Genomic DNA, 56,915 nt, shown 5'->3' on the forward strand with positions numbered 1-56,915 from the left:
AAGATCGCCGCCCGCGAGCCGCAATTCGTCGGCCAGCTCCTCGGCACGCGCGTCGAGATCGGGGAAATGGTTGCGCCATTTCTCGATCGCGCGGCGCACCGCGGCAACTTCGGGCGCATCCCCTTCGCCATCCGCGCGCCCCTCGGGCGCCGCATCGAACAATCGGGCAAAGGCGGCGGCGGTGGCCGGCGCCGTCTGGAGCCACTCCTCGACCTCGTGCGTCCCGATGCCGAGGTCGGCGAAGCGCGGGTCGGCGAGCCGCCGCCGGAGTCCGGCGAGCCCACCGGGCAAGTCTTCCGCGCCGAGCTTCGCCGCATCGAACCCGAAGCGTTCAGCCAGTTTAACGATGACTGTCGCGCTGAGCGGCCGCTGGCCATGCTCGATCAGATTGAGATAGCTCGGCGAAATGTCGAGCGCATCGGCCATCGCCGCCTGCGTCATCGCCGCCTCGCGCCGCACCTTGCGCACCGCCGGCCCGGCAAACACCCGTCGCTCCGCCATCACGTGTAACTTTCTTTACTAATTTACACGCCAATTTACACCTATCTGCCATATTTCACAAATATTATTGACAAAGCTTTTCACTTTCGGCGGCAGTTTCGCCAACTTCCACCCATCACCTCCGCACAAGGATATGACGATGGGTTATCAGGAAGACATGGCGCAGGCAGGCCGCCTCATCCGCGATTACGACGGCACGTGGGACGGCATCAGCGGCGAAAGCATCGCCCGCATGCGCGCCCAGAACAAGTTCAAGACCGGCCTCGACGTCGCCCGCTACACCGCGCGCATCATGCGTGCCGACATGGCCGCCTATGACGCCGATCCCGCGAACTACACCCAGTCCTTGGGCTGCTGGCACGGCTTCATCGCGCAGCAGAAGATGATCTCGATCAAGAAGCATTTCGGCACCGTCAAGGGACGTTACATCTACCTCTCGGGCTGGATGATCGCGGCGCTGCGTAGCGAATTCGGTCCGCTGCCCGACCAGTCGATGCACGAAAAGACCAGCGTTCCGGCGCTGATCGAGGAAATCTACACCTTCCTGCGTCAGGCCGACGCGCGCGAACTCGGCGGCCTGTTCCGCGAACTCGACGCCGCGCGCGCCGAGGGCGACGAACTCAAGGCCAAGCAGATCCAGGCCGCGATCGACAATCACGAAACCCACGTCGTGCCGATCATCGCCGACATCGACGCGGGCTTCGGCAACGCCGAGGCGACCTACCTCCTCGCCAAGAAGATGATCGAGGCCGGCGCCTGCGCACTCCAGATCGAAAATCAGGTCTCGGACGAAAAGCAGTGCGGGCATCAGGACGGCAAGGTCACCGTGCCGCACGAGGACTTCATCGCGAAGATCCGCGCCTGCCGCTACGCCTTCATGGAACTCGGCGTCGAGGACGGCATCATCGTGACGCGCACCGACAGCCTCGGCGCGGGCCTGACCAAGCAGATCGCCTTCACGAAGGAACCCGGCGACCTTGGCGACCAGTATAACAGCTTCCTCGATTGCGAAGAGGTCGAAGGCGCGGGCAACCCCGGCGACGTCCTGATCAACCGCGACGGCAAGCTGGTGCGCCCGAAGCGCCTGCCCTCGAACCTCTATCAGTTCCGTTCGGGAACCGGCGAAGATCGTTGCGTTATGGACTGCATCGCTTCGCTGCAGAACGGCGCCGACCTGCTGTGGATCGAGACCGAAAAGCCGCACATCGAACAGATCGCCGGCATGGTCGACCGCATCCGCGAAGTCGTCCCCAACGCGAAGCTCGCGTACAATAATTCGCCGAGCTTCAACTGGACGCTGAACTTCCGCCAGCAGGTGTTCGACGCGTGGGAGAAGGACGGCAAGGACGTCAGCGCCTATGACCGCGCCAAGCTGATGAGCGTCGATTATGATGGCACGCCGCTCGGCGACGAAGCCGACAACCGCATCCGTACCTTCCAGCGCGATTCGGCGAAGCGGGCGGGGATATTCCACCACCTGATCACGCTGCCGACCTATCACACCGCGGCGCTGTCGACCGACAATCTCGCCAAGGAATATTTCGGCGACGAAGCGATGCTGGGTTACGTCAAGGGTGTCCAGCGCGCCGAGATCCGCCAGGGCATCGCCTGCGTGAAGCACCAGAATATGTCGGGCAGCGACATCGGCGACGATCATAAGGAATATTTCGCCGGCGAAGCGGCCCTCAAGGCCGCAGGCAAGGACAACACGATGAACCAGTTCGCCGCGTAAACAAGTTAGACGCGGGGGCCCGTTGCAACCCCCGCGTCGCCCATCTTGGCGCGGGGGCCAGCGACCCGACCCCCGTGCCTCCCGAGCTTTCCTGGGGAGGAAAGCCTGTCCGTCGGAAGCCCTTGCGCTTCCGGCGGACATTTTTATTGCGGCAATGCCGCTTCTTCCTCGCGCGTCTTGACCAGCGACCAGATGATGCCGCCTGCGATCAAGGCTACCGTCACGCCCAGGCTGACCAGCGGCGGGAATTTCGCTCCGCCCAGCACGAAGTCGGCAACGAAGATTTTCGATCCGATAAAGATCAGCACCAGCGCGAGCGCATATTTGAGATAGTGGAAACGGTGGACCATCGCCGACAGCGCAAAATAGAGCGCGCGCAGGCCAAGGATCGCCATGATATTCGACGTGTAGACGATGAAGGTGTCGGTCGTGATCGCGAAGATCGCCGGCACGCTGTCGACCGCGAACACAAGGTCGGCGAGGTTGATCACGACGAGCGCGAGGAAGAGCGGCGTCGCGGCGAGGACGATCTTGCCGGTCTTCGTATCGGGCACGCGCACGAAGAATTTTTCGCCGTGCAGTTCCTCAGTGATCGGCATCCGGCGCGACAGCCACTTGACCACCGGATTGCCCTTCACGTCCATCGGCTTTTCGCTCGCGAACAGCATCTTCACGCCGGTGAACACGAGGAACGCGGCGAAGATATAGAGCAGCCAGCCATATTCGGTGACGAGCGCCGCGCCGCCCGCGATCATGATGCCGCGCAGCACGATCACCGCGACGATGCCCCAGAGGAGCGCGCGATACTGGTAGCGCGGCGGGATCGCGAAGGTCGTGAAGATCAGCGAGATGACGAAGATATTGTCGATCGACAGCGCCTTCTCGATGAAGAAGCCGGTATAATATTGCAGGCCGGCCTCGCCGCCCTTCGCGGCCCAGACCCACGCGCCGAACGCGGTCGCGATACCGATGTAGAGCGCCGAGAGCTTCAAGCTCTCGCCGATCCCCATCTCCTTGTTTTCCTTGTTGAGAATGCCAAGGTCGAAGGCAGTGAGCGCGATAACGAGCGCGATGAACGACAGCCAGAACCAGGCCGGGGTGCCCAGCCAGTCGGCAAACAGAAATTCCATGGTGATTTCCCTGGATATGCCGAGCGCGCCGCCTTTCGGCAGCGTGCTCGGTCCTTAGTTATGATGGATTAGCGCGCGAGCGCCGGGCGCAGCGCGGGCCGCCCCAAAGAAGCCAGGGTCAGCGCGGCAAGCCGTTCCTTCACCGCGAGCTTCAGCGTTTTGAGGCGCAGCAATCGGAACGGATCGGCGCCGCGCCGGCGCACCTCGCGGCGCTCGGCATCGTCGAGTTGGCGATGCAGCACGGTCAGGCGATAAAGATTGGGATTCAAAGTCATACAGGGCCTCCTGATTGAGAAATCAAGCAGGTGACGCCGATGCCGGGACCCCGGAAACAGGGGGGAGATAGGGCCAGAGCATCGGAGTCACCCGATGCGGTCCGACATCACGTGGCGGGATATGTCCCGCCGACGCCAGAGGGGCCCGGCCCGCATTTCTTTTATTTAGGGTGTCGCCCCACCGCTTGCAAGTCCCCCGGCGCCCCGGCACGCTGCGATGGAAAAAGGAGGAGGGTTCGAATGAGCATGCTTGTCCGGAGCGATGGCCCCGTTACGATCGTCACCATCGACCGCCCCGCGCGCCGTAATGCGGTCGATCCCGATACCGCCGTCGCATTGCGGAATGTCTTCGCGGCCTTCGCCGCCGACGAAAATGCGCGCGTCGCGATCCTGACCGGCAGCGACGGGCATTTCTGCGCGGGCTTCGACCTCAATGCGGTCGGCACGTCGCGCTACGACCCAGATGGCCCCGGGCCGATGGGACCGACGCGCATGCTGCTCGACAAGCCGGTGATCGCCGCGGTCGAAGGACACGCCGTCGCCGGCGGGCTCGAACTCGCGCTCTGGTGCGACCTGCGCGTCGCGGCGGCGAGCGCGGTGTTCGGCGTCTATTGCCGCCGCTGGGGCGTGCCGCTGATCGACGGCGGCACCGTGCGCCTGCCGCGCATCGTCGGCCAGGGCCGCGCCCTCGACATGATCCTGACCGGCCGCCCGGTCCCCGCCGACGAGGCGCAGCGCATCGGCCTTGCCGACCGCGTCGTTGCCGACGGCCAGGCGCTTGCCGCCGCGATCGAGCTGGCGAAACAGATCGCCGCCTTCCCGCAAATCTGCATGAACAGCGACCGGCTCAGCGCGTATCGTCAGTGGGATTTCGACATCAAAGGCGCGCTCGCGCATGAAGCGCATGCCGGGGTTGCCGCGCTCCGCGAAGGCGCGGCGGCGGGGGCCAAACGCTTTACCGAAGGCGCCGGCCGCGGCGGCAGCTTTGCCGCCTTCAAGGAGGAATGACGACGAAGATATGGATTACGGCCGCCCAGCTCGTTTCCGCATCGCGAAAAGGACAAGGCGACCGCCCGGGGGCAAGCCCGGCCGGTCGAAGTGGGAGGGGCATCGTCTGCGCGCGTGCGAAGTCCGCAACTTTGCGGAACGCACGGGGCGTCAGGGTTGATTGGTATGTTAGCGCCACGCGATGCCGGCGGTGCAAACCGACCCGCGATCAATCGATGCGATTAAAACGCGTCGTTTCCAATTTTTGACGATTGTCGCTGGACCAGACAATCGTTTCGGTCATGGATTTCAGATCCTTGGCGACGGTGTAGACTCGCGTCGACACCCGCGCCCCGGCCTTTCCCAGTGTCATGACCAATGTGTCCGGCGCCGGCTGACGCAAGGCAACACTGTCGATGAAATCCATATTTCCGGTGATCGGTACGGGGACGCCGTCCAGAGCGGCGGTCGATTCCGAATGCCTGCTGGAGCCGTCTGGCGCGACGATTTCGACACGCGTTGTCCATTTGCCATCTTGCGATGGACGGAACGTCATCGTGACCCGTTGAGGGCGTTCCTTTTCCGGCATGAGCGATGCGTCCAGCGACCAGCTTCCGACCAGCGGCACCGGCCTGGATGCAGCGCTGTAAACGGCGTTCGGTGTTTCGACCTGATCGGCGGAAGGGGAGACTGCGACCATTAATCCGGCAGCGGCCATGGGTATTGCGATGAGCATGACGATCATTCCTTTCGAACCGCGAACCCCGACGGTCGCGGCATGCGCCAAGTCCTTCACGGCGGGGCGCTCTTTCGAAAGATCGATATTTTCGTCACAAGTTTTTTGGAGGTCCAGAAGGCGCGCCAATTCGCGGCTGCTGCCGACGCCCGTCTTGCGGCGGGCGGAGCGTAAACGCTCGTTAATCGACGTTTCCGAACGGCCGAGGCGCGCCGCGATGGTCTTTACGGTATGCCCGGCGACCAACAGGCGCAGAATTTCCATTTCCCGGTCAGTGAGGCATGCGGACAAGCCGGGAGCAGGTTCATTGAACGACATGTCCTTTGCTCACCACAGCCTCACGAACAGGTCCATCCCAATTTATTTGGGAAACGGCAGCGCCGCCAAGTGAAATGCGGGCTTGGAGCCCCCCGCCGGATTCTGCGTCTCTTAACCCTTCGCCATCAGCTTCATCGTCATCGCGGTCAGTGCCTCGGTCGCGGTCGAAATCACCGCGGGCGCATCGGGCGCCCAGAAGGGCGAATGGAGGCTCGGCAAGGTGCGCCCTTCCTTCTTCGCCGCGTCATATTCGGCCTGCGGCACCCCGCCGACCCAGACGATCAGACTTTTGATGCTCTTGTCCTCGCGCCCGAAGCGGCTGAAATCCTCGCCGCCCATCACCGGCGGCATCTGGACGACGCGATCGTTTCCAAAGCTTGTTTTCAGATACGCCGCCATCTCCTCGGTGAATTCGGGGGTGTTGAAGGTCGAGGGCGTATATTCATTCTTGTCGACGCTCACGACGGGCATCTTGTCGTCGGGCATCCCCGCGGCGATCGCCTCGCCCTTTGCGATGCGCGCAATCCCGTCGAGCAGGTGGTCGCGCACTTCGTCGCTATAGCTGCGAACGGTAAGCTGGAGCTTCGCTTCGTCCGAAATGATATTGTGCTTCGCCCCGGCATGGAAGCTGCCGACGGTCACCACCGCGCTGTCGAGCGGGCTGATCTCGCGCGAGACGAGCGTCTGGAGCGCGCCAACGATGCGGCTCGCGAGCACGATCGGATCCTTGGTCGTCTGCGGATAGGCGCCGTGGCCGCCGACCCCCTTCACCGTGATGTCGACGCTGTCGACATTGGCGAGGGCATAGCCCGGCGTGTAGCCGATCTTGCCTGCCGGAAACTGCGCGGCGTCGTGGAACGCCAGCACATACTCCGGCTTGGGAAAGCGCTTATAGAGCCCGTCGGCGAGCATCATGCGGGCGCCCGCGCCGCGTTCTTCGGCGGGCTGGCCGATCATCACGAGCGTGCCCGACCATTTGGCCTTGTTCGCCGCCATCAATCGCGCGACGCCGACCCATGCGGTCATATGCGTGTCGTGGCCGCACGCGTGCATCACGCCGGTTTCGACGCCCTCTTTCGTCGTCACGCGGATCTTCGACGCGCCAGGCAGGCCCGTCTGCTCGGTCACCGGCAGCCCGTCCATGTCAGCGCGCACCAGGACTACCGGCCCGGGGCCATTTTCCATCACCGCGACGATACCGGTGCCGCCGACCTTTTCGGTAACCTTGAAGCCCAGCTTGCGCGCCTCGGCGGCGAGAATGCCCGCCGAGCGGACCTCCATGAAGCTGAGCTCGGGGTTGGCGTGCAAATCCTTGTAGATCGCCATCAGCGACGGCATCTGCTTTTCGACCTCGCCGCCAAGCGTTTGCGCTCCGGCAGGAGCGGCCAAAGCCAGCGCCGCGGCGCTCATCAACAAAATTCGCATACTAATTCCCCTGTTGTTCTTTTTAGGTCGCCGGGACCAGTTCGATCACGTCGAGCAAGGATTCATACGCCGGCGCGGGCAGCACGAGCCGCCAGCGATTGTCGCCGATCCGCTCGATCAGCCCCGCCATGTCGCGCATCCGGTCGCTGCCGTAATTGACCGCCATCTTCTCATCGCCGAGTTCGAGCGTGCCGAGAAAAATCTGGCGCTTCAGATTGTCGGGAAAGATCAGTCCGACGGGCCGCTGCGACCCCGAGATCTTGGTCAGGCTCGACAGTCCCTGTTCGGGCGCGACGCGGCACCGGAACCAGCCATAGCCGATATAGGCGAGATCGCGGCGCGCCTGCGCCCCGACCTTGACCGTCCGGCACCGGTAATCGCCCGCGGGCAGATGCGGATTGGGCAAGGCCGCCATCGGTTGCAGCAGCACGCCTTCGCGGTCGATGTCGGCGCCAAAGCCTTTCGCGCGGGCATCGGCCAGTGCCGCCTGCCAGCTGCTGTACCAGCCGCGAATGCGCTCCTTGTCCTGCGTTGTCGCGGTGCCGCGCCACGTGCCCGTCTCCGCCGGAGCATCGGCGGCGGATGGCGGCATTGGCGGCACCGTTCGACAGGCGCTGACAGTCAAGCCCAGCATCAGGGCTAAAATCAAATTGGTACGACCCCTCATTCTCCGTCACTCCCCGGTCCGGTTGCGTTAACCTTAGGAGGGCGAAGGAAATAGCTCAAGGGCGCAGCCGATCAGGCGGCCGTCCAGCCGCCGTCGACGCTGAGGTTCGCGCCGGTGATGTTGGCGGCCTCGTCGCGGGTCAGGAAGGATGCGATCGCCGCGACCTGCTCGACGGTCACGAACTGCTTCGTCGGCTGGCCCGCCAGCAGCACATCGTTGATGACCTGTTCGCGCGTCATGCCGCGCGCCTTCATCGTGTCGGGAATCTGGTTTTCGACGAGCGGAGTCCAGACATAGCCGGGGCTGATGCAATTCACGGTGATGCCCGCATCGGCGACTTCGAGTGCGACCGTCTTCGTCAGCCCCGCAAGCCCATGCTTCGCGGTGACATAGGCCGATTTGAACGGCGAGGCGACGAGCGAGTGCGCCGACGCCGTCGCGATGATCCGTCCCCACTTCTTCTTGCGCATGACGGGTACGGCGTGGCGGATCGTGTGGAACGCCGCGGTCAGATTGAGCGCGATGATCATGTCCCATTTCTCCGGCGGGAAATCCTCGACCGGCGACACGAACTGCATGCCCGCATTGTTGACGAGAATGTCGACCCCGCCGAAATCCTTGTCGGCGCGTTTGAACATGTCTTCGATCTGTTCGGGCTTCGTCAGGTCGGCGCCGTCATAGGCGGCCGCCCCGCCGCTGATCGCTTCAAGCCCCTTGCGTTCGGTTTCGATCGCGTCGGCTTCGCCGAACCCGTTGATGATGATGTTCGCGCCTTCGGCCGCGAATGCCTTCGCAATCCCGAGTCCGATCCCGGACGTCGATCCGGTGACGAGGGCGGTCTTTCCTGTGAGGCGCATAAGATAGTCCTTTCGGTGGAGAGAGTAAGGGTCCGAACCCTAGGAAACGTCGGGCTCGGCCTTTGGTCGCAATGCGTTCGATTGCACCGCGAAACTGTCCGACCGCCCTTCGGCGATGCTTTCGGCGAGCAGGTGACCGTCTTTCATCGCGGCCTCGACCGCGTCGCGGCCGAGCGCCCAATTGACCTCCATCGTCGAGCGCGAAAATTCGAAATCGCGCGCGCCGGTCTGCCATGACGGCGGTTCGTGGATCAACTGGACGACGTTGAGCGCCTTGCAGTCGACCATCTTGCGCACCGCCTTGACCTCGGACAGGTCGGCGAACTCGGCCGGCAGTTTCTGCAGCATCCGGTCGATCAGCCGGTGTTCCTTGCGCCGCCGCACCAGTCCGTCCGAAATGCGGCGCGTCCGGCTGGAAAAGCGGATGTCCTTTTCGCGCGACCAGGCTTCTTCCATGTCGTGCGGGCGATCCCCGCGCGCGGGGAACAGGTCGACCTGAAACACCAGCATATCCTCGTTCGCCGACTCGACGACATGTTCGAGCGGCGTGTTCGACACGAGCCCGCCGTCCCAATACCATGTCCCGTCGATCTCGACCGGCGGCAGACCGGGCGGCAGCGCGCCCGAGGCGAGGATATGCCGCGCGTCGAGCGTTTCGAGCTTCGTGTCGAAATAGCGGAAATTGCCCGTCTCTACCGCAACGGCGCCGACCGACAGCCGCACCTTGCCGTTGTTCACCCGGTCCCAGTCGACCAGCCGGTCGAGTGTCTGGGCCAGCGGCGCGGTGTCGTAGAAACTGACCGCTTCGGGCGTCTGCCGCTCGGCAAAGGCGGGCGGCGGGAAGCGCGGGGTAAAGAAGCCGGGGACGCCGAACGCCGCGACCTGCCCCGCCGCCGCCATATGCGTCCACTCGCGCGCCCAGTCGCTGTCGACCGTCGGCAGCGAGGGCAGCGCCGACGACACGCCTTCCCAGAATTCGCGCATCTTGCCCACGGCCTGATCGCGTTCGTTCCCCGCGATGATCGCGGCATTGACCGCGCCGATCGAAATCCCCGCCACCCAGTCGAGCTCGATGCCGAGATCGATCAGCGCCTCATACACCCCCGCCTGAAACGCGCCGAGCGCGCCGCCGCCCTGCAGGACAAGCACGACGAGGTCGGGAAGCGGAAGCGCGGCGCGGGCGGCACGGCGTGGCATGGACTCGGGGGATCCTTGATTTGCGGGTGCAAGATTTGTGCACCGCAACACAGCCTATTGCAATGGCTCGATTATATGCGAAGCCCCTTCCAATTGCCCGGCGCTGCTGTAACTATCGCGGTCGAACGAGCATTTTACCGGTGGAGAAGCCCCATGCGCCTCGACGATTATGATCCCGGTGACGACATCCGCGACCTGGGCCGCGGTAGCGGCGGCGGTTTCGGCGGCGGTGGGGGCGGCGGTCTCGGCGGGCTTCTCATCGGATTTCTGCCGATGCTGCTCGGGCGCAAGATGGGTTGCGGCACGATCCTGCTGATCGGTGCGGCCGCTTTCTTCCTTCTCGGTCCCGGCGCCAATATGCTCAGCAGCGGCGGCGGCACCGCCGATCCGGCCGTGGACAGCCGTAGCGGCGCCAATGTTGCCTGTGATACCGCGAGCGAACGCTTTGCGTGCAACGTATTCGGATCGACGCATACGGTTTGGGAGGGTCTGATCACCGGCTATCGCAAGCCGACGCTCAATTTCTATGAACAATCGACGCGCAATTCGGGCTGCGGCGCCGCAAGCTCGGCGATGGGCCCCTTCTATTGTCCCGCCGACCAGGGCGTTTATCTCGACACCAGCTTCTTCCGCGAACTCGAACAGAAATTCGGCGCCGCGGGCGACGCGGCACAAGCCTATGTGATCGCGCACGAAGTCGGCCATCATATCCAGACGATCAGCGGCATTTCGGATCAGGTCCGCCGCGCGCAACAGCGCGCCTCGCAGGCCGAAGGCAATGCGCTGCAGGTCCGCATGGAGCTTCAGGCCGATTGCTACGCCGGCGTCTGGGCGGCGCGCGCCAGAAACAGCGCGGGCCAGCCCGTCATGGAAGAGGGCGACATGGAAGAAGCGATGCGCGCCGCGAACGCCATCGGCGACGACACGCTGATGCGCTCGGCGGGGCAGCGGCCGGTGCCCGAAAGCTTCACCCACGGCACGAGCGAACAGCGCATGAGCTGGCTGCGCCGCGGCCTGCAATCGGGGGATCCGCGCCAGTGCGACGCGTTCGGCGCGGCCGGCTGATCGCAGCGCTCGCGGCGGCACTCGCCGCAGCGCCCGCATCGGCCGAAACCCTCTATCTCCAGACGGGGCGGCTGATCGACGGCGTCTCGAACGAGGTCCGCACCGGCCAGTGCATCACCGTCGAAGCCGAGCGCATCAAGGCGGTCGGCGCCTGCGGCAAAGCGCCCGCTGGCGCGAAGGTCGTCGACTGGTCGGGCTTCACCGTGCTTCCCGGCCTGATCGATCTCCACACCCATCTCGCCGATCTCGGCCAGAGCGCCGACCTTGCCGCACCAATGAAGGCATCGCCCGCCGAAACCGCGCTCGTCGGCGCGCGCAACGCGCGCGTGACGCTGGGCGCGGGTTTTACGAGCGTGCGCGACGTTGGCACCTATCGCGGCCTGACCGACGTGACGCTGCGCAATGCGATCGAGCGCGGCGACGTGCCCGGGCCGCGCATGTGGGTCGCGGGCGCTTATCTCACCATCCCGAAGGGCGGCGGCGAACTCAACGGCGTGGTTCCGAACGAACAGCTGCCCCCCGACATGCGCCTCGGCGTCGCGGCGACGCCGGAGGAAGCCGCGGCGAAGACGACGTACCTGCTCGACCATGGCGCCGACTTCATCAAGACGATCGCGACGGGCGCGGTGCTGGCGATCGGCACCGAACCCGGCGCGCCCGAAATGACCGTCGAGCAGCTGCGCGCGGTCGTGAAGGTCGCGCATGCCCGCGGCAAGAGGGTCACCGCGCACGCGCACGGTGCGATCGGCATCCAGAATGCGATCAACGCCGGGGTCGACAGCATCGAACATGCGAGCCTGGCCGATGAGGCGACGCTGCAGCTTGCAAAAAAGCGCGGCACCTGGCTCGCGATGGACATCTACAACGGCACCTATATCGACGAGGTCGGCACGAAAGAGGGCTGGCCCGAGGAATATCTGCGCAAGAACCGCGAGACGACCGATGCGCAGCGCGCCGCTTTCCGCCGCGCGGTCGAGCTGGGCGTCAACATCGGTTATGCCACCGACGCGGGCGTCTATCCGCACGGGCTCAACGCGCGGCAATTTCGCAATATGGTCAAATATGGGATGACGCCGATGCAGGCGATCCAGTCCGCGACCGGGCGCGCGGCAGAGGAAATGGGGCGCGGCGACGTCGGCGCGATCCTGCCCGGCCGCTATGCCGATTTCATCGCGGTGAAGGCCGATCCGCTCGCCGACATCACCGTGCTCGAAAAGATCGACCATGTGATGAAGGGCGGCGCGATCGTCCGTTAGGAACCGACCTTTTCGGGCTTCCGCTTTTTCGCTTTTTCCGCCGCAAGCTTGCTGCCCGCCAGGGCAAGCTGCGCCTTGGCGACGCGCTCCGCGGCGTGCGCCTCGGCGCGCGCCAGCAGCAAGGCGAGATCCTCGCGGCTGATATCGAACGTTTCGCCCAGATCGGCAAGCGCGCCGTCGATATCGTCCATCAACAGCCCGACCGGCTCCTGCGGCACCGCCTTCCCGTCGACGGGCCGCGCGCGATGCGGATAGCTGTGCCCCGAAAAACGGTGGAACAGCATGCCGACGCCCACGAGGATCAGCGAATTGATGAGCACGGGCACAAGGAAATCGGCGACATGTCCCGAAAAGCTCTGCCAGCCGAGCACCGCGCTGAGCGCGACCGCGCCGCCCGGAGGATGCAGGCAGCGCGCGAGCGACATCATCAAGATGGCGGCCGAGACCGCCAGCGCGGCCGCGAAGGCGGGCTCGCCGATCGCCTGCGCCACGACCACGCCGAAGATGCCCGAAATGACGTTGCCGCCGACGATCGACCAGGGCTGGGCGAGCGGGCTCGCGGGCACGGCGAACAGCAGCACCGCCGACGCGCCGATCGGTGCGATGATCCACGGCATCGTGACCGGGAACATCGCCGCGCAGATCAGGCCGGCAAAGCTGATCCCGACGAGCGCGCCCACGCTGGCGACCACCCGGTCGCGCAGGCTCGCGCCCGCCAGCAGCGGTAAAAAAATCCGACTCGAATCCGGCTTCGCCACAGATATCTCCTTGAACGCGGCCCGATGGCGCATCGGACGCGGCGGCGCCAGAGAGGTTTGATTTATTATCGCCAAGCCCCGATTTTCAGCGGCAGCGGGGAATCGAGGCGAGCGCGGTCGGTTCGTCCTTGAACCCGCGCGGCGCATCGCTAAACCGCTTTCATGCGAAACCACATCCTGTCCAGCGCGATTGCGCTCGCCGCCGCTCTTTCCACCCCCGCTTTCGCCCGGCCGATGACCGAGGTCGACCTTGCGACGTTGAAGCGCGTCGCCGCGCCGACCGCATCGCCCGATGGGCGCTGGGTCGTGTTCCAGATGACCGAGACCGAGGGTGCGACGTACAAGCGTTCGACCGGGCTGTGGCTCGTCGACCGCAATGCGAAGGACGCAAAGCCTGCCCAAATCGCCGACACCGCGGGCAAGAATGAAACCGCGCCCGCCTTCGACAAGGATGGCATCCTCTATTTCCTCTCGAACGCTTCGGGCAAAAGCCAGGTATGGCGGATCGATCCCAAGGCGGGCGCCGCGGCGACGCAGGTGACCGACACCCAGGCCGACGTGTCGGGCTTCAAGATCTCGCCCGACGCGGCGAAACTGCTCGCGTGGGGCGATATCGCGAAGGAATGCACCGATTTCGGCTGCGACGCCAAGGACAAGGGCGCGCTCCCTGGCCCCGGCAGCGGCCGTCTGTACAAAGATGGCGCGGGCTTCGTCCGCCATTGGGACGAGTGGGAAACCCCCGGTACCTATAGCCGCCCGTTCGTTTTCAACCTCGCAGACGGCAAGGCCAGCGCGGCGCGCCCGGTCGACGCGGGCCTGATCGGCGACAGCCCGTCGAAGCCGTTCGGCGGCGGCGAGGAACTCGCGTGGGGCGCCGACAGCCGCACCGTCTTCTTCACGCTGCGCAAGGCCGACCGAAACGAGCCGATGTCGACCAACCTCGATATCTACAGCTGGCTGGTCGACAGCCGGATGATGCCGGCCAATTTGACGCAGGACAATCAGGCCACCGACACCCTCCCCACCCCCTCGCCCGACGGCAAATGGCTCGCCTATGTCGCGATGGCACGGCCGGGCTATGAGGCCGACCGGCAGGTGCTGATGCTGCGCAATCTCGAAAGCGGCGAGACGAAGAAGCTCACCGAAGCATGGGACCGCTCGGTCGGCTCGATCGCGTGGGCGCCCGACGGCAAGTCGCTTTACGTCACCGCGCAGGACACGCTCGACCACCCCGTTTTCCGCGTCGATGCCGCGAGCGGCAAGGTCGAGAAGCTCAAGGCGTCGAACGAGGCCTTCGATGGCAATATCGGCGATGTTGCGCCGCTTCCCGGCGGCGCCCTCCTCTATTCGCGCAACAGCGCGCTCGCACCGACCGACCTTTTCGTCCGCGACGCCAAGGGCAAGGTGAAGCAGCTCACCGCGGTCAACGCCGCGCGCCTCGCCGAGTATGACGCGGTCGAACTCGACCGCGTCCAGTTCGCGGGCGCGAACGGCGACAAGGTGTGGGGGATGATCGTCAAGCCCGTCAGCCCGGTTCAGAAGCTGCCGGTCGCGTTCATCGTCCACGGCGGCCCGCAGTCGAGCTTCGGCAACAGCTGGTCGACACGCTGGAACCCGCGCGTCTTCGCGCAGCAGGGCTATGGCGTCGTCACGGTCGATTTCCACGGCTCGACGGGTTACGGTCAGGCGTTCACCGACAGCATCAACAAGGATTGGGGCGGCAAGCCGCTCGAGGATCTGAAGCTCGGCCTCGCCGCGGCGGGCAAGCAGGACCCGCAGCTCGACATAACCAACGCCTGCGCGCTCGGCGCGTCGTACGGCGGCTATATGATGAACTGGATCGCGGGTCAGTGGACCGACGGCTTCAAATGCCTCGTCCAGCACGACGGCGTCTTTGATCTCCGCGCGATGGCGTTCGAGACCGAGGAGCTGTGGTTCGACGAATGGGATCATGGCGGTCCGTGGTGGGAACGCACCGATCCTGAAAAGTGGAACCCGGTCAATCATGTGGCCAAGTGGAAAACCCCGATGCTGGTGATCACCAGCGAGAAGGATTTCCGCATTCCCTACAGCCAGGGTCTTGCGGCTTTCACCGCGCTTCAGCGCCGGAATATTCCGTCGCAGCTGCTCGTCTTTCCCGACGAAAATCACTGGGTGCTGAAGGGCGCGAACAGCGTCCAATGGCACCAGACGGTGTTCAACTGGCTGGGCAGTCATTTGAAGAAATAGGTCAGCCTCTCCTTACCTCGTCACCCCGGACTTGATCCGGGGTCCCGCTTTTTCCTTCCAAGACTGAAAAGCGGGATGCCGGATCAAGTCCGGCATGACGAGAGATAGCGACCGTTTAAGCGATCACCCCCTTGCCGCCTCGCGCCCCGGCTGGCAAAGGCGCCCGGCTATGCCGATGGAAAAAACGTTCGATCCCGCCGCTATCGAGGCGAAATGGGCCCATGAATGGGAAAGCCGCGGGCTGTTTCGCCCCGCGCGTCCCGATGCGACACCCTTCACGATCGTCAACCCGCCGCCGAACGTCACCGGCGCTCTCCACATCGGCCATGCGCTCGACAATACGTTGCAGGACGTGCTCGTCCGTTACGAACGCTTGCGCGGCAAGGACGCGCTGTGGGTCGTCGGCATGGATCATGCCGGCATCGCGACGCAGATGGTCGTCGAGCGCCAGATGGAAGAGCGGCAGGACAAGCGCACCAATTACAGCCGCGAAGATTTCATCGACAAGGTGTGGCAGTGGAAGGCGGAAAGCGGCGGCCAGATCACCGGCCAGCTCCGCCGCCTCGGCTGCTCGATGGACTGGTCACGCGAGCAGTTCACGATGGACCCGCATTTCACCGCCGCGGTGGTCAAGGTGTTCGTCGACCTCCACAAAAAGGGGCTGATCTACCGCGACAAGCGGCTCGTGAACTGGGATCCGAAGCTCAAGACCGCGATTTCGGACCTTGAGGTCGAGACGCACGAGATTCAGGGCGGTTTCTGGCACTTCAAATACCCGCTCGCCGACGGCGTGACGCTCGACGATGGGCGCGATTTTATCGTGGTCGCAACGACGCGCCCCGAAACAATGCTCGCCGATATGGCGGTCGCGGTGCATCCCAACGATGCGCGCTACAAGAGCGTGATCGGCAAGGACATCCTCCAGCCGATCACCGGCCGCCGCTTCAAGGTCGTCGCCGACGAACATGCCGACCCCGAGCTGGGGTCGGGCGCGGTGAAGATCACCCCGGGGCATGATTTCAACGACTTCGACGTTGGCAAGCGCGCGGGTTTCAAGGCCGGCGAAATGCTCAACATGCTCGATGGCGACGCGAACGTCATCCAGACCGCCGACGGGCTGATCCCCGCCGAATATCTTGGCCTCCATCGCTTCAAGCGCGATGGCAAGGACGGCGCGCGCGAGCTGGTCGTGACGCGGATGAAGGAAGCGGGCTTCCTGATCCCGCACGTCGACAAGGACGGCGGCGAACATGACGCTGAGCCGCGCACGATCCAGACGCCGTTCGGCGACCGCGGCGGCGTGGTGATCGAGCCCTGGCTGACCGACCAATGGTATGTCGACGCCGAAACGCTCGCGCAGCCGCCGATGCAGGCAGTGCGCGACAGCCGCATCAACATCGTCCCCAAGACGTGGGAAAAGACCTTCTTCAACTGGATGGAGAATATCCAGCCGTGGTGTGTGTCGCGCCAGCTCTGGTGGGGACATCGGATCCCGGCGTGGTATGGGCCGAGCCTAGACGTGTATGGCAACCCCGGACACGGTGACGTCATTAGCGTCACCCCAGACTTCGAACCTTTCAAACGCGAACCCATTCCAGAAAAGGTATTTGTCGCGGAGAACGAAGACGAAGCTCTGCGGCTTGCTTCGGAACATTATCCGTCAGATTTCACCATCAAGGTAGCCGACGATCGTGGCGCCCGCGATCTGAACGCGCCAAAAACCATTTGGCTCACGCGCGACGAGGACGTCCTCGACACCTGGTTCTCCTCCGCCCTCTGGCCCTTTGCGACCCTCGGCTGGCCCGAGGATACCGAACTTCTTCGCCGCCACTACCCCAACGACGTCCTTGTCTCGGGCTTCGACATCCTCTTCTTCTGGGATGCGCGCATGGCGATGCAGGGCATGGAGTTCATGGGCGATGTCCCATGGAAGACGCTCTATCTCCACGGCCTCGTCCGCGCGCCCGATGGCGCGAAGATGTCGAAGTCGAAGGGCAATGTCGTCGACCCGCTCGGGCTGATCGACCAATATGGCGCCGACGCGCTGCGTTTCTTCATGTCGGCGATGGAAAGCCAGGGCCGCGACATCAAGATGGATGACGCGCGCCTCGCGGGCTATCGCAACTTCGCGACCAAGCTCTGGAACGCCGCGCGCTTCTGCGAAGCCAATGGCATTTCGGCGTCGACCAGCTTCGAGGGGCCCGCCGCGACGCTGCCGGTCAACCGCTGGATCATCGGCGAAGTCGCCGCGACCGTCGCCGCGATGGAGACGGCCTTTGCCGCCTATCGCTTCGACGAGGCCGCGAACGCGATCTACAGCTTCGCATGGGACCGCTTCTGCGACTGGTATCTCGAACTGATCAAGGGCGCGATCGACGACGAGACGAAAGCTGTCGCCGGCTGGGTACTCGACCAGATCCTCGTCATGCTGCACCCCTTCATGCCCTTCATCACCGAAGAGCTGTGGACCGGGCTTGGCGACCGTGCCGATTATCCGCTGATCACCGCGAAATGGCCTGCACCAGCAGCGGTGCGCGACGCCGATGCCAGCGCCGACATCGACTGGCTGATCAAGCTCGTCAGCGAGCTGCGCACCGCAAAGGCCGAACTCGGCCTGCCGCCGGGGGCGCGCCTGACCGCGCATTTCCCGGCGTCGCTCAAGGGCCGCACCGACAAGCTCGCGGCGCAACTCGATCGCCTCGCGCGCCTCGAAGCCATCAGTTTCGACCCCGCACCCGCGGGCGCATCGGCCCAGCTCGTCGTCGAGGGCGAGACGATCACCGTCCCGCTCGAAGGCGTCATCGACATCGCGGCCGAACGCGACCGGCTGACCAAAGCGCTCGCCGCCGCGGCGAAGGAACGCGACGGCCTTGCGGGACGCCTGAACAACCCGTCGTTCGTTGAACGCGCCAAGCCCGAAGCGGTCGAAAAGGCGCGCGCCGACCACGCCGCCAAGGAGGCCGAGGCCGACCGCCTGACCGCCGCATTGGCGCGGCTGGGTTGAGCGAAGAGGCGCCCGTCACGCCGACTCCGGTCGCCGCGGCGGCCGACCCCGCCGCAGGGCCGATCCCGCCGCGCCAGACCGCGCGCGACGGGCGCATGGACCTGACCCACGGGCCGATCACCAAGACGCTGATCCTCTTCGCGCTGCCGACGCTCGCGTCGAACATCCTCCAGACGCTCTCGGGCTCGGTGAACGCGATCTGGGTTGGGCAGTTCCTCGGCGAAAGCGCGCTCGCCGCAACCGCCAATGCGAACATCATCATGTTCCTGATGTTCGGCGCCTTCTTCGGTTTCGGCATGGCAGCCACGGTGCTGATCGGCCAGTCGATGGGGCGCGGCGATATCGACGCCGCGCGCCGCGCGACCGGCGGCGTGATCGGCCTCGCGCTCATCTTCTCGGTCGTCATCGCGATTGTCGGCTGGTTCGCGTCGGACCAGATATTGCGCTGGCTCGAAACCCCGCCCGAAGCCTTTGCGCTGGCGCATGATTATCTGCGCGTCACCTTCCTCGCGGTTCCCGCTTCGATGCTGTCGGTGACGCTGATGATGGCCTCGCGCGGCGCGGGCGACGCGGTAACGCCGCTGCGGTTCATGATCCTCGCGGTCGTGCTCGACATCGTCTTCAACCCCGTGCTGATCCTCGGCCTCGGCCCCTTCCCGCGCCTCGGCATCGCGGGCAGCGCGCTGGCCACGGCCGTCGCGGGGACGATCAGTCTCGCGGGGATGATCGGGTGGTTCTATGCGAAGAACCATGTGCTGCGCCTGCGCGGGCATGAGCTGTCCTACCTGCTTCCCAAATGGTCCGAGCTGCGCTTCATTATCGGCCGCGGCCTGCCGATGGGCGCGCAGATGCTCGTCATCTCGGGCGCCGGGCTCGTCATGGTCGGGCTCGTCAACCGCGAGGGGCTCGTCACTGCCGCCGCTTATGGCGCAACGCTCCAGCTGTGGAACTATATCCAGATGCCCGCGCTCGCCGTCGGCGCCGCGGTCAGTTCGATGGCGGCGCAGAATATCGGCGCCGGGCGCTGGGACCGCGTCGCATCGGTGACCAACAGCGGCATCGCGATCAATCTTGCGATGACCGGCGTCCTGATCGCGCTCCTCCTGGCTTTCGACCGCGCCGCGCTCGCGCTCTTCCTCGGCAGCGAAAGCCCGGCGATCGAGGTCGCGCGCAATATCCAGCTGATCGCGACCTGGACCTTCCTGCCCTTCGGCACGACGATCGTGCTGATCAGTACGCTGCGCGCCAACGGCTCGGTCGTGCCGCCGCTCGTCATCCTGTTCCTGTCGATGTTCCCGATCCGCCTTGGCATCTATTATTTCGGTTATCCGGCGGTGGGCAGCGACATCCTCTGGTGGAGCTTTCCGCTCTCGTCGCTCGCCTCGCTGGCGATGGCGTGGGCGATCTACCGGCGCGGCAACTGGCGCCGCGCACTGCCGCAACCGGCGGGCTGACCGGCCTTCTGCTTTCGACCAAGGTGCGCGCAGCTTCGACTGGCGGTCCGGTGCCCGCTAGCCATCGATCGGCATTTGGCGCTAAAGCCAGCATAATGAATATCTCAAACCGCAAGGATGCGCTGCGCGATCAGCGCGCGAAAATGTTGGCGGCGGCGCCCGACTGGCGCGCCTCCGACGCCCGCGTGAACCCTCGGGTCGCGATCGGATCGATCATCGCGATGTGGGCGATCTATTTCCTGATCACCTCGGTGCTCGCGATGCTGACCGGCGTGCCCGAGCAATGGCCGTCCGCCGGCCGCCGCGCGATCGTCGTCGTCGCCGGTATCTTGTGTACCTTTGTCCTTTATCAACTGCTCCAGCGCGCCCAGCCCCAGAGTTTCGGCGCCCGGCTGGCGGCCGCCTTCGGCGCCGCGGTCCCGCTCGTGATCATCTATGCCACGGTCAATCTGATGGTTTTCTATTATTGGTTTCCGGTTTCCGACAGCGCCAAGATCGTCGAGGAAATGCAGTCGAAATATTCGGTCGCGTGGGAAACGATGCTGATCCTCGACAGCTCGATCCGCTGGTATTTCTTCTTTGCCGTCTGGGCCGCGCTCTATGTCGCGTTCGGCTATGCCAACGAGATGCGCGCTCTCGAACGCCGCGCCAACCATTTCCGAATGGAGGCACAGACCGCGCAGCTCCGCGCGCTGCATTACCAGGTCAATCCGCACTTCCTGTTCAACACGCTCAATTCGCTGTCGACGCTTGTGCTCAAGGGATCGAAGAGCGAGGCCGAGACGATGATCATGAATCTCGCGTCCTTCCTGCGATCGAGCCTCGCGGTCGATCCCGAGCAGCTCGTCAGTCTCGACGAGGAAATCGCGCTCCAGCGCCTCTATCTCGACATCGAGCAGACCCGCTTCCCCGATCGCCTGCAGGTCGAAGTCGCCATGCCGAAAGAGCTGGAAAACGCCTGCGTTCCCGTGCTGATCCTGCAACCGATCATCGAGAATGCGATCAAATATGGCGTTGCGCCGAGTAAGGGAAAGATCGCGGTCCGCCTCACCGCCAGCGCCGAATACGGCCTGCTGGTGCTGCGCATCGAAAACGACATCGATCCGAAGGCACCCGCCCCCGCCTCGGGAACCGGCCTCGGCCTCGGCAATGTGCGCGAACGCCTGCTGACCCGTTATGGTCCCACCGCGGGATGCGAATGGGGTCCTTCGGACAACGGCGGCTTTGTCGTATCGCTGTGGCTGCCATTAGCTCGGGAGGCTTGCTAAGGGTCAGGCCCTACTAATTGCGCGATCGAGGTTTGAAGCGATTTTGTTCAGTGTGAGGAGGCAAGGCGCAGTAATATGTCGATATTTCAAGACTTGTCGACGAGGCACTGGACAAAATCGGTCAAATCCCGAAGGGACGTCGAAATGGCTTCGATCTCGAGCCCGCGCGGCCTTGCGGGTAGCGATGCTACCCGCTGCATCCACCCGGACCCGATATCTTCGCCATTTCGACGCCTCGAACGTGCAATTAGTGGGGCCTGACCCTTATGATCCAGACGCTTCGGACCCTGATCGTCGACGACGAACCGCTGGCGATCGAACGATTGCAGATATTGACCGGCCAGCAGGACGGCGTCTCGCTCGTCGGCACCGCCAGCGACGGCGCCTCGGCGCTCCGCATGGTCGATGCCCTCGCGCCCGACCTCGTGCTCTGCGACATCGCGATGCCCGATCTCAACGGGCTGGAGGTCGCCGCGGCGATCGAGGGGCTCGACAACCCACCCGCGGTCGTCTTCGTTACCGCCTTCGATCGTTATGCGGTGGCGGCGTTCGACGTTGCCGCAGTCGATTATCTGCTCAAGCCCGTGTCGCCCGACCGCCTCGCCCGCGCGCTGTCGCGCGTGCGCGAATGGCGCGCGACCGAGCGCGCGCCGGCGCAAAAAAGCAGATGGATCAATGAATTCTGGGTCCAGAACCGCGGCGAGATGCTGCGCATCGATGCCGGACAGGTCGATTTGATCGAGGCCGAGCGCGACTATATGCGCCTGCATGTCGGCGGCCGCAGCTGGCTGATCCATCAGACGATCAAATCGCTGGAAGCGCGCATGAACCCCGATCAGTTCATGCGCATCCACCGGTCGAAAATGATCCGCCGCGAAGGCATCGTCGGATTAAAGCACCATGGCGACGGCGCGTGGAGCGTCGACCTGGGCGAAGGCGGCGTCCACCGCATCGGACGCACCTATCTCCACGATGTAAAGGCGATCATGCACGCCTGAACAAAAAAGCGGCCATGCCGCAAGGGCATGACCGCCTTTCGGGACAAACATACGGCGGGGTTGGTCAGGGCGCGGCGGCGACGACAATCCGGCCGCGATCGGCCAGGCGGGCGCTTTCGCCGTTGAACAGGCCGGCCAGTTTCACATCGGCGTCGGCCATCGCGCTGTCCTCGCAGCGATTGGCAACGGCACGTTCGCGAAGGCCCTGCCGGTAGTGCAGCCGGGTGCCGCACACTTTCTGAACGGCAAATTTGACGCGGGCGTTCAGCCGCTCGCGGCCGTCGGCGCTCGACAGGTTCAGGTCATCGTAACGCACGACGACGGTATGCCGCTCGCCATCGTCTTCGGCCGCGGCCGGAACCGAAAAACCGGCCAGCGCAACCGGCGCTGCCAGCAGGAAAGAAAATTTCGCCATGGGGGAGTCCTCTCTTCAAAAAGGATGCGGGATACCGGTTGGCGGACCGGGGAGACCGTCTTCCGATATCCCGCAAAGGGGTGATACCCCCTGGACGTCATGAGAATCGCCTTTGGATCGATCGGGGCGGACAGCCGCTCGATTGACAGACGAAGCGCGTCGATCCGTCGACGAATGGCCGGCTGCGGGGCAATATCATGGCGCCGGGCTTGCATCCGGCGCATGTTCATGGCCAAATTGACCGATGGCGAGGAAATTATCTTTCGCTGCGAGTCGCCGCACGGGCGCGCGCCTGTTCCGTTGGTGGGCGCTCGCGCTCGCCGGGGTCACCGGCGGGGCTTTGCTGGGCGAAATGGCCGTCGGGACGCGATTGGGCCGCGGAACCGGCGAGCCCGTATCCTATTCGAACCTCAGCGCCAATCCGGACGCGCTGGCGCCGCAGGGCAGCGGGGCCGCGCCGTGCCTCGACTGCGCGGACAGCTACGGCGTCGCGATGCGGCTGCGGGCGCATCGCGACGACAGGATGCGTGATGACGCTTTTCGCGAACTGGGGGCGATCGACGTCGACCCGCCGATCCTGGCCGATGCCGACGACGACTATCGATATGGCGGCCGTTTTCCCGACCCGGAGCCACCCGCAGCGGCGATGGACGAAGGCCGACTCGCCGCCGCGCCAACCGGCGATCCCTCACCGCCCGACACGACAGCGGAACCGGTGCCCGCCGAATATTGACGCCTTAGCGCGGCGGCGTTGTCGTCGGCGCGGCGCAGCGGGTCGTGTCGCCGGCCTTGCACGCAGCAGCGTCGGCTTCCCATTTCATCCGCTCTTCGGCCGACATCGCGGCGACGCGCGCCTTCTCAGCCTCATAAGCGGCGGTTTCCTCGGTGAACACTTGCTGGTCGTGTGCGACCTGCTGCTGCGCCGCCGACACTTCCTGTGCATAGACCGTGTTGTCGGACCTGGCGCGCGCGGCCTGTTCGGCGTTGAGCCGGGCGGTGTTCGACCGTTCTTCGGCCGTGGTGCCGTCTTTCATCGGTTTCGCCGTCGTCGCCGTATCGGCCGGCGTCTGGAAGGCCGCCGCCTGACCCGAGGCGAGCAGCGCGAGCGCGGCGGTGGCCGCCATCAAATTTCTGGTCATCGAAGCTTCTCCTTCACATCCACATCTCTGCCGATCCAACGCTTTGCCCGATGGGCCGTTCCCGCCCCGAATTGACCTCCCCGATTTGACCTCGAGCGGGGCAAACGTCATGCTGACCCTTCTGACCATGTCCGATCGGCCGATCATTTGCCAGCATTTCCGAAGCATCCCCTCAATCGCCCGGTGTTTTTCACGCCGCTCGCGGTGCTTCTCGCCGCCGTTGTCCTCAGCCTTTGGCAAGCGGCCGCTGTCGTCGCGGCCGAGACGGCGATCAACGACTGGATATTGCGCTATTTCTCCCCGCTCTTCGCCTGGGCGGGGATCGGCTTTCTTGCGCTCCTTGCGGGCATTGCCGTTTCGCCGCTCGGCGGGCGGATCATTGGCGGCCCCGCCGCAAAGCCGATATTGACCCGATGGCGCTGGTTCGCGGTGACGCTCTGCACCACGATCGCCACCGGCATCCTCTTCTGGGGCGCCGCCGAACCCCTCTTCCATCTCAACGATCCGCCTGCGATGCTGGGGCTCGAGGCGGGCAGCGATGCGGCGGCGACCTTCGCCATGTCGACGATGTTCCTGCATTGGACGCTGACGCCCTATGCCATCTACACCGTCGCGGGCCTCGCCTTCGCGCTCGTCTATTATAACCGCCGCGAACCCTTCAGCCTGTCGTCGCTGTTCGTTCCGCTGATCGGCCGGCGCGCGCATGGCCCGGTCGGCACCGGCATCGACATCATCTGCCTTTATGCGCTGGTCGCGGGCATGGCGGCATCGCTCGGCGCCGGCCTGCTCGCGCTCGCGGGCGGGGTCGAGGGGATCGGCGGCTTCGACGGCGGCACGCCACTACGCTGGGCGATTGCAGGAGCGATCGTCGCGAGCTTCCTGATTTCCGCCGCGACGGGCCTGCAAAAGGGCATCGCAGGCCTCTCGGTGCTCAACACCTGGCTGTTCTTCGCGATCATCGCCTTTGTTCTGATTGCGGGGCCGACCGCAGAGATGATCGGCCTGTCGCTGCGCGGAGTGGTCGATTATTTCCAGACCTTCATCCCCCGCAACCTCGGCCTCGACGTCAATACCGGCTGGCATCGGCAATGGACGATCTTCAACTGGGCCAACTGGTTCGCGTGGGCGCCGGTGACCGCGCTTTTCCTTGGCCGCCTCGCGGTGGGATACAGCGTCCGCGCCTTCATTATGTACAACCTCATCCTGCCGTCGCTGTTCGGTGCGGTATGGATGACTGCCATTGCCGGCGCGACCATCGCGTTCGACCAGCAGAGCGGCGCCGGCCTTTACGCCGTCCTGACCGCGCAAGGCCCCGATCCGGTGCTGTTCCGGCTGTTCAGCGCGCTCGGCGGCGGCCCCGTCGTTGCCGGGATCGTGCTGTTCGCCATCTTCCTGTCCTATGTCGCGGGCGCCGACGCCAATGTTTCGGCGATGAGCGCGCTGTCGACGCATGGCATTACGCCCGACGCGCCCGAGGCCCCGCTGTGGGTTCAGGCGGTGTGGGGCATCACCGTCGGCTTGGTCGCAATCGTTCTGGTCGCGGGCGGCGGGATCGACGGCATCCGCATGATGTCGGTGCTCGGCGGCTTTCCCGCGCTGTTCGTCATTGTCGGCGCGGCGCTGTCGCTGGCCGTGATGGCGGTACGGGGACGGCACGAAGCCGCCCCCGCCCAATCCTGAGAAAGGGGTCTCAGGACTACCAGATCCGCGTGCGCTCCTCGGGCTTCAGATAATATTTAGCGCCCGCGGCGACGCTGAACGCCTTGTACCACGCATCGACGTTGCGCACAGGTCCAATGATGCGCCAGCGTGCGGGGCTGTGCGGATCGCTCGCGACCTGCTGTTTGATCGCGTCCTCGCGCTGCTTCGTCCGCCACGCCTGAGCGAAAGCGAGGAAGAAGCGCTGGTCGCCGGTCAGCCCGTCGATCACCGGCGCAGGCTTTCCCCCGAGCGACCGGCGATAGGCGTCATAGGCGACCTCGAGCCCCGCCAGATCGGCGATATTCTCACCCATCGTCAGCTCTGGGTTGATGAACGACCCCGGCGCCGCCTCATAAGTCGCATATTGCGCGCCGAACGCCTTGGCCTGGGCGTCGAAACGCGCCGCATCCTCGGGCGTCCACCAGTCGCGCACCGCGCCCTCGGCGTCGATCTTACGCCCCTGATCGTCGAAGCCATGCGTGATCTCATGGCCAATGACGGCGCCGATCGCGCCATAGTTGACCGCATCGTCGACGTTCTCGCTAAAGTACGGCGCCTGCAAGATACCCGCCGGGAAGACGATCTTGTTCTCCAGCCCGCCATTATAGGCGTTCACTTCCTGCGGGTTCATCGACCATTTCTTGCGATCGACCGGCTTGTTGAGGTCCGACAGCGCATAGGCATATTCGAACGCCGCGCTGCGCTTCACATTGCCGTATAGGTCGGCCGGATCGATCTTCAGCCCCGAATAGTCGCGCCATTTGTCGGGATAACCGACCATGACGTCCATCTTCGCGAGCTTCGCCAGCGCGGCGTCCTTCGTCGCGGGCGCCATCCAGCTGTTGTTCCGGATGCGGTCGCCCATTGCGAGTTTCAGGTTGGTGACGAGCACCTCCATCTTCGCCTTCGCGCTCGCGGGGAAATATTGCTTCGAATAGGTTTCGCCGACCAGTTCGCCGAGGCTGCCGTCGACCAACGTCAGCCCGCGCTTCCAGCGCGGACGCAGCTCGCCGACGCCGCTCAGCGCCTTGGTATATTCGAAGCGGCTGTCGACGAACGCCTTCGACAGATAGGGCGCGGCATTGTCGGCGACATGGAACTGCTGCCACAGCTTGATCGTGTCGAGCGGCGTCTTGGCATAGAGCGCGGCAATATCGCGCACCGCGGTCTTTTCATTGACGATGATGCGCTTTTGCGGCGCGATGCCCGATCCCGCGAACCACGCCTTCCAGTCGAGCCCCGGGGCATAGGCCGCGAGTTCTTCTGCCGACATCGGGTTGTTGATCTTACCGATGTCGCGGCGGTCGGCGATCGCCCAGCTGACCTTCGCGATCTCGGTTTCGAACGCCATGATCGCATCGGCCGCCTTTTCGGGGTCGGCATTGCCCGCCATCTTCATCGTCCGCGCGATATAGGCGCGGTAGGCGTCGCGCTGCGGCTTGAAGCTGTCGTTCAGATAATAGTCGCGCTCGGGAAGGCCGATCCCCGCCTGCCCCAGCCACAGCACGTTGACGGTTGGGTCGGCGGTGTCCGCGTAAGGCCCGCCGCTGACGATCGTCGAACCGAACGTCCCCTGCGTGCCGCCCATGAAGCGCGCCATCTCGCTCTTGTCCTTGATCGCCGCGACTGCGGCGATGTCGGCCATCAGCGGCTTGGCGGCGAGCGTTTCAACGCGCGCCTCGTCCATGAAGCTCTGATACAGGCCGCCGACCTGGCTCGCCGCGGGCGCGCCCGCAACGACCGCGCGGAGCTGACGCTGGGTCAGGTTATAGACATCATAGTCCACCCCCGCCGACGCCTGATCCGACGGGATTTCGGTGCGCGCGAACCAGCCGCCATTGGCGTAGCGATCGAAATCGTCGCCGGGCTTCACCGACGGATCGCGCGCGTCGAGGTCGACACCCCATTTGCCGAAGGTCAGCGCCTTCAGCGATCCCGCCGACGAAGCGTCACCCTCCTCAGCGGCCGCAACCAATAGCGTTGCATTGACGCCCACTTCGCTCGCCACCGCCGGTACAGCGGCCAGCGCAGCTACCATCGCCATTCCCGCGGCGCCCCAAAAAAAGCTCTTCATTTCCCCAGTCTCCCGATTGCCTGCACCGTCGGGTCGAGACGGCGCACATGGTCATTCTTGTCCGCCTGTGACGCCAAGCGGTCAAGCAAGCGACACGACGCTTGGTCGAAGCCTTTGGGATGTTGGTGGAAAGGCTGGTCAGCGCACGCGCATTGCGGTGCGGCTCTTGCCGCCCTATCTATCGTGCAACCGCGCAAAACCGCACTTGCGCCTTTAGAACAAATCTGGAACAAACCCTCCCCATGAGTCTCACCCATATTTCCGTACGCGGCGCGCGCGAGCATAATCTCAAGGGCGTCGACGTCGACCTGCCGCGCGACGCGCTGATCGTCATCACCGGTCTGTCGGGCAGCGGCAAATCGTCGCTAGCTTTCGACACCATCTATGCCGAGGGCCAGCGGCGCTATGTCGAGAGCCTGTCGGCTTACGCGCGCCAGTTCCTCGAGATGATGCAAAAGCCCGACGTCGAGCATATCGACGGGCTGTCGCCGGCGATCAGCATCGAGCAGAAGACGACGAGCCGGAACCCGCGCTCGACCGTCGCCACGGTCACCGAAATCTACGATTATATGCGCCTGCTGTGGGCGCGCGTCGGCATCCCCTATTCGCCGGCGACCGGCGAGCCGATTTCGGCGCAGACCGTCACCGACATGGTCGACCGCGTGATGGCGCTGCCCGAAGGAACGCGCGCCTATCTGCTCGCCCCCGTCGTGCGCGGGCGCAAGGGCGAGTATAAGAAGGAACTCGCGCAGTGGCAGAAGGACGGCTTCACGCGCGTCCGCATCGACGGTGAATTCTACGAAATCGGCGAGGCGCCGGCGCTAGACAAGAAATACAAGCATGACATCGAAGTTGTCGTCGACCGTATCGCGGTGCGCGAGGGGCTCGGCACGCGGCTCGCCGACAGTTTCGAGACGGCATTGAAGCTCGCCGAAGGGCTCGCCTATGTCGACCTCGCCGATGGCCCGGTTCCGGGGCGCGAGGAGGAAGATACGGGCGGCGCGATGAAGGGCGCGGGCATCCCCGCGAACCGGCTGATCTTTTCCGAAAAATTCGCCTGCCCCGTGTCGGGCTTCACGATCGCCGAGATCGAACCGCGGCTGTTCAGCTTCAACGCGCCGCAGGGCGCGTGCCCCGCGTGCGACGGGCTCGGCGAGCGGCAGGAGTTCGATCCCGATCTCGTCGTCCCGAACCATGCGCTGAGCCTGAAAAAGGGCGCGGTGGTGCCGTGGGCCAAATCGAACCCGCCCTCGCCTTATTATATGCAGGTGCTCGAAAGCCTCGGCAAAGCCTATGGCTTCGACCTGACGACGCCGTGGCAGGACCTGCCCGGCGAGGTGCAACTGATCATCCTCTATGGCAGCGGCGGCAAACCCGTCGAGCTGACTTTCAAGGACGGCAAGCGCAGCTACACGACGCATAAGGCGTTCGAGGGCGTGATCGGCAACCTCAACCGCCGCCTGCTTCAGACCGAAAGCGCGTGGATGCGCGAGGAGCTGAGCAAATATCAGGCGCCGCATCCGTGCGAGACGTGCCACGGCGCGCGCCTGCGCCCCGAACCGCTCGCGGTGAAGATCGCGGGCGAGGATATCAGCATGTCGGCACAGCGCAGCGTCGCCGACGCGCTCGGCTGGTTCAGCACGCTCGACGAAAAGCTGAACGACACGCAGAAACAGATTGCCAAGGCGATCCTGAAAGAGATCAACGAGCGGCTCGGCTTCCTCAACAATGTCGGGCTCGATTACCTCAACCTCAACCGCACCTCAGGCACGCTCAGCGGCGGCGAAAGCCAGCGCATCCGCCTCGCCTCGCAGATCGGTTCGGGGCTGTCGGGCGTGCTCTACGTCCTCGACGAGCCGAGCATCGGCCTCCACCAGCGCGACAACGACCGCCTGCTCGCGACGCTCAAGCGCCTCCGCGACCTCGGCAATACGGTGATCGTCGTCGAGCATGACGAGGACGCGATCCGCCACGCCGATTATGTCGTCGACATGGGCCCCGGCGCGGGGCTGCACGGCGGCGAGATCGTCGCCGAGGGCACGCTGGAACAGGTGCTCGCGAACACGAAGAGCCTCACCGCGGCCTACCTCACCGGTGCGAAGAAGATCGAAGTGCCCAAGCACCGCCGCAAGGGCAATGGCTTCGACCTCGTGCTCAAGGGCGCGCGCGCCAACAATCTTCAGAATGTCACCGCGAAGATCCCGCTCGGCACCTTCACCTGCGTCACCGGCCTGTCGGGCAGCGGCAAGTCGAGCCTGATCATCGACACGCTCTATGCCAGCGCCGCGCGCGTGCTCAACGGCGCGCGGATGATCGCGGGGCCGCACGACAGTCTGAAAGGGCTCGAGCATTGCGACAAGGTCATCGACATCGACCAGTCGCCGATCGGCCGCACCCCGCGTTCGAACCCCGCGACATATACCGGCGCCTTCACGATCATCCGCGACTGGTTCGCAGGGCTGCCCGAAAGCCAGGCGCGCGGCTACAAGCCCGGGCGCTTCAGCTTCAACGTCAAGGGCGGGCGCTGCGAGACCTGCACCGGCGACGGCCTGATCAAGATCGAGATGCACTTCCTGCCCGACGTCTATGTGACGTGCGAGACGTGCCACGGCAAACGCTACAACCGCGAAACGCTCGAGGTGAAGTTCAAGGGCCACAGCATCGCCGACGTGCTCGACATGACGGTCGAGGACGCGGCGGAGTTCTTCAAAGCGGTGCCCTCGATCCGCGAAAAGATGGCGATGCTCGTCCGCGTGGGCCTGGGCTATATCAAGGTCGGGCAACAGGCGACGACGCTGTCGGGGGGCGAGGCGCAGCGCGTCAAGCTCGCCAAGGAATTGTCGCGCCGCTCGACCGGACAGACGCTCTACATCCTCGACGAACCGACCACCGGCCTCCATTTCGAGGATGTCCGCAAATTGCTCGAAGTGCTCCAGGCGCTCGTCGATCAGGGCAACAGCGTGATCGTGATCGAGCATAATCTCGACGTCATCAAAACCGCCGACTATATCCTCGACCTCGGCCCCGAGGGCGGGGTCAAGGGCGGCGAAATCGTCGCCGCGGGCACGCCCGAGCAAGTGGTGAAGGAGAAGCGCAGCTTCACCGGCCAGTATCTGGCGCCGTTACTGAAGTAATTGCCGTACTCCTACTGGATTGACAGGGCACTGACAGCCCTGCAAGTAATCCTTGGCCGCACTCTGCGGCTTGGGGGAAAATGGATGAATTACCTGAGGGGCGCGGCCGCTTTTGCGGCCTCTTTTACCATGCTTTCGATTTCGGTTCAGGCGCAGGAAGCCGCGGCACCGGCCGTGACGGCCGAGCCCGCCGCCGTCGCCGAACCTGCCGCCACGCCGGCTGCGGTTCCGGCGGTTGTCGCCGCACCCGCGCTCGCCGTCGCGGCGCCGGCGCCCGGGCTGATGCTGCCGTCCTATACCGAAGTGATCCTGACGCCCGACGCCGAGGCGAACAGCAAGAAGTTGCGCGAAGGGCACACGATCCCGATGCACACCGTCTTCGACGTGATGCACAATGGCGTCGTCGTGATCCCGAAGGGCACGCGCGGCATGGGCACCGTGACCTGGCGCACCGGCAAGGGCGCGTTCGGCAAGTCGGCGAAGATGGAAGTCACCTTCAACGAACTGACGCTGCCGAACGGCCATCGCCTGCCGCTGGCGGGCATGCACCGGCAGGAGGGTGAGGGCAACACCGGTGCCGCGATCGGCGCGGCAATCGCGGTCGGCGTGTTCGGCGCCTTCGTCACCGGCAAATCGGCGATCATCCCGAACGGCCAGCATCTGATGGCACGGACGAACGAGGCGCTGGCCTATTCGATCCCGGCGGGTGCGGTGATCATCCCGACCGCGCAGCTGGCCCCCGCGGCGAGCGTTGCGGTGGTGACGCCCGCCGCGGCGGTGACGCCCGCAGCCGAAGCGCCGGCCCCGGCCGCGCCCGCGGCCGGCAGCACCCCGACCACCGACTGAATGGACCGAAGAATGGGGGTCCCGAACGAGATTTCGGGACCCCTCTCTTCGCGACTCCCGCTGGAGAAACCGCGCAGAGGCGGCTAGGCTGCGCGCATGATTTGCGGCGGGAGCTTCATGCGATGCCTATCGATCCTGTACGCCTTGCCCTTTCCTTCATCGCGGCGCTGCTGACGGCGGGACCCGCATTGGCGGCGCCAGCGCCCTCCTCACCCGAAGCCGCGCTCGAAGCCTATGTCGACGGGCTGCGCACGGGGCGGGTCGAGCGGCTGCAGGCGCTGTTCCTGCCCGACGGGCAATTCTGCACGCTGGCCGAAGGCGGCGCGGCGGCGCCAGTCGATTGCAAGCGCTTCGCCGAAGTGCTCGGCGACTGGGCGGCGCGCCCCGATCCCGCCGCGACCGGGCGCGTGCTCGACCGCCGCGACGCGACGCCGTCGATGAGCGCGGTCACCTATGAACTGCATTTCGGCGGCGACCGCTACGTCGACCAGCTCCTGCTCTATCGCACCGACGCCGGATGGCGCGTCGTCGCCAAGACCACCGCGGTCACCGCCGCCCGGTAAATCAGTGCCACACCGCCGAGAGCGGGTAGAGCGCGATCAGCCAGATCAGGCAGGCGCACACGATACGCCGGTCCTTTGCCGCGATCGCGAGCAGCGCGACGGGGAAGAAGCTCCAGGTGATCACGATGTTGCGCGGGTCGACGGGCGGCGATTTCGCAAGCACCACAACAGTGGCGAGCAGCGCGACGTTGCAGAACAGGATGCCGCCGAGGACCTTGCGATAATGTTTGTCGAAATGCGCGCCGAGGTCGCCCCACGCCTCGGCATCGTCGGGAAAGACCAGGCTCGCCGCGATGAAATAGGTGGCGGTGACAATAAAGCCGCCGAACAGCACCGGCCAGCTCAGCGGCAACAGGTCGCGCATCGCCCAGCCGTACATCCAGAAGGTGACGACGTCGCCCGACACGAACAGCCCGAGCAGCGCGGTCGGCCAGCCGATGCGGACGCGGTGGCTGGCCTTCAGCGCCTTCGCCAGCCCGCCGAGGCCCTCGGCGAGCGCGAGGCCGAGGATCAGCCCGAACAGCGAAAAGATGAATTCGAACCCGCTCATATGCCCCCGGCCATTCCCCGAAACGCCACCCTGCCTCGCTTAAAGCCACAAAAGCCCCGCATGCGCGATGCGATTTTGTGTCCTTTGTGGCTTTAAGCCGCCGCGCCGACGGCGCCCGCCGACACATATTGCCGTGGCGCGCGCATCGCCCAAAGGAAAGGTCCAAGCGATGGTGGCACGGCAACATATTGTAGGACAGCGGTTTTTTAAGCCCCTCCCGCTTGCGGGAGGGGTTTGGGGAGGGCCTGTAAACCAACCCGTCCCGCCTTCCTGGAACATACCTTCCCCCAACCCCTCCCTGAAGGGAGCGGAGTATCAGGTCAGCCCATCAGCTTCGCGGTAATATCCTCGGCGGCAAAAATCCGGATCATCGGCCGCTGCGGCGACAGCGCGCGCATTTCGGCGACGAAAGCGGCGGATGCGGGCACCGCGAAATGGGCGCGGACCGCGTCGATGCTCTCCCACTCTTCGACAAAGACGAGCCGCATCGCATCCTCGACATCGACATGGCAATGATGCGCCAGACACCCCGCCTCGCCGCGCGACCGCGCGCTATGCTCGGCGCCGAGCGCAATCATGCGTTCGCGATGCTCGGGGGTCATGATGACGTGGCCGGTAATGAGGATCATCACAAACGCCCAGCAACGACCATGGAAAATCGATCCATTAAACTCCGCTTAACGCTTTCTCTCCATTCGACGGCTTGCAGCACGCCGATTTCCATCAAGTTAGATTTGCTATATCGTGAAGCTCTGTTCTTAGAACTAAGCTGCCTAACGAGTAATGCCAACAGGGTTTTCCCCCTTAGAAGCTGATCATACTTAGAACCTATGGTATCTTCCCAAAATTTTTTTCGATTTGCCAGTCCGCACACAGCATGAGATTGCAGAATATTATTCGGATGGCGTGAAAGTTGCGTATCCAATCCGTTGAGCGAGTCTTCAAGCTCGCTTGCATACCAATTCACAACAATCTTTAGCTCAGCCAAAAAACTTGCTCTCTCATTACCCGTCATAAGGCTATATAAATCGGAGTTTAATATTACATCATTTTCTATAGAATATCCGAGCGTAAACAATACGTTGTCTCCAATAACCTCATCGGGAATCCTAGAATAAACCCACGTATCTAAATCCACTATCGCCAAACATCTCGACAGAGCCTCTGGCGACAACGAACTAATTACTTCTAAAACCAAATCTCTTCCGCAAAGCGGCATAAAAGAGATTCCCTGCTCGGAAAGCTCTGCCTCGATCCGAGCGAAGGTGAAATAATCTCCCTGCCCTTCCAATATCACCGTTAAAAGCGATGATCTTTCAATGGTAGCGATTGCCTCAATGGCGGTCACACTTCCCGTCACAGATCCACCTGCTCATCGCCACGTAAATCAGCTAGTTTGATTTCCTTATCAGGAAACTTAGAATATATAAACGGCGAGTGAGTTGCTATTATAAATTGATTGGACTGCCCCTGTGATTGCAATGTAGGAAATAGAGTCCTTTGCCAATCAACATGCAAACTAAGCTCGGGTTCATCTATAAAAACAACAGAATTCTGATTGAAAGCATTGTAACATATAAAACTCAGCATCTGTTTTTCACCAGCAGAAAGAGAATCCGAGTTTATTGCATTCGCCGCTTGTCCAAACGTAATTCTATTTGAAATCTTGATTCCTGAGTGCCTAAATATCTTGGTAGCCAAATCTTGAACGGCCTGCAGCGGAAGGAGAATCTTCTCACGCTCGGCCTCCGCGTGCTCAATTTTATTAACGGTATCCTGAAGAAGCCTACGAAGATGGACCAGCTCCTCGTCATCTGACGTAGAAGTCGATTGATTGAACTGTCTGATATTATCGACGACTGCCTGAGACATTTCCCGTTGCGTCGAATTTGCTAGCTCAGACATTGCAGTGTACTGGTTGAGGAGAAGCTCTGACACATCTACGGTCGATATAGATGTCACGAATGTATGCTTCTTACTGGAAAGTTCACGGGAAATCTTGAGAAGAGCCTCTTGAAGCTCGTTTTTTGATCGAGCAGTGTTAAAAAGAAGAGATTGCTCAAATGCCGACCCCGCTCGTTTCTTTTCCGTAGAAAACCCACCTTCAATTCGGCGAAATGTTGGGAAAAATAGAGACCCACCTTTGTCGGTTATATAGTCTCGCACCGCGTCTCTAGCATCTAGATCTATATCGCCATCGTCACCACGATGGTCCTCTAGAATATACTCTCCACTTGAATCAGATATTTCGGCTCGGCACGTATCATCCCTAATTTTTACGAGGTTAATTTTGTATACATCCGTTTCTACAGTTATTGACGAAAAATCGATCTCTTGAAGAGCTTGCGTGATATTTCCGCTCACTACATACCATAGCAATTTGAGGATCGTTGTTTTGCCTGATCCGTTCAGCCCTGTAATGATCACGAAGTCCTTATCAAACTCGTGCCGCTGACTCATTTTTTTCCCAAATAGCCCTGAGACCGTCATCGACTTGATATACACAGAACCTCCCCTAGCACCGCCGCTACGCTTGGGGTTTTGAATGCCCTCGGGCACACAATCAAGACTTCATTGAATTCACTGCCTCCTAGAGTAGCGCCACCATGACACTTATATGACACTCCCTGTCACATACACGTCACACAATTCCCCCAAATGGCCCTCAGCGAGTCGCCGCGGGGGTGGTGGCTTGGATCGGTAACGACCCCCACCACAGGATTATCTCATGCTGCAGAAATTCGCTCCCAGGTTGCTTGGCGTCGCTGGTGCCGCGACGTGCGCGCTGGCGCTTTCCGCGTGTCAGGATCAGGCGTCTTCGGGCGGCGGTGCGCGCGATTATATCAGTGCGGTCGGTTCGTCGACCGTCTATCCCTTTGCCACCGCGGTCGGCGAAAAGTTCGCCGAAGCGACGGGCAACAAGACTCCCAAGATCGACAGCACCGGCACCGGCGGCGGCTTCGAGCGTTTCTGCTCGGGTGTCGGCGGCGACACCCCCGACGTCGCGAACGCGTCGCGCCGCATCAAGAAAAAGGAATTCGACACCTGCGCCGCGAACGGCGTCAAGGACATCGTCGAAATCCAGGTCGGCATTGACGGCATCGCCCTCGGCGAAGCGTCGCGCGGCCCCGGCTTCAAGCTGTCGGAAGAAGATGTTTACAAGGCGCTCGCCGCCAACCCCTATGGCAAGCCGAACACCGCGAAGACGTGGAAGGACGTGAACCCCGCGCTCCCCGCGGTCGCGATCTCGGTCTTTGGCCCGCCGTCGACCAGCGGCACGTACGACGCGTTCAAGGAGCTGATCCTCGGCAAGGGCTGCGACGCCAATGCGGAGATGAAGGCGCTGAAGGACAGCGACAAGGAAAAGCATGAGGCGACCTGCACCACGCTGCGCGGCGCGCCTTATTATGTCGAGCAGGGCGAGAATGATAACCTCATCATCTCGAAGCTCGACAAGAACCCGACGAGCCTCGGCATCTTCGGCTTCAGCTATCTCGATGCCAACAAGGACAAGATCAAGGCGGTTCCGGTGCAGGGCGTCGCCCCGACCTATGCGGCGATCGCCGACGGCAGCTATCCCGGTTCGCGTCCGCTCTTCATCTATGTGAAGAAGGCGCATGTCGGCGTCGTCCCCGGTCTCGCCGAATATGTCGCCGAGTTCCTGAAGGGTGCTGGCGAAGGCGGGTATCTGAACGCCAAGGGCCTGATCGTGTCGCCGAAGGCGATCGCGGACACCGCCGCGGCGAACGGCAAGGGCATGACCGCGCTGAACGGCGCCGAGCTGAAGTAACGCAATTAGACGGCTCTCCCCCTCTCCGTTCGTGTCGAGCTTCACCGCCTCTCCGTTCGCATCGAGCGAAGTCGAGATGCCCCGAAGTCCGGCACTGCCGATGGGTGTCTCGACTTCGCTCGACACGAGCGGAAATGGGATGCTCGATGCGAACGGAAATTTTTGGACTGAGAAGTGACCTTCAACGCCGCCGCCCTTTTGCTTTTGATCGCGGGTCTCGCGCTGATCGGCTGGCTCGCCGGTCGCGCGCGGTCGAACCTGCTTGCCGGCCGTGCGGGGGCGAAGCTCCATTCGCGCCCGCAATATCATGGCTGGTATGTCGCGCTGTGGCTGTTCGCCCCCGCGGCGCTGTTTCTTGCCGTCTGGTCGTCGGTCTCGCCGGCGCTGATCACCAATCAGGTGCTCGCGACCGAGGCTGCGCAATCGCTGCCGTCGTTCGGGTTCGAGCGCGGGGCGATCCTTTCGGATGCGCGCGCCGTGGCGCAGGGCCAGCAGGCCGACGTGCGGCTGCCCGCCGCGGCGCCGCTGGTGAAACCCTATGCCGATGCGAGCCACAAATATGCGTGGATCGGCATCGCCGCGATGCTCGCGCTGGCGCTCGCGGGCGGGCTTTATGCCTTCACGCGGATCAAACCCGATTTCCGCGCGCGGACGCGGGTCGAAAAGATCGTGATGCTGGTGCTGCTGCTCGCGTCGCTCGTCGCGATCCTCACAACCTTTGGCATCGTGCTCTCGCTGCTCTTTGAATCGATCCGCTTCTTCCGCCTCGTCTCGCCCGCCGAATTGCTGTTCGGCACCGAATGGGCGCCGACGAGCGGGGCGCCGCAGCCCGACACCTTTGGCGGCATTCCCTTGTTCTGGGGTACGATCCTGATCGGCGCGATCATCGCGATGATCGTCGCGATCCCGATCGGGATGATGACCGCGGTCTACCTCACCCAATATGCCGCCCCGCGCGTGCGCCAGTGGGTAAAGCCGTGCCTCGAGATCCTCGCGGGCGTGCCGACCGTCGTCTACGGCTATTTCGCCGCGCTGACCGTCGCGCCGGCCTTGCGCGAATTCGCGGTGATGCTCGGCATTCCGAACGCCTCGACCGAAAGCGCGCTTGCCGCGGGTATCGTGATGGGCGTGATGATCATCCCCTTCGTCTCCTCGATGGCTGACGACAGCATCAACGCGGTGCCGCAGGCGATGCGCGATGGCTCGCTGGCGCTCGGCGCGACGCCGAACGAGACGATCCGTCAGGTGCTGATCCCCGCCGCGCTTCCGGGCGTGATGGGCGGCATATTGCTCGCGGTCAGCCGCGCGATCGGCGAGACGATGATCGTGGTGATGGCGGCGGGCCTGTCGGCCAACATGACCGCCAACCCCTTTGCCAGCGTCACCACGGTGACCGCGCAGATCGTGAAATTGCTCACCGGCGATCAGGAGTTCGACAGCGCGAAAACGCTCGCCGCCTTCGCGCTGGGGCTCGTCCTCTTCATCGTCACGCTGCTGCTCAACATCGTCGCGCTGCGCATCGTCAAAAGATATCGTGAAGCTTATGAATAGGCAAACCGCCCCCACCGACTGGAAAGGCGCCGTGATGCAGTCCCGCATCGCGAAGCGCTACGCCGCCGAACGCCGCTTCAAGCTGATGGGGCTGGGCGCGGTGCTGCTCTCGGGCGCTTTCCTCGCTTTCCTGCTCTTCGTGATGGTCGGCAACGGCGCGCGCGGCTTCATGTATACGCATGTCGCGGTGCCCGTCGATTTCAAGGCGATGCCGCTGACGATCGACACCTCGCGCCTCGGCGATGCCGACGCCGACCAAGTGATCGCGAACGCCGGGCTCGCCGACATCGTCGCCTTTGCCGCCGACGAGGCGCTCGGGCCGGATGGATCGAAGCTGATTTCCGAAAATGCATGGAAGGAAGTGCGCAGCGCGATCAAGGACGATCCCGAATTGCTGGGCGGCAAGACGGTGTTCGAACTGCCCGCCGCGTCCGAAGTCGATATCGCCGCCAAGGAAGGCGCCAAGGGCGCGCTCGGCGCAAAGGTCGATGCGCTGGAGAAGGACGGCAAGCTGTCGACCGGGATCCACTGGCCCTTCTTCAAGAATGCCGACGCCACCGACCCCGCGGTCGCGGGCATCTGGGGCGCGCTCAAGGGCTCGGTGCTGACGATCTTCATCGCCTTCCTCATCGCCTTCCCGACCGGGGTGCTCGCGGCGCTCTATCTGGAAGAATATGCGCCGAAGAACCGCTGGACCGACCTCATCGAAGTGTCGATCAACAACCTCGCCGCGGTGCCCTCGATCATCTTCGGCCTGCTCGCGCTCGCGGTGTTCATCAACTGGTTCGGCCTCTGCCAGGCGAGCCCGCTCGTCGGCGGGCTGACGCTCGCGCTGATGACGATGCCGGTGATCGTGATCGCCAGCCGCAACGCGATCAAGTCGGTGCCGCCGTCGATCCGCGATGCCGCATTGGGCGTCGGCGCGAGCCCCGTGCAGGTGGTGTTCCACCATGTCCTGCCGCTTGCGCTGCCCGGCATCCTCACCGGCACGATCATCGGCATGGCGCGCGCGCTGGGCGAGACCGCGCCTTTGCTCCTCGTCGGCATGCGCGCCTTTATCGGCGACGTTCCGGGCGGCATCTGCTCGCCGTCGACCTTGCTGCCGATGCAGATCTTCCTCTGGTCGGACGAAGTCGACCGGGGCTTTGTCGAGAAAACCTCCGCCGCGATCATCGTGCTGCTTATCGTGCTGCTGTCGATGAACGCCTTTGCGATCTATCTTCGCAACAAATTCGAAAAACGCTGGTGACCCCCATGACCCAAGACGATCTTACCATCGCCGACCCCAAGATGAAGGCGCACGGCGTCAACGTCTTCTATGGCGAGAAACAGGCGATCAACGACGTGTCGATCGACGTCGGCACCGACCTCGTCACTGCCTTCATCGGCCCGTCGGGCTGCGGCAAGTCGACCTTCCTGCGCTCGCTCAACCGCATGAACGACACCGTCGCCAGCGCTAAAGTGACCGGCCAGATCGAGCTCGACGGCGAGGATATCTATGCGCCGTCGATGGACGTTGTGCAGCTGCGCGCACGCGTCGGCATGGTGTTCCAGAAACCGAACCCCTTCCCCAAGTCGATCTATGACAATGTCGGTTATGGCCCGCGCATCCACGGCCTCGCGCCGAACAAGGCCGACCTCGACGTCATCGTCGAGCGCGCGCTGGTGCGCGCCGGCCTGTGGGACGAGGTCAAGGACCGGCTCGCCGAAAGCGGCACTGCCTTGTCGGGCGGCCAGCAGCAGCGCCTGTGCATCGCGCGCGCGATCGCGGTCGATCCCGAAGTCATTTTGATGGACGAGCCCTGCTCGGCGCTCGACCCGATCGCGACCGCGAAGATCGAGGAGCTGATCCACGAACTGCGCGGCAAATATGCGATCGTGATCGTCACGCACAATATGCAGCAGGCGGCCCGCGTGTCGCAGCGCACCGCCTTTTTCCACCTCGGGACGCTGGTCGAATATGGCAAGACGACCGACATCTTCACCAACCCGAAACAGGAACGCACCAAGGACTATATCACTGGCCGCTACGGTTAAGCCGCAGCCAAAAGGACAAGCGTGATGGCACTAACGAACGATCATACGGTCAAAGCCTTCGACGAAGACCTGAACCGCCTCCGCGGGCTGATCAGCGAAATGGGCGGCCGCGCCGAACAGGCGCTGCTCCAGGCGATGACCTCGCTCAGCAAGGGCGATCTCGACCTCGCGGCGCAGGTCGTGCGCGACGACAAGAAGATCGACGCGCTCGAGGCCGAGGTCGAACAGCTCGCGGTCCAGACGATCGCGCTCCGCGCGCCGATGGCCGACGATCTGCGCGAGATGATCGCGGCATTGAAGATCGTCTCGGTGGTCGAGCGCATCGGCGACTATGCGAAGAATATCGCCAAGCGCGTCGCGCTGATGGACCAGACGCGCTCGATCGAGGCGATCCCGCTGCTGATTTCGATGTCGAACATCGTCGCCGAACTGATCCACGACGCGCTCGACAGCTTCGCGGCCCGCGACGCCGAACTCGCGGTGCGGGTGACGGTGCGCGACAAGAATGTCGACGATTTCTACAACAGCATCTTCCGCACGCTCGTTACCTTCATGATGGAAAATCCCAAGTACATCACCGAAAGCGCGCACCTGCTGTTCGTCGCCAAGAACCTCGAGCGCATGGGCGACCATGCGACGAACATCGCCGAGATGGTCTATTATGTCGTCACCGGCGATCATATGGAGGAACGCGAGCGCGGCGAGCAGCCCGAAGATGGCGCCGCGGAGCAGGAGCAAGGCTGATGCCGCAGCCCGACCTGCTGCTCATCGAGGATGACGAGGCGATCGCCGAACTCATCGTCTGGCATTTCGCCCGCGAAGGCTTTTCGGTCCGCCAGACCCCCGACGGCGAGCAGGCGCTCGTCCTCGTCGAGGAACGCGTCCCCGACATCGTCCTGCTCGACTGGATGATCGAAAGCCTGCCCGGGATCGAAGTTTGCCGCCGCCTGCGCCGTAACCCCAAGTCGGCGAACGTGCCGATCATCATGCTCACCGCGCGCGGCGAGGAAGAGGACCGTATCCGCGGGCTGGAGACCGGCGCCGACGATTATGTCACCAAGCCGTTCAGCCCGCGCGAACTCGTTGCGCGCGTCCAGGCGGTGCTCCGCCGCCTGCGCCCCGCGCTGGCGGGCGAGATGCTGACCTATGCCGACATCGAGCTCGACTCGGTCGCGCACAAGGTCGTGCGCAACAGCCAGATCGTCGCGATGGGGCCGACCGAATTCCGCCTGCTCCGCCACTTCATGGAGCATCCGGGCCGCGTCTTTTCGCGTGGGCAATTGCTCGACAGCGTGTGGGGCCAGGACAGCGACATCGAACTGCGTACCGTCGACGTCCATATCCGGCGTTTGCGCAAGGCGATCAACCTGCCCGGCACGAGCGACATCATCCGCACCGTGCGCTCGGCGGGTTATGCCCTCGATTCGGGCAAGAGCGTCTGACGTCGGACGGCGCCGGCCCGGTTGATTCTCACCGTCAGGCCGGATAGGTCCGGCGTGCCGAGAATAGAGTAGCAGGCTGGTATCTCCTGCGCCCGTTTAGCGGGTTCTTCTCCGCCACGGCGTCGACCAGCCTTTTGCGGCGGGTGGCGCGGAATTGCAGTTGCCGCCCCGCCGCTACCGACGACGGAGCATCGCCATGCAATATATCTACCTCGCCATCGCCATCGTTGCAGAGGTCGTTGCGACCAGTTTCATGAAACAATCGGAAGGCTTCACGAAGCTCGTCCCGTCGCTGATTACCGCCGGCGGCTATATTGTGGCCTTCTATTTCCTCTCGCTGACCCTCCGGACCTTGCCCACGGGAATCGCCTATGCGATCTGGTCCGGCGTCGGGATCGTGCTGATCGCGGCGATCGCGTGGGTGTTTCAGGGCCAGAAGCTCGATACGCCCGCCATGGTCGGCATGGCGCTGATCATATGCGGCGTGGTGGTGATGAACGGCTTTTCGAACAGCACCGCACACTGATCGCCGGATTCGACGGATGCCTTCGGGTCCGATGAGATTGCTGCGCTTCGCGGCAAGCTCCTTTTCCGACCAGAAGCCCCGGAAGTCCGCTAGCGACCGGAAGCTGACCCCATCCCCATAACCCGTTCGCTCGACACGAACGGCATTTGAGAACGGCTTGAACCAACCCTCCCCTTCTTCGTCACCCCGGACTTGATCCGGGGTCCATAACGACGGCGCGACTATGGATCCCGGATCAAGTCCGGGATGACGAAAGAAGAGTGAGCAACAACGTCCGCTCACTTCCGAAAGCCGCAATCAGATCAGAAATCGATCTGCGTGCGCAGCCCGAACGTGTCGGCCGAATAGCTGCGGTCGCCCGTCGCGGTGGCGACGCGCGCGTCGTCGAGCCAGACTTTGCCGTAGTTGGCAGTGATCCGGACATAGTCGATAGGCGCCCAGGCGAGCCCGATCAGCGCCGTCTTTTGCTGCCCGCCACGCACGCCCGCGTCGTTGAGGTCGAGATAGTCGTAGCGCGCATTGACCTCGATCGCGCCGATCCCGCCGGCGGTGATCGGCTTCGACGGCTTGAGGCGGTCGAACGCGCCATCCCTGTACCCGCGCGCGTCGCCGCCCGTCAGTACCATGCCGACTTCGGCATAGCCGCCGAAGAAGGTCGGGTCGGCGGCGGCGGTGCTGCGCTTGACGCTCTGCCAATAGGCTTCGCCCGCGGCGTGGAACGGCCCGGCGATCACCGCGCCCTCGAGGCCGAGGCCGCGCTCGCTCGATATGTCGATCAGCCCCGTGTCGACCAGCCGCACGTCGGTCGTGTGGACGAAAGGACGCGCGCGGTAGCGGTTCGTCGCCGCGGGGTCATTGGGGTCGCGGTAATGGGCCGATGCGGCAAGGTGAAGCTGCGCGTTGCCAAGCTTCGGCATGAACACGACGCGGCCGTCGACGCTGAGGCTGTGGTTGCTGTCGGTGAGGTCGGCGGCATTGTCGCTGAACACCCCGCCCTGCAGCAGCAGCGCCTTGCCCTTATATTGCGCTGACAGGCCGACGCGGCGTTCGAAACCGAATGCCTGGATAAAGGCGGCGCGCTCGGTGAAGCTGGTGAACAGATCGCTCGTCATATCGTCGAGCGACCAGAAAGGCTTGACCTGACCCGCGGTGATCGACAGCGGCCCGGTGCCATAGGCCAGGTAAATATCGGTCAGTTCGACCTCACTGTTCGCGAGGTCGGCCTCGACGCGGTACGAAAAGCCGCCCGGGATTTTACCGTCGACGCCGAGGTAGATACGGCGGAACTCGGTTGCGGTGCCGCCGCGGATGCCCGTCACGCCCGCCGGCGCGTCGATGCCCGCGACGTCGAGCTGGACGCGCCCGCGCGGCTTGAAGCTCCAGCCGTCAGCGGTCTTGATCTCGGGGGCGCCCTTCCAGCTGATCTCGGTCGCGGGCTTCGCTGTGACCGAAGGCGGCGCGGGCGGCGGCACCGGAGCCGGTGCCGGCTGTGGGGTCGCGGTATCGAGCCGCGTTTCGAGCGTCTGGACTTTGGCCTTCAGCGCCGCGAGCTCGGCGCGCAGCTGCGCCGCTTCCTCGGCGGTCATCGCCTGAGCGTGGGCGGCGGTCGGCAGGCTGAACATCGACGTCGCCAGCAGAGCGGCGGTCAGGGCGTGGCGCATGAGGGATTTGCTCCGTTGCGAAAGGTTACAAGCTCGGGGCGCTGCTATGACGCTTGCGTGACATATGCACGTCATTTGCGTGACATTTTTGTTTCATCCGGCATTTTCTCTCCCTCTTGCCAGCAAGGAGCGAACGGCTAAGGACGTTCCAGTTTTTTCGGGCAACCTTTCTTCGGGGAGGCCGCCCTAACCGGGAGACCATCATGACGATCAAATTTGACGGCCGCGTTGCTATTGTCACCGGCGCCGGCGGCGGTCTTGGCCGCGCCTATGCGCTCGAACTCGCGCGGCGCGGGGCAAAGGTGGTCGTCAACGACCTCGGCGGATCGCGCGACGGCACCGGTCATTCGGATGCGGCGCTGCAGGTGGTCGAGGAAATCCGCGCCGCGGGCGGCACCGCGATCTCGAACGGCGGCAGCGTTACCGAATATGACCAGATGGTCGAAATGGTCGCACGTGCGAAGGAAGAATGGGGCGGTGTCCACGTCCTGATCAACAATGCCGGCATCCTGCGCGACAAGAGCTTTGCCAAGATGGAGCCCGCCGATTTCGACCTGGTGCTGAAGGTGCATGTCAGCGGCAGCGCCAACGTCACCAAGGCGTGTTGGGACCTGATGCGCGAACAGGCGTACGGCCGCATCCTGATGACCGCGTCGTCGACGGGCCTCTACGGCAATTTCGGCCAGGCCAATTACGGCGCGGCGAAGCTGGGCCTCGCGGGGCTGACCAAGACGCTCCACCTCGAAGGCGCGAAATATAACATCCGCTGCAACACGATCGCCCCGGTCGCCGGCACGCGCATGACCGAGGATATCTTCCCCGCCGAGCTGTTCGAGAAGTTCACCCCCGAGAATGTCGTTCCGGCGGCGCTCTATCTGGTCAGCGAAGACGCCCCGACCAACATGATCGTCGGCGCGGGCGCGGGCGCGTTCCACGCCGCTTATGTCACGATGACCCCCGGCGTCGCGCTGCCCGAGGGCGAGCGTACCCCCGAGGGCGTCGCCGCGGCGTGGGAGAAGATCATCGACCGCAATGGCGAAATCGTCCCGCAGTCGGGCAGCGAGCAGTCGATGAACGTCATGAAAGCGTTGATGGCGCTGGGCTGAAGCTGATCTTTCCTCCCTGTCGCGGAGCGATGGGGAGGTGGCAGTGGCGCAGCCGCTGACGGAGGGGCTTTGGCGCAAGGTCGCGGCCCCTCCACCACCGCCTACGGCGGCGGTCCCCCTCCCCATGCCTGCGGCACGGGGAGGATCGGCTTTCACTACCGCCACGCTGTATTGACACACTAACACGGCCATGCCATAAACATCGCGGGGCAAGGGGATCGGACAGAAGGACGACCCCGATGTATAGTGAAACCGACCTGCAAGCCGCGGTCGATGCAAAGGTACTGACGCCGGAGGCCGCGCTGGCTTTCCGGTCGCATATCGCATCGGTGCGCGCCGCCCCCGGAGCGGATGAGGAATCATTCCGCCTCATCACCGGCTTCAACGATATTTTCGTCAGCATCGCGGCGGTGATCCTGCTCGTCGCGGTCGGCTGGATCGGCGCCTCGATCCATACCGCGCTCGGCGGCGCCTTCGTCGCCGGCTCGGCATGGTTCCTCGCCGAATATTTCACCCGCAAACGCCGGATGGCGCTGCCCAGCATCGTCCTCGTCCTCGCCTTTGCAGGCGGCGTGTTCGCGACGATGGTCGGCTTCCTCGTCGAACATGGCGAATCAATCTTTGGCAGCGACCCCGGCGAAACCGTCGGCGCGATCCTCATCGGCGCGATGGCGCTCGTCACCGCCGCGGCGACGTGGGCGCACTGGAAGCGTTTCATGGTGCCGATCACCGTCGCCGCCGGGACCGCCGCGCTCGCCGCGACCGCGGTCGCGCTCGTGCTCGCGATCACCGGGATGCCCAGCCCCGACGGCACGCTGCCGATGGTGCTCGTGCTGATCGCCGGGCTTGGCGTGTTCGCGCTCGCCATGTGGTGGGACCGCAGCGACCGCGTGCGCCAGACGCGCCGCAGCGACGTCGCCTTCTGGCTCCACCTGCTCGCCGCGCCGATGATCGCGCATCCGATCTTCCACCTGCTCGGCGTCACGCGCGGCGACGACATCGGCAGCGCCGCGGCGGTGATGGTGATCGGCGTCTATATCCTGTTCGGCCTGATCGCGCTCGCGATCGACCGCCGCGCCCTGCTCGTCTCCGCCCTCGCCTATGTGCTGTTCGCGATGACGCAGCTGTTCAACACCTTCGGTGCGGTCGAACTCAATGTCGCGCTCACGGCGTTCGTGATCGGTTCGGCGCTGCTGCTGCTCTCGGCCTTCTGGCAGAATGCGCGGGCGGTGGTGGTCGGCTTCCTGCCCGACAATCTCGCAAACCAGCTGCCCGCGACGATCCGTCCGGTCAGTCTCCAACCAGCTTCATAAGCTTGCGTTCGACGGGGGCGAGCACGTTCGACAGCTCGTCCCCGCGCTTCAAAATCGCCCCGGCTTCGGAGACAAGGGCCCACATGCCCTGCCGGCTCCGCAAGGCGGGGCGTTTTTCTATGCGATATTCGGGGCGCTCGGCGGCGCGGCGAAAGGCCGAGAAGATCGCGGCGTCGCGGTGGAAATCCATCGCATAATCGCGCCAATGCCCTGCGGCGACCATGCGGCCGTAAAGGTCCAGGATGCGCATGAGCTCAGGACGCTCGAAACCGGTCTGCTGCGGTGCCGCCCGGTTATTGAACGGCAGAGGCGTGACCGTTCCCATCAGGCGCCGGTCCGGCTCCCTTTGCGCCGCGGCGCTTCATCCTCGGCCGCGAGCTCGCGTTCGTCGAGCAACGCCTTCAGCTGCTTCTGCATCAGGTCGAGCTGGCATTGCAGCAATTCGACCTTCTGCGTCGCGGGGTCGAAATTCTCGCTGCACGACGTGCCATAAGGCACGAACTCGCGGGCATATTCGGTCGCGTCGAGCAGGGTCGAGCGCGCGGGAATGCCGACCATCACCGCGCCTTCGGGCACGTCCTTGGTCACGACGGCATTCGCGCCGATGCGCGCGCGCGCGTTGACGGTGACGGGGCCAAGAATCTGCGCGCCCGATCCGACGATCACGTCATCGGCGAGCGTCGGATGGCGCTTGCCGCCGATGCCGTTCGCGGGGTCGGTGCCGCCCAGCGTCACGCCCTGATAGATGGAGACATTATCGCCGATCTCGGCGGTCTCGCCGATCACGACGCCAAAGCCATGATCGATGAACAGGTGGCGGCCGATCGTCGCCCCCGGATGGATGTCGACCGCCGTCAGGAAGCGCGACAGGTGATTGACGAAGCGTGCGAGGAAGAACAGCCGCGCCTCGAACAGCCAATGCGCGATGCGGTGCATGCCGACCGCCACAAGACCCGGATAGAGTAGAATTTCCCAACGCGACCGCGGCGCCGGATCGCGCGCCTTGATCGAATCGAGATAGGCGACCAGCCCGTTGAACATATAATGTCCCCTGCGACCCTATTTTGTACCGCACAAGATAGATGTTCGGGCGCGGCATTTCCACCCCCGGCGCATTTTTATCGTCAGCGGCCGAACAGGCCGAGGCGCAGCAGCAGCATTCCCTCGCTACGCAAATGCCGCTCGCCGTCGTGGCTCGCGATCATGCCGGCCCAGCGGTCGAGCATCAGAAGCGGCCGGTTTCGGCCGAAAACCCTGAGCGACGGCGCATCCAGCGCCTTCGCCTGATCGAGCAAATCGCGGGCTTCGGTCTCGCCTTCCTCGACGCCCGCGCCCCAGACCAAACCCCAGCGCCGTCCGCCAGCTTCGCCGCCGCCGGACAGCGCGAAAAGCTGTCCGCCAAAGCTTTCGGAGGCCGCGCGCCGATCGCCGTCGCTCTCGGCGAGCAACATCGCTTCGGCGGCGTCGACGAGCGCGTCGAGGCCGCCCTGCCCCGCCCATGTTTCCTGAAGTTCGGCGAGCAGCGGCTCGCCCTTCGGCAAGGCGCCCGGATCGCGCGCGATCATCGCCGCCATGTCGCGCCACCAGGCGAGCTTGATCTGCCCGATCAGCGGCTCGCGCGCATCGAGCAACAGCTTGGTCAGCCGCGCGGCCAATCCCCAAAGCGCCGACAACGCCGCGCGCCGCGCGTGCGGTACGGAGACCAGCACGCGCGGATCGCGCATATCGGGATAGAAAGCCGCCTCCGGATCGTCAGGCGCGATTGCGGACCGCCTTCACGGCCGCGACGACGCGCGGCGTATCGATCAGCGCGGCCTTTTCGAGATTGTGCGCATAGGGCAGCGGCACATCCTCGTTGCACACGCGCATCACGGGCGCGTCGAGATCGTCGAAGCCATGCTCCATTGCGACCATCGCGAGTTCGCTGGCGATCGAACAGACCGGCCAGCCTTCCTCGACGATGACGAGGTGGTTCGTCTTCTTGAGGCTGGCGAGCACGGTCGCGGTGTCGAGCGGACGGATCGTACGGAGATCAATGACCTCGGCGTCGATGCCCTCGCCCGCGAGCTGGTCGGCGGCTTCGAGCGCGAGCCCGACGCCGATCGAATAGCTGACGATGGTGACGTCGCTGCCCTGCCGCATGATCCGCGCCTTGCCGATCGGCAGGACGAAATCGTCGACTTCGGGCACGTCGAAGCTGCGGCCATAGAGCAGTTCGTTTTCGAGGAAGACGACGGGGTCTTCGGTGCGGATCGCGGCCTTCAGCAGCCCCTTGGCATCGGCGGCGTCATAAGGCGCGATCACGATCAGGCCGGGGACGCTCGCATACCAGGGCGCGAAATTCTGGCTGTGCTGCGCGCCGACGCGCGCCGCGGCGCCGTTCGGTCCGCGGAACACGATCGGGCAACGCATCTGGCCGCCCGACATATAGTTGGTCTTCGCCGCCGAGTTGATGATGTGGTCGATCGCCTGCATCGCGAAGTTGAAGGTCATAAACTCGATGATCGGACGCAGCCCGCCCATCGCGGCGCCCGCGCCGAGACCGGCGAAGCCATATTCGGTGATCGGGGTGTCGACGACGCGCTGCGCGCCGAACTCCTCGAGCAGCCCCTGCGTGACCTTGTAAGCACCCTGATATTCGGCGACTTCCTCGCCCATCACGAAGACGCGGTCGTCCTTCCGCATTTCCTCGGCCATCGCGTCGCGCAAAGCTTCGCGGACGGTCAGGCGAACCATCGCGGTGCCTTCGGGGATCGCGGGGTCCGATGCGCGTTCGGCGGGTGCCGCCTTCTCCGTTGTCCCAGCGGAAGCCGGGACCGCGGGCGTGGGAGCGCTGGCGACAGCGGCCCCAGCTTCCGCTGGGGCGACGTCTTTGGCAGGTGCGGCGGCCGGTGCCGGCGCCGGTGCGGCCGCTTCCTCGCCCTCGCCGGTGATCGTCGCGATCACGGTGCCGACCTTCACATTGTCGGTGCCCTCGGCCACGAGGATCTGGCCGATCGTGCCTTCGTCGATCGCTTCGAATTCCATTGTCGCCTTGTCGGTTTCGATCTCGGCGAGAATGTCGCCCGACTTCACCGTGTCGCCTTCCTTGACGAGCCACTTGGCGAGCGTGCCTTCTTCCATCGTCGGCGACAGTGCCGGCATTTTCAATTCGATGGCCATCTCAATATTGCTCCACCAGCACGTCGGTATACAGTTCATGAAGTTCGGGTTCGGGCGCACTTTCCGCAAAGTCGGCGGACTCGGCCACGATCGCGCGGATCTCCTTGTCGATTTCCTTGAACTTGTCTTCGGTGATGCCCGCATCGGTCATCAGCTTTTTCAGATGTTCGATCGAATCGCTCTTGTCGCGCACCGCCTGCACTTCCTCGCGGCTGCGATATTTGGCGGGGTCGGACATCGAGTGACCGCGGTAACGATAGGTCTTGAGCTCCATCAACACGGGGCCCTTGCCCGCACGCACCCATTCGAGCGCTGCTTCGGCGGCGCCGCGCACCGCGAGCACGTCCATGCCGTCGACCTGCATGCCAGGGATGCGGAAGCTTTCGCCGCGGCGGTAGAGCTGGTCCTCGGCCGACGAGCGGTTCACCGAGGTGCCCATCGCATATTGGTTGTTCTCGATCACGAAGATGATCGGCAGCTTCCACAGCTCGGCCATGTTGAAGCTTTCATAGACCTGGCCCTGGTTCGATGCGCCGTCGCCGAAATAGGCCATCGCCACGCCGCCGTCGCCGCGGTACTTGTGCGCGAAGGCGAGGCCCGTGCCGAGCGACACCTGCGCGCCGACGATGCCGTGGCCGCCATAGAATTTATGCTCGACGCTGAACATGTGCATCGAGCCGCCCTTGCCTTTCGAGATGCCGGCCTGGCGTCCCGTCAGCTCAGCCATGATGACCTTGGGGTCGATGCCGTAGGCGAGCATGTGGCCATGGTCGCGGTAGCCGGTGATCACGCTGTCCTTGTCGCCGTCGAGCGCCGACTGGAGGCCGACCGCCACGGCTTCCTGCCCGATGTAGAGGTGACAGAAACCGCCGATCAGGCCGAGGCCGTAAAGCTGCCCCGCCTTTTCCTCGAAGCGGCGGATGAGCAGCATCTCGCGATAGAATTTTTCCAGCTCTTCGGGCGTCGCGTCATAGGGAACGGGATCGCGCGGTTGCTCGCGGTTGCTCGCGGCGGCCGGGGTGGATGCAGTCTTTTTTGGCGCGGGGGAGGTGCGCGCGGGTGCTTTGGCCAAGGCGGGTTCCTTTGCAGTTAGCCGTTACGGCAAGCGCTCCCTATAGGAGAGCCGCGCGCCACTTGGCAACGCCCACCATGGGCGGGCGCTATGCCAACTTACGTATGCAGCAAGAGACGCGCTTACGCCCCATCCTCGTCATTCCCGCGAAGGCGGGAATCCCGCTTTTCCGAACCAAGAGGGAGGCCGATGCTGTGCCCGCAAAAAAGGAAGCGGGATCCCCGCCTTCGCGGGGATGACGGGAAAGCAGATGACAGGCTTAGCGCTTCGCGTCGGGTTCCATCGGAATGATCACCTCGTCGGGGTGATAGGCGCCAAGCTTCTCGCGGACATATTCCTCGGCCAGATCGGGATCGACACGGCGACGGTCGAGCAGGTTGACGCGGTTCTGCAGCTCGGTCTGCTTCTTGGTCAGCTCGCTCAGGATGACGCGCTGCTTCTCGACCGACTGGCCGTAATCGCCCCAGGCGTACAGGCCGGTCGGACCGAAAATGATGTAGCCGATCATCGCCAGCACCACCATCACCGCGATGGCGGGACCGGCGGCCCGGTGCATCGATTTGCGGAATTTGTGGCGCTGCGTCATTCCGGCCCTTGAATCAGAGTTGATTCGCGGCGTCAAGGCGCCAGGTGCGGGTTTTGCACCCTTTTCCATTTCAAAAACCATCAGCGGGACCATGGCCGACGCGACGGTGCTAGAGGACCACGCATCGGACGAAACGAACGGGCGTCGGCTGTCTGTTGATGAATGTGCAGGAGGAAGCGCTTGAGAATATCTTGAAATCGCCGCCAGCAACATGAAACTCGTCATTGCCGAATTCAATTATCAATAGGCCGTCGACAACAAAAATCATCTCGTGACCTATCTCCGAATGCGCTTCCGACCGATAGCTGTCGCCGGGACCAAGCGACCACAGCCACAATTCGGTCTCCTTCGTCGACGGGGCGGTTCCCAGCAACCTGGCCTCGCTGCCCGCGGCCTTCCCCTGCCACGCAAGGCTGTTCACCCGCCTGCCATCGGCAGCATCTGGCGGCCGAACAATCTCGGAAAACGTGACTGACATCGCTGCGGCCAGTCGATCGATGCTGGACAGGCTGACGTTCGTCTCTCCGCCCTCGATGGCGGAAATCATTCGCCGGCTGAGTCCCGACATCTGGGCCAGGGCGGTTTGGCTCAAATCCCTTTCATCGCGCAATCTGCGCAGGTTTTTCCCAACATTGGCAAGCACATCGGACCTGTCCGATACATGACGTTGACTGCGCAATATATTGCTCATACTAAAGCCGACCACTGGATAATTGGGATAGCGCGGTTTACCACCAACGACCAACCGGGAAAGTGATTGATATGCACGGTCGCCCCATGCTTTTAGCAATGATGCTCGTCCCGGGCCTGTGCTTTTCCCCGGTCGCGGCGGCCGAACCGGTAGCAGAGGCACCGGTAACGGCACCCATCCTGACCACCGCAACGCGCGACGCGGCGCTGCAAGCCATCAAGGCCCGGCTAACCCGGGCCTATATCGATCCCGAACGCGTTCCCGCGATATTGGCACGGCTCGATTCGTCGAAGGCGCGCTATCGGACCGACGATCCGACGCGGTTTGCGGCGCTGATTACCGCGGACATGCAGACGGTCGCAAACGACACGCACCTCTATTTACGGTTCGAGCCCGAATGGTATCGCGCGGCGACGGCCCCGCCGGATCAGGCCGCGATCGCGGCATCCAATGCCTTCGAAGCGCAGCATGCGCGCGACTTCAATCACGGACTGGTCGAAACACGGCTTTTGCCGGGCAATATACGGTATCTGAAGATCGTCGGCTTCTTCTGGAACGAAGCCGAGACAGCGCGGGCTTATGACGACGCGATGCGCTTCTTGAAAGGCGGGCGAGCGATCATCATCGACCTGCGCAGCAATCAGGGGGGCGACACCAACGCGCTCGACTATCTGCGGAGCCATTTCTTCGCCCCCGATACGCTGATGACCACCCTGATTACCCCCGGCAGCGCCGACGTACAGGTCCGATCGCAGCTCAACCTCCCGAGCGGGCGACTAACCGGCATTCCCCTATATGTGCTGATCAACCATCGCTCGCGCTCTGCAGCCGAAGCATTTGCTTATACGATCGGGCAATTCAAACTCGGTGAACTGGTGGGCGAACGCACCGAGGGTGCGGCCCATTTTTCGGACGATACCGCGGTGCCGCCATTCTTCCGACTCTCGGTGCCGCTCGGATATACGCAGGATCCCATCGGCAAGCGCGACTGGGAAGGCACGGGCGTTTCCCCGACCGTCGAGGTTCCGGCGCCTGAGGCGCTGGAAACCGCCTATGACCTCGCCCTCGCCCGGCTGCTGCCGGTCACGCCCGCCGGGATCGAAAAGGATTTTCTTGTCTGGGCACGCGACCGGTTGGCGGCGCAGCGCACCGGTTATGCGCCGACCCCGACAGAACTCTCGGCCTTCGCGGGCCAATATGGCGCCGCGAAGATCGAACTTCGCGGTTCGGCCTTATGGCTGATCCGGCCCGACCGCGAGCCGCGGCAACTCAAGCCGCTCGGCGCCGGGGGATTGTTCGAAGCGGAAGACGATGACACCTTCCGCGTCAAAATCGGGAATGACGGCTTATATTTGTTGCGCCCGGGAAGCCCGCTTACCCTCGATTATCCGCGTTGACGCCTCAACGCCGAGCCAACGGAACCGGCACGCTTCGCTCGCTCACCCGAAAATCGAAGCGCCCGGATAACGCGCCATGTCGCCCAGCTCTTCCTCGATGCGGATCAGCTGGTTGTACTTGGCAAGCCGGTCCGAACGCGCGAGGCTGCCGGTCTTGATCTGGCCGCAGTTGGTCGCGACCGCGAGGTCTGCAATCGTCGAATCCTCGGTCTCGCCCGAACGGTGCGACATGACGGCGGTGTAACGCGAGCGGTGCGCTATATCGACCGCGTCAAGCGTTTCGGACAGCGTACCGATCTGGTTGACCTTGACGAGCAGCGAGTTGGCGAGCCCGTCCTTGATCCCCTGTTCGAGGCGCAGCGGATTGGTGACGAACAGGTCGTCGCCGACGAGCTGGCACTTGTCACCGACCAGATCAGTAAGCGCCTTCCAGCCCACAAAATCATCTTCGCTCATCCCGTCCTCGATCGACTTGATCGGGTAATCGTCGACGAGCGCGGCGAGATATTCGGCCATCTGCTCGGGGCTGAGCGAAAGCCCCTCGCCGCTGATCTCATATTTGCCGCTCTTGAAGAATTCGGTCGCCGCGCAATCGAGCGCGAGGACGACGTCGGTGCCGAGCTTGAAGCCCGCCTGATCGACCGATGCCGCGATGAAGTCGAGCGCGGCGCGCGTCGAGGCGAGGTTCGGGGCGAAGCCGCCTTCGTCGCCGACCGCGGTCGCGAGGCCCTTGGCCGACAGCCCCTTTTTCAGCGTGTGGAAAATCTCGCTGCCCCAGCGCACGGCTTCGGCGATGCTGCCGGCGCCGACGGGCATGATCATGAATTCCTGCACGTCGATCGGATTGTCGGCATGCTCGCCGCCGTTGATGATGTTCATCATCGGAACGGGGAGAGTGCGCGCCGAAACGCCGCCGACATAGCGATAGAGCGGCAGGCCGCGCGCGTCGGCTGCGGCCTTGGCAGCGGCGAGGCTGACGCCGAGGATCGCATTGGCGCCGAGGCGGCTCTTGTTCGGCGTGCCGTCGAGGTCGATCATCGCCTGGTCGAGTTCGCGCTGGTCCTCGGCATCGAGGCCGATCAGCGCCTCGGCGATATCGCCGTTGACCGCGGCGACCGCCTTGATCACACCCTTGCCGAGATAACGGCTCTTGTCGCCATCGCGGAGTTCGACGGCTTCATGCGCGCCGGTCGAGGCGCCCGAGGGCACCGCCGCGCGGCCGAAGCTGCCGTCTTCGAGCAGGACATCGACTTCAACGGTCGGATTGCCGCGGCTGTCGAGGATTTCGCGGCCGTGGATGTCGATGATGGCGGTCATGGAATATGTCCTGCTGAAGCCCTGTCGACAGGGCGTAGGGAAAGGCGCCCGCCTGTTATCGGCAGGGTGACGTTAGTGCAACCGCTGCATAGGAATTTTGCGGAGGGATGGAACCATTCGGTCCGCCTTGCTATATATTGAGGCAGGACCAAAAGGGGACGCCCGCTGATGCGGCGCCCGTATAAGAAGAAGAGGACAAAGCCGATGGCCAAAGCCGCTACTCCCGCGACGAAGAAAGTTGCCGCTCCCCGTCCCAAGGCGCCCGTGAAGGCCGCCGCCACCAAGGCGGCGCCGGCACGCAAGCCGGCCGCCAAAAAGGCGAACGCCAAGGATCACCCGATCCGCGACCAGATCGCCGCGACGCGCGACACCATCAAATCCGAAGCGTCAAAGAAAGCCGCCTCGCTGAAGCAGGAAGCGACGACGCTGAAGAATCAGGCTTCGACCAAGGCCCGCGACGCCGCAAACAAGGGCAAGGACAAGGCAGCCGAAGCCGTCGGCAGCCTCGCCAAGCTGCTCGAAGACAGCGCCGGCACCGTCGACACCAAGTTCGGCAAACAATATGGCGACTACGCCCGCTCGGCCGCGACGACCGTTGCCGGCCTTGCCACGACGCTCGACAAGAAGGATCTCGACGAGCTCGCCGCCTCGACGCGCGACATGGTCAAAAAGAACCCGGCGATCGCCGTCGGTGCCGCCACGGTGATCGGCTTCGTGCTCGCCCGGATGCTCAAGGGCAGCTCGAACGATTGACAGGGCATTGGCATCTTCCGATCCGAATACCCCGCCGGCGCCCGACGCGCGCAGCTTTGACGGCATAAGTCATGGTTATGCGCCGGACGGACGTCCGGTCACGCCGCCGCCCGTTCCGCTCGAAACGATTGTCGGCGATGTCGTCGACAATCTCTCGGCGACGGCACGGGCGGAACTGGCGCTGCTTGAGGCCCGCAGCGAACTGGCACTACACGGCGCGTCATGGACCGCGGCGTGGGGCGCGGTCGCGGCAACTGCCTTGGGCATCGCAATGCTTGCACTTGCGTTCGGGGCGATCCTCGCGCTCGCGCCAAATGTCGGGCCATTCGTTGCGACACTGATCGTCGTCGCGGTGCTGCTCGCCATCGCGGGCTTTGCCGGATGGCGCGCGCAGCTCAGCTATGGCGACATCCGTACCGCGCTCCGCCGCGACCTGACGAACGAGGGGATCGACGATGCCGCGGACGCGTAATCGCCTAATCGCCGCCGCGCGCCGCTCGATGCTCCAGCGGGGCGAACTGCACCGCCGGCTCGACGTAGCGCGCGCGGCGCTGAGGCCCAGTGCGCTCGTCGATCGCGGCAAATACCGGATTGGCGAGGCCGTCGACGACACCGCGCATGCCGTGCAGCAGCAGTTTCGCGACAACAAGCTGCCGATCGCGATCGCGGCGGCAGCCGGCCTCGCTTGGTTGCTACGCGAACCGATCAAGGAACATGCGCCCCGCCTGATGCAAAAGATTCAGGACCTGGCGACCGACGTCGCCGATCATTTTCGTTCCGCCGATGAACCGGCGGACGAGGATGACATCGAAATATTGGAGGAAGATGATGAAGCCATTCGGTGAAACCGCCCGCGAGACGCGTGCAAAAGCGAGTGAACTTGCGGAGAAAACCGCCGAAAATGCTCGGCTGACCGCCGAGGCGGCAAAGGCGCGCATCCAGGACGGCTATGGCCGCGCCCGCGCCGCGACCGAAGACCTCGCAGCCAAGGCAAGCGAACAGGCCGGCGTCGCCCGCGAAGCCGCCGGCGAAGTCTATGAAAAGGGCAAGGCGCAGGCCAAGCGCGCGAACAGCAAGCTGAAGGATGCGGCCGAGAAGCAGCCGCTGGCCTTGGTCGCGGGCGCGGTCGCGATCGGCGCGCTGCTCGGCTCGCTGCTGCCGAAAGGCCGCAAGGGCGAGGATTGAGCCGCACTTGCCGTAAGGGCAAAGCGCTGGTAGGGGGCGCGGCTTCTCCCCTCCCCAGCGCTAGCCCGCAAGGAAAGCAGCCATGAGCAAATTGCATCTCGTGTTCGGCGGCCGCGTCGCCGATCCGCAGGGTCTCGACTTCGTCGACCTGCACAATCTCGACGTCGTCGGCCTCTATCCCGATTACAAGTCGGCCGAAAAGGCGTGGCGCAGCGCCGCGCAGCGCACCGTCGACGATGCCGAAATGAAATATGTCGTCGTCCACCTGCACAAATTGTTGCAGCCGGACGCCGAAGCCTGAAAAAAACGTCGCCCCAGCGAAAGCTGGGGCCGCTATCGCCCAGGCATGGCGCCCGCGATCCCAGCTTTCGCTGGGATGACATGATTACCGGAAATTGTCGGCGTAAGCCTGAATCTTGAGCGTACGCACAGGGGGCGCGGTCACTTCGACCTCGATGCCGTTACGCTCCGCGTAAGCCACCGCTTCTTCGCGGCTCGCGAAACCCAGGCGCAGCTGGCGCTGCGTGTCGCCGCTACCCGCCCAGCCCATCAGCGGATCGGCCTTGCGCGCCTCGGCGGGGGCAAATTCCAGCATCCAGCGCTGCGTCCCGGCACGCCCCGACTGCATCGCATTCTTGGGCTTCTGGAAGATACGCGCTTTCATCGGGGTGTCCTGTAACTGGTGCCTGTTCCGCCGCCTTAGCGCCAACCCAGCCCTACGAAAAGAGGTCTATTGCGCATCGCGCCGCGCCTGCGCCGCTTTGGTCATCAGGCTTGGCCGCGCATTCGCCGGATCGTCGGGCCAGTTGTGCTTGGGATAGCGCCCGCGCATCTCGCGCGCCACATCGTGCCAGCTGCCGCTCCAGAAGGAGACGAGGTCGCGCGTCGTCTGGATCGGCCGGTGTGCGGGCGAGGTCAGCGCGAGTATCAGCGGCACCGGCGGGTCGCCGATCGTCGGATGGCGCGCGAGCCCGAACAATTCCTGCACGCGCACGCTGACCGTCGGCCCGCCGTCGGCGCCATAGTCGATCGGATGCCGGCTGCCGA

General features: G+C 64.1%; 56 protein-coding genes (2 of these 56 running past the window's edge). 29 read left to right on the forward strand and 27 right to left on the reverse strand.

Annotated features, from left to right (window positions below):
• A protein-coding gene (locus tag ATE70_RS11700; RefSeq protein WP_058538072.1) for a helix-turn-helix domain-containing protein crosses the window boundary here: on the reverse strand, positions 1-501 show its start. It extends 888 nt beyond the left edge of the window; the window shows 501 of its 1,389 coding nt (coding positions 1-501); it begins with the start codon at positions 499-501; its stop codon lies off the left edge, out of view.
• A gap of 139 nt (positions 502-640) precedes the next feature.
• Between ATE70_RS11700 and ATE70_RS11705 the strand changes: the two genes are divergently transcribed.
• Positions 641-2,233, forward strand: coding sequence for an isocitrate lyase (locus ATE70_RS11705; RefSeq protein WP_058538230.1), 1,593 nt, complete (start codon positions 641-643; stop codon positions 2,231-2,233).
• 143 nt (positions 2,234-2,376) lie between these two features.
• Here the strand turns inward: ATE70_RS11705 and ATE70_RS11710 are convergent, their stop codons facing one another.
• Entirely contained in the window at positions 2,377-3,363 is a 987-nt protein-coding gene (locus ATE70_RS11710; RefSeq protein ID WP_058538073.1) for a TerC family protein, read from the reverse strand.
• A 68-nt stretch (positions 3,364-3,431) separates the two neighbouring features.
• Positions 3,432-3,638 carry a DUF465 domain-containing protein gene (locus tag ATE70_RS11715; protein ID WP_058538074.1) on the reverse strand — a complete coding sequence of 69 codons (207 nt, stop codon included), beginning with the start codon at positions 3,636-3,638 and terminating at the stop codon, positions 3,432-3,434.
• A gap of 240 nt (positions 3,639-3,878) precedes the next feature.
• Between ATE70_RS11715 and ATE70_RS11720 the strand changes: the two genes are divergently transcribed.
• On the forward strand, positions 3,879-4,646 hold the full coding sequence (locus ATE70_RS11720) for a crotonase/enoyl-CoA hydratase family protein (RefSeq protein WP_058538075.1): 768 nt from the start codon (positions 3,879-3,881) through the stop codon (positions 4,644-4,646).
• A gap of 208 nt (positions 4,647-4,854) precedes the next feature.
• Here the strand turns inward: ATE70_RS11720 and ATE70_RS11725 are convergent, their stop codons facing one another.
• From ATE70_RS11725 to ATE70_RS11745, 5 genes are all read right to left on the reverse strand, one after another.
• Positions 4,855-5,679 carry a helix-turn-helix domain-containing protein gene (locus tag ATE70_RS11725; RefSeq protein WP_231732639.1) on the reverse strand — a complete coding sequence of 275 codons (825 nt, stop codon included), beginning with the start codon at positions 5,677-5,679 and terminating at the stop codon, positions 4,855-4,857.
• Between the two features lie 111 nt (positions 5,680-5,790).
• Positions 5,791-7,104, reverse strand: a complete 1,314-nt coding sequence (locus tag ATE70_RS11730) for an amidohydrolase (protein ID WP_058538076.1) — start codon at positions 7,102-7,104, stop codon at positions 5,791-5,793.
• Between the two features lie 22 nt (positions 7,105-7,126).
• Entirely contained in the window at positions 7,127-7,738 is a 612-nt protein-coding gene (locus tag ATE70_RS11735; RefSeq protein ID WP_231732881.1) for a DUF4893 domain-containing protein, read from the reverse strand.
• A gap of 104 nt (positions 7,739-7,842) precedes the next feature.
• On the reverse strand, positions 7,843-8,628 hold the full coding sequence (locus ATE70_RS11740) for a 3-hydroxybutyrate dehydrogenase (protein ID WP_058538078.1): 786 nt from the start codon (positions 8,626-8,628) through the stop codon (positions 7,843-7,845).
• 39 nt (positions 8,629-8,667) lie between these two features.
• Positions 8,668-9,825: a patatin-like phospholipase family protein gene (locus tag ATE70_RS11745; RefSeq protein ID WP_058538079.1), complete on the reverse strand. Its 1,158-nt coding sequence runs from the start codon at positions 9,823-9,825 to the stop codon at positions 8,668-8,670.
• Between the two features lie 153 nt (positions 9,826-9,978).
• Between ATE70_RS11745 and ypfJ the strand changes: the two genes are divergently transcribed.
• Together ypfJ and ATE70_RS11755 are read left to right on the forward strand one after the other, a co-directional pair.
• Complete coding sequence (ypfJ, locus tag ATE70_RS11750) at positions 9,979-10,890, forward strand: KPN_02809 family neutral zinc metallopeptidase (RefSeq protein WP_058538080.1); 912 nt, start codon at positions 9,979-9,981, stop codon at positions 10,888-10,890.
• Positions 10,863-12,146, forward strand: coding sequence for a metal-dependent hydrolase family protein (locus tag ATE70_RS11755; RefSeq protein ID WP_058538081.1), 1,284 nt, complete (start codon positions 10,863-10,865; stop codon positions 12,144-12,146). The genes ypfJ and ATE70_RS11755 overlap by 28 nt, the downstream gene beginning before the upstream one ends.
• Here ATE70_RS11755 and ATE70_RS11760 read toward each other — a convergent pair.
• Positions 12,143-12,904: an HPP family protein gene (locus tag ATE70_RS11760; RefSeq protein WP_231732637.1), complete on the reverse strand. Its 762-nt coding sequence runs from the start codon at positions 12,902-12,904 to the stop codon at positions 12,143-12,145. The genes ATE70_RS11755 and ATE70_RS11760 overlap by 4 nt on opposite strands.
• A gap of 162 nt (positions 12,905-13,066) precedes the next feature.
• On the opposite strand from ATE70_RS11760, the gene ATE70_RS11765 reads away from it, so the two are divergent.
• The 5 genes from ATE70_RS11765 to ATE70_RS11785 all read left to right on the forward strand — a co-directional run bounded on the left by ATE70_RS11765 (position 13,067) and on the right by ATE70_RS11785 (position 21,857).
• Positions 13,067-15,133, forward strand: coding sequence for an alpha/beta hydrolase family protein (locus ATE70_RS11765; RefSeq protein ID WP_058538082.1), 2,067 nt, complete (start codon positions 13,067-13,069; stop codon positions 15,131-15,133).
• 169 nt (positions 15,134-15,302) lie between these two features.
• Complete coding sequence (locus ATE70_RS11770) at positions 15,303-18,137, forward strand: valine--tRNA ligase (protein WP_058538083.1); 2,835 nt, start codon at positions 15,303-15,305, stop codon at positions 18,135-18,137.
• A complete protein-coding gene (locus ATE70_RS11775; RefSeq protein ID WP_231732636.1) occupies positions 18,134-19,591 on the forward strand; it encodes an MATE family efflux transporter in 1,458 nt (485 codons plus the stop codon). Before ATE70_RS11770 ends, ATE70_RS11775 begins: the two co-directional genes overlap by 4 nt.
• Before the next feature lie 95 nt (positions 19,592-19,686).
• Positions 19,687-20,859 (forward strand): sensor histidine kinase, encoded by a 1,173-nt coding sequence (locus tag ATE70_RS11780; RefSeq protein WP_058538233.1) that lies wholly within the window; start codon positions 19,687-19,689, stop codon positions 20,857-20,859.
• 266 nt (positions 20,860-21,125) lie between these two features.
• Complete coding sequence (locus tag ATE70_RS11785) at positions 21,126-21,857, forward strand: LytR/AlgR family response regulator transcription factor (RefSeq protein ID WP_056374183.1); 732 nt, start codon at positions 21,126-21,128, stop codon at positions 21,855-21,857.
• 64 nt (positions 21,858-21,921) lie between these two features.
• On the opposite strand, the gene ATE70_RS11790 is transcribed toward ATE70_RS11785, so the two are convergent.
• Positions 21,922-22,272, reverse strand: coding sequence for a UrcA family protein (locus tag ATE70_RS11790; protein ID WP_058538084.1), 351 nt, complete (start codon positions 22,270-22,272; stop codon positions 21,922-21,924).
• 244 nt (positions 22,273-22,516) lie between these two features.
• Here ATE70_RS11790 and ATE70_RS11795 point away from each other — a divergent pair, with 244 nt between their 5' ends.
• Positions 22,517-23,005, forward strand: coding sequence for a hypothetical protein (locus ATE70_RS11795; RefSeq protein WP_058538085.1), 489 nt, complete (start codon positions 22,517-22,519; stop codon positions 23,003-23,005).
• Between the two features lie 4 nt (positions 23,006-23,009).
• On the opposite strand, the gene ATE70_RS11800 is transcribed toward ATE70_RS11795, so the two are convergent.
• Complete coding sequence (locus ATE70_RS11800) at positions 23,010-23,411, reverse strand: hypothetical protein (protein WP_156419681.1); 402 nt, start codon at positions 23,409-23,411, stop codon at positions 23,010-23,012.
• Between the two features lie 183 nt (positions 23,412-23,594).
• On the opposite strand from ATE70_RS11800, the gene ATE70_RS11805 reads away from it, so the two are divergent.
• The gene (locus ATE70_RS11805) at positions 23,595-25,091 is read left to right on the forward strand and encodes a BCCT family transporter (protein ID WP_231732882.1); all 1,497 of its coding nucleotides are present in this window, start codon (positions 23,595-23,597) and stop codon (positions 25,089-25,091) included.
• 16 nt (positions 25,092-25,107) lie between these two features.
• Here the strand turns inward: ATE70_RS11805 and ATE70_RS11810 are convergent, their stop codons facing one another.
• Complete coding sequence (locus ATE70_RS11810) at positions 25,108-27,186, reverse strand: M13 family metallopeptidase (protein WP_082639423.1); 2,079 nt, start codon at positions 27,184-27,186, stop codon at positions 25,108-25,110.
• 242 nt (positions 27,187-27,428) lie between these two features.
• On the opposite strand from ATE70_RS11810, the gene uvrA reads away from it, so the two are divergent.
• The 3 genes from uvrA to ATE70_RS11825 all read left to right on the forward strand — a co-directional run bounded on the left by uvrA (position 27,429) and on the right by ATE70_RS11825 (position 31,729).
• Positions 27,429-30,320, forward strand: coding sequence for an excinuclease ABC subunit UvrA (gene uvrA, locus ATE70_RS11815; protein WP_058538088.1), 2,892 nt, complete (start codon positions 27,429-27,431; stop codon positions 30,318-30,320).
• A 129-nt stretch (positions 30,321-30,449) separates the two neighbouring features.
• Entirely contained in the window at positions 30,450-31,166 is a 717-nt protein-coding gene (locus ATE70_RS11820) for a hypothetical protein (protein ID WP_058814539.1), read from the forward strand.
• Positions 31,167-31,288: 122 nt separating this feature from the next.
• Entirely contained in the window at positions 31,289-31,729 is a 441-nt protein-coding gene (locus ATE70_RS11825; RefSeq protein ID WP_058799832.1) for a nuclear transport factor 2 family protein, read from the forward strand.
• Between the two features lies 1 nt (position 31,730).
• On the opposite strand, the gene ATE70_RS11830 is transcribed toward ATE70_RS11825, so the two are convergent.
• From ATE70_RS11830 to ATE70_RS24280, 4 genes are all read right to left on the reverse strand, one after another.
• Positions 31,731-32,279: a hypothetical protein gene (locus tag ATE70_RS11830; RefSeq protein WP_058538091.1), complete on the reverse strand. Its 549-nt coding sequence runs from the start codon at positions 32,277-32,279 to the stop codon at positions 31,731-31,733.
• 320 nt (positions 32,280-32,599) lie between these two features.
• A complete protein-coding gene (locus tag ATE70_RS11835) occupies positions 32,600-32,908 on the reverse strand; it encodes a putative quinol monooxygenase (RefSeq protein ID WP_058538092.1) in 309 nt (102 codons plus the stop codon).
• Entirely contained in the window at positions 32,908-33,627 is a 720-nt protein-coding gene (locus ATE70_RS24860; RefSeq protein WP_156419680.1) for a hypothetical protein, read from the reverse strand. The genes ATE70_RS11835 and ATE70_RS24860 overlap by 1 nt, the downstream gene beginning before the upstream one ends.
• Positions 33,628-33,635: 8 nt before the next feature.
• Positions 33,636-34,838 (reverse strand): AAA family ATPase, encoded by a 1,203-nt coding sequence (locus ATE70_RS24280; protein WP_156419679.1) that lies wholly within the window; start codon positions 34,836-34,838, stop codon positions 33,636-33,638.
• Positions 34,839-35,007: 169 nt separating this feature from the next.
• Here ATE70_RS24280 and ATE70_RS11840 point away from each other — a divergent pair, with 169 nt between their 5' ends.
• The 7 genes from ATE70_RS11840 to ATE70_RS11870 all read left to right on the forward strand — a co-directional run bounded on the left by ATE70_RS11840 (position 35,008) and on the right by ATE70_RS11870 (position 41,625).
• Entirely contained in the window at positions 35,008-36,069 is a 1,062-nt protein-coding gene (locus ATE70_RS11840) for a substrate-binding domain-containing protein (protein ID WP_058538093.1), read from the forward strand.
• A gap of 174 nt (positions 36,070-36,243) precedes the next feature.
• On the forward strand, positions 36,244-37,620 hold the full coding sequence (gene pstC / locus ATE70_RS11845; RefSeq protein ID WP_058538094.1) for a phosphate ABC transporter permease subunit PstC: 1,377 nt from the start codon (positions 36,244-36,246) through the stop codon (positions 37,618-37,620).
• Positions 37,613-38,869, forward strand: coding sequence for a phosphate ABC transporter permease PstA (pstA, locus tag ATE70_RS11850; RefSeq protein ID WP_058538095.1), 1,257 nt, complete (start codon positions 37,613-37,615; stop codon positions 38,867-38,869). Before pstC ends, pstA begins: the two co-directional genes overlap by 8 nt.
• A 5-nt stretch (positions 38,870-38,874) precedes the next feature.
• On the forward strand, positions 38,875-39,657 hold the full coding sequence (gene pstB / locus ATE70_RS11855) for a phosphate ABC transporter ATP-binding protein PstB (protein ID WP_058538096.1): 783 nt from the start codon (positions 38,875-38,877) through the stop codon (positions 39,655-39,657).
• Between the two features lie 24 nt (positions 39,658-39,681).
• Positions 39,682-40,401 carry a phosphate signaling complex protein PhoU gene (gene phoU, locus ATE70_RS11860; protein ID WP_058538097.1) on the forward strand — a complete coding sequence of 240 codons (720 nt, stop codon included), beginning with the start codon at positions 39,682-39,684 and terminating at the stop codon, positions 40,399-40,401.
• Positions 40,401-41,099: a phosphate regulon transcriptional regulator PhoB gene (phoB, locus tag ATE70_RS11865; protein WP_058538098.1), complete on the forward strand. Its 699-nt coding sequence runs from the start codon at positions 40,401-40,403 to the stop codon at positions 41,097-41,099. Before phoU ends, phoB begins: the two co-directional genes overlap by 1 nt.
• A gap of 196 nt (positions 41,100-41,295) precedes the next feature.
• Positions 41,296-41,625, forward strand: coding sequence for a DMT family transporter (locus ATE70_RS11870; RefSeq protein WP_197411444.1), 330 nt, complete (start codon positions 41,296-41,298; stop codon positions 41,623-41,625).
• 302 nt (positions 41,626-41,927) lie between these two features.
• On the opposite strand, the gene ATE70_RS11875 is transcribed toward ATE70_RS11870, so the two are convergent.
• On the reverse strand, positions 41,928-43,286 hold the full coding sequence (locus tag ATE70_RS11875) for an OprO/OprP family phosphate-selective porin (RefSeq protein ID WP_058538099.1): 1,359 nt from the start codon (positions 43,284-43,286) through the stop codon (positions 41,928-41,930).
• A gap of 203 nt (positions 43,287-43,489) precedes the next feature.
• Between ATE70_RS11875 and ATE70_RS11880 the strand changes: the two genes are divergently transcribed.
• Together ATE70_RS11880 and ATE70_RS11885 are read left to right on the forward strand one after the other, a co-directional pair.
• The gene (locus ATE70_RS11880) at positions 43,490-44,392 is read left to right on the forward strand and encodes an SDR family oxidoreductase (protein WP_058538100.1); all 903 of its coding nucleotides are present in this window, start codon (positions 43,490-43,492) and stop codon (positions 44,390-44,392) included.
• A 239-nt stretch (positions 44,393-44,631) separates the two neighbouring features.
• Positions 44,632-45,705: a hypothetical protein gene (locus tag ATE70_RS11885; protein WP_058538101.1), complete on the forward strand. Its 1,074-nt coding sequence runs from the start codon at positions 44,632-44,634 to the stop codon at positions 45,703-45,705.
• Here ATE70_RS11885 and ATE70_RS11890 read toward each other — a convergent pair.
• The 7 genes from ATE70_RS11890 to ATE70_RS11920 form a co-directional block, all read right to left on the reverse strand.
• On the reverse strand, positions 45,683-46,030 hold the full coding sequence (locus tag ATE70_RS11890; RefSeq protein WP_058538102.1) for a DUF2794 domain-containing protein: 348 nt from the start codon (positions 46,028-46,030) through the stop codon (positions 45,683-45,685). The two genes, ATE70_RS11885 and ATE70_RS11890, sit on opposite strands and share 23 nt — an antisense overlap.
• Entirely contained in the window at positions 46,030-46,746 is a 717-nt protein-coding gene (gene cysE, locus ATE70_RS11895; RefSeq protein WP_058538103.1) for a serine O-acetyltransferase, read from the reverse strand. Before cysE ends, ATE70_RS11890 begins: the two co-directional genes overlap by 1 nt.
• 83 nt (positions 46,747-46,829) lie before the next feature.
• Entirely contained in the window at positions 46,830-47,429 is a 600-nt protein-coding gene (locus ATE70_RS11900; protein ID WP_231732635.1) for a hypothetical protein, read from the reverse strand.
• Positions 47,430-47,457: 28 nt separating this feature from the next.
• Positions 47,458-48,867, reverse strand: coding sequence for a pyruvate dehydrogenase complex E1 component subunit beta (locus ATE70_RS11905; RefSeq protein WP_058538105.1), 1,410 nt, complete (start codon positions 48,865-48,867; stop codon positions 47,458-47,460).
• Position 48,868: 1 nt separating this feature from the next.
• A complete protein-coding gene (gene pdhA / locus ATE70_RS11910) occupies positions 48,869-49,939 on the reverse strand; it encodes a pyruvate dehydrogenase (acetyl-transferring) E1 component subunit alpha (RefSeq protein WP_058538106.1) in 1,071 nt (356 codons plus the stop codon).
• A gap of 259 nt (positions 49,940-50,198) precedes the next feature.
• Positions 50,199-50,525: an FtsB family cell division protein gene (locus ATE70_RS11915; protein ID WP_056374132.1), complete on the reverse strand. Its 327-nt coding sequence runs from the start codon at positions 50,523-50,525 to the stop codon at positions 50,199-50,201.
• A gap of 109 nt (positions 50,526-50,634) precedes the next feature.
• A complete protein-coding gene (locus ATE70_RS11920) occupies positions 50,635-51,216 on the reverse strand; it encodes a helix-turn-helix domain-containing protein (protein ID WP_058538107.1) in 582 nt (193 codons plus the stop codon).
• A gap of 86 nt (positions 51,217-51,302) precedes the next feature.
• On the opposite strand from ATE70_RS11920, the gene ATE70_RS11925 reads away from it, so the two are divergent.
• Positions 51,303-52,613, forward strand: a complete 1,311-nt coding sequence (locus ATE70_RS11925; RefSeq protein ID WP_058801049.1) for a S41 family peptidase — start codon at positions 51,303-51,305, stop codon at positions 52,611-52,613.
• Between the two features lie 42 nt (positions 52,614-52,655).
• On the opposite strand, the gene eno is transcribed toward ATE70_RS11925, so the two are convergent.
• Positions 52,656-53,930 carry a phosphopyruvate hydratase gene (eno, locus tag ATE70_RS11930; protein ID WP_058538109.1) on the reverse strand — a complete coding sequence of 425 codons (1,275 nt, stop codon included), beginning with the start codon at positions 53,928-53,930 and terminating at the stop codon, positions 52,656-52,658.
• 204 nt (positions 53,931-54,134) lie between these two features.
• Here eno and ATE70_RS11935 point away from each other — a divergent pair, with 204 nt between their 5' ends.
• The 5 genes from ATE70_RS11935 (at position 54,135) to ATE70_RS11955 (ending at position 56,169) form a co-directional block, all read left to right on the forward strand.
• Positions 54,135-54,683, forward strand: coding sequence for a hypothetical protein (locus tag ATE70_RS11935; RefSeq protein ID WP_058538110.1), 549 nt, complete (start codon positions 54,135-54,137; stop codon positions 54,681-54,683).
• Between the two features lie 7 nt (positions 54,684-54,690).
• Positions 54,691-55,155 carry a phage holin family protein gene (locus ATE70_RS11940; protein WP_058538111.1) on the forward strand — a complete coding sequence of 155 codons (465 nt, stop codon included), beginning with the start codon at positions 54,691-54,693 and terminating at the stop codon, positions 55,153-55,155.
• The gene (locus ATE70_RS11945) at positions 55,139-55,528 is read left to right on the forward strand and encodes a hypothetical protein (protein ID WP_058538112.1); all 390 of its coding nucleotides are present in this window, start codon (positions 55,139-55,141) and stop codon (positions 55,526-55,528) included. The genes ATE70_RS11940 and ATE70_RS11945 overlap by 17 nt, the downstream gene beginning before the upstream one ends.
• Positions 55,509-55,868, forward strand: coding sequence for a hypothetical protein (locus ATE70_RS11950; RefSeq protein WP_231732634.1), 360 nt, complete (start codon positions 55,509-55,511; stop codon positions 55,866-55,868). The genes ATE70_RS11945 and ATE70_RS11950 overlap by 20 nt, the downstream gene beginning before the upstream one ends.
• Before the next feature lie 82 nt (positions 55,869-55,950).
• Positions 55,951-56,169, forward strand: coding sequence for a DUF4170 domain-containing protein (locus ATE70_RS11955; protein WP_058538113.1), 219 nt, complete (start codon positions 55,951-55,953; stop codon positions 56,167-56,169).
• An 84-nt stretch (positions 56,170-56,253) separates the two neighbouring features.
• Here the strand turns inward: ATE70_RS11955 and ATE70_RS11960 are convergent, their stop codons facing one another.
• Together ATE70_RS11960 and hrpB are read right to left on the reverse strand one after the other, a co-directional pair.
• Positions 56,254-56,532, reverse strand: a complete 279-nt coding sequence (locus tag ATE70_RS11960; RefSeq protein WP_058538114.1) for an ETC complex I subunit — start codon at positions 56,530-56,532, stop codon at positions 56,254-56,256.
• Between the two features lie 66 nt (positions 56,533-56,598).
• Positions 56,599-56,915, reverse strand: the end of a protein-coding gene (gene hrpB / locus ATE70_RS11965) for an ATP-dependent helicase HrpB (protein WP_058538115.1). The gene runs 2,146 nt beyond the window's last position; only the last 317 of its 2,463 coding nucleotides appear in the window; its start codon lies beyond the right edge, outside the window; the stop codon is at positions 56,599-56,601.

The organism is Sphingopyxis sp. H053 (assembly GCF_001468225.1).
Classification (GTDB): domain Bacteria; phylum Pseudomonadota; class Alphaproteobacteria; order Sphingomonadales; family Sphingomonadaceae; genus Sphingopyxis.

Coding starts and splice junctions, on each gene's coding strand:
- ATE70_RS11830 (WP_058538091.1), bottom strand. CDS start 32,279: ATGAGCGGGTTCGAATTCATCTTTTCGCTGTTCGGGCTGATCCTCGGC.
- ypfJ (WP_058538080.1), top strand. CDS start 9,979: ATGCGCCTCGACGATTATGATCCCGGTGACGACATCCGCGACCTGGGC.
- ATE70_RS11880 (WP_058538100.1), top strand. CDS start 43,490: ATGACGATCAAATTTGACGGCCGCGTTGCTATTGTCACCGGCGCCGGC.
- ATE70_RS11935 (WP_058538110.1), top strand. CDS start 54,135: ATGGCCAAAGCCGCTACTCCCGCGACGAAGAAAGTTGCCGCTCCCCGT.
- ATE70_RS11740 (WP_058538078.1), bottom strand. CDS start 8,628: ATGCGCCTCACAGGAAAGACCGCCCTCGTCACCGGATCGACGTCCGGG.
- ATE70_RS11730 (WP_058538076.1), bottom strand. CDS start 7,104: ATGCGAATTTTGTTGATGAGCGCCGCGGCGCTGGCTTTGGCCGCTCCT.
- ATE70_RS11725 (WP_231732639.1), bottom strand. CDS start 5,679: ATGTCGTTCAATGAACCTGCTCCCGGCTTGTCCGCATGCCTCACTGAC.
- cysE (WP_058538103.1), bottom strand. CDS start 46,746: ATGTTCAACGGGCTGGTCGCCTATCTCGATTCGATCAAGGCGCGCGAT.
- ATE70_RS11735 (WP_231732881.1), bottom strand. CDS start 7,738: ATGCTGGGCTTGACTGTCAGCGCCTGTCGAACGGTGCCGCCAATGCCG.
- ATE70_RS11710 (WP_058538073.1), bottom strand. CDS start 3,363: ATGGAATTTCTGTTTGCCGACTGGCTGGGCACCCCGGCCTGGTTCTGG.
- ATE70_RS11720 (WP_058538075.1), top strand. CDS start 3,879: ATGAGCATGCTTGTCCGGAGCGATGGCCCCGTTACGATCGTCACCATC.
- ATE70_RS11800 (WP_156419681.1), bottom strand. CDS start 23,411: ATGACCAGAAATTTGATGGCGGCCACCGCCGCGCTCGCGCTGCTCGCC.
- ATE70_RS11825 (WP_058799832.1), top strand. CDS start 31,289: ATGCCTATCGATCCTGTACGCCTTGCCCTTTCCTTCATCGCGGCGCTG.
- ATE70_RS11745 (WP_058538079.1), bottom strand. CDS start 9,825: ATGCCACGCCGTGCCGCCCGCGCCGCGCTTCCGCTTCCCGACCTCGTC.
- ATE70_RS11790 (WP_058538084.1), bottom strand. CDS start 22,272: ATGGCGAAATTTTCTTTCCTGCTGGCAGCGCCGGTTGCGCTGGCCGGT.
- ATE70_RS11840 (WP_058538093.1), top strand. CDS start 35,008: ATGCTGCAGAAATTCGCTCCCAGGTTGCTTGGCGTCGCTGGTGCCGCG.
- ATE70_RS11770 (WP_058538083.1), top strand. CDS start 15,303: ATGCCGATGGAAAAAACGTTCGATCCCGCCGCTATCGAGGCGAAATGG.
- ATE70_RS11915 (WP_056374132.1), bottom strand. CDS start 50,525: ATGACGCAGCGCCACAAATTCCGCAAATCGATGCACCGGGCCGCCGGT.
- ATE70_RS11945 (WP_058538112.1), top strand. CDS start 55,139: ATGCCGCGGACGCGTAATCGCCTAATCGCCGCCGCGCGCCGCTCGATG.
- ATE70_RS11810 (WP_082639423.1), bottom strand. CDS start 27,186: ATGAAGAGCTTTTTTTGGGGCGCCGCGGGAATGGCGATGGTAGCTGCG.
- ATE70_RS11955 (WP_058538113.1), top strand. CDS start 55,951: ATGAGCAAATTGCATCTCGTGTTCGGCGGCCGCGTCGCCGATCCGCAG.
- pstB (WP_058538096.1), top strand. CDS start 38,875: ATGACCCAAGACGATCTTACCATCGCCGACCCCAAGATGAAGGCGCAC.
- ATE70_RS11885 (WP_058538101.1), top strand. CDS start 44,632: ATGTATAGTGAAACCGACCTGCAAGCCGCGGTCGATGCAAAGGTACTG.
- ATE70_RS11875 (WP_058538099.1), bottom strand. CDS start 43,286: ATGCGCCACGCCCTGACCGCCGCTCTGCTGGCGACGTCGATGTTCAGC.
- eno (WP_058538109.1), bottom strand. CDS start 53,930: ATGACCGCCATCATCGACATCCACGGCCGCGAAATCCTCGACAGCCGC.
- ATE70_RS11780 (WP_058538233.1), top strand. CDS start 19,687: ATGAATATCTCAAACCGCAAGGATGCGCTGCGCGATCAGCGCGCGAAA.
- uvrA (WP_058538088.1), top strand. CDS start 27,429: ATGAGTCTCACCCATATTTCCGTACGCGGCGCGCGCGAGCATAATCTC.
- ATE70_RS11705 (WP_058538230.1), top strand. CDS start 641: ATGGGTTATCAGGAAGACATGGCGCAGGCAGGCCGCCTCATCCGCGAT.
- ATE70_RS11925 (WP_058801049.1), top strand. CDS start 51,303: ATGCTTTTAGCAATGATGCTCGTCCCGGGCCTGTGCTTTTCCCCGGTC.
- ATE70_RS11785 (WP_056374183.1), top strand. CDS start 21,126: ATGATCCAGACGCTTCGGACCCTGATCGTCGACGACGAACCGCTGGCG.
- ATE70_RS11905 (WP_058538105.1), bottom strand. CDS start 48,867: ATGGCCATCGAATTGAAAATGCCGGCACTGTCGCCGACGATGGAAGAA.
- phoB (WP_058538098.1), top strand. CDS start 40,401: ATGCCGCAGCCCGACCTGCTGCTCATCGAGGATGACGAGGCGATCGCC.
- phoU (WP_058538097.1), top strand. CDS start 39,682: ATGGCACTAACGAACGATCATACGGTCAAAGCCTTCGACGAAGACCTG.
- ATE70_RS11820 (WP_058814539.1), top strand. CDS start 30,450: ATGCTTTCGATTTCGGTTCAGGCGCAGGAAGCCGCGGCACCGGCCGTG.
- ATE70_RS11960 (WP_058538114.1), bottom strand. CDS start 56,532: ATGAAAGCGCGTATCTTCCAGAAGCCCAAGAATGCGATGCAGTCGGGG.
- ATE70_RS11950 (WP_231732634.1), top strand. CDS start 55,509: ATGATGAAGCCATTCGGTGAAACCGCCCGCGAGACGCGTGCAAAAGCG.
- ATE70_RS11835 (WP_058538092.1), bottom strand. CDS start 32,908: ATGATCCTCATTACCGGCCACGTCATCATGACCCCCGAGCATCGCGAA.
- ATE70_RS11765 (WP_058538082.1), top strand. CDS start 13,067: ATGCGAAACCACATCCTGTCCAGCGCGATTGCGCTCGCCGCCGCTCTT.
- ATE70_RS11795 (WP_058538085.1), top strand. CDS start 22,517: ATGGCGAGGAAATTATCTTTCGCTGCGAGTCGCCGCACGGGCGCGCGC.
- ATE70_RS11920 (WP_058538107.1), bottom strand. CDS start 51,216: ATGAGCAATATATTGCGCAGTCAACGTCATGTATCGGACAGGTCCGAT.
- ATE70_RS11870 (WP_197411444.1), top strand. CDS start 41,296: ATGCAATATATCTACCTCGCCATCGCCATCGTTGCAGAGGTCGTTGCG.
- ATE70_RS11890 (WP_058538102.1), bottom strand. CDS start 46,030: ATGGGAACGGTCACGCCTCTGCCGTTCAATAACCGGGCGGCACCGCAG.
- ATE70_RS11715 (WP_058538074.1), bottom strand. CDS start 3,638: ATGACTTTGAATCCCAATCTTTATCGCCTGACCGTGCTGCATCGCCAA.
- pstA (WP_058538095.1), top strand. CDS start 37,613: ATGAATAGGCAAACCGCCCCCACCGACTGGAAAGGCGCCGTGATGCAG.
- ATE70_RS11900 (WP_231732635.1), bottom strand. CDS start 47,429: ATGCGCGATCCGCGCGTGCTGGTCTCCGTACCGCACGCGCGGCGCGCG.